At 48.1% G+C, this 51478-nt stretch carries 35 protein-coding genes and 1 tRNA gene; 20 read left to right on the top strand and 16 right to left on the bottom strand.

Going from position 1 to position 51478, the window contains the following annotated elements; genetic code table 11:
* Positions 1–122 precede the first annotated feature (122 nt).
* Positions 123–199, bottom strand: a tRNA-Met gene (locus Q1B11_RS16350).
* Between the two features lie 137 nt (positions 200–336).
* Positions 337–2286 carry an acetate--CoA ligase gene (gene acs, locus Q1B11_RS16345; protein WP_299734380.1) on the bottom strand — a complete coding sequence of 650 codons (1950 nt, stop codon included), beginning with the start codon at positions 2284–2286 and terminating at the stop codon, positions 337–339.
* 371 nt (positions 2287–2657) lie between these two features.
* On the opposite strand from acs, the gene Q1B11_RS16340 reads away from it, so the two are divergent.
* Positions 2658–6149: a PAS domain-containing hybrid sensor histidine kinase/response regulator gene (locus tag Q1B11_RS16340; protein ID WP_299734379.1), complete on the top strand. Its 3492-nt coding sequence runs from the start codon at positions 2658–2660 to the stop codon at positions 6147–6149.
* Here the strand turns inward: Q1B11_RS16340 and Q1B11_RS16335 are convergent.
* Positions 6146–6802 carry a response regulator transcription factor gene (locus tag Q1B11_RS16335; protein WP_299734378.1) on the bottom strand — a complete coding sequence of 219 codons (657 nt, stop codon included), beginning with the start codon at positions 6800–6802 and terminating at the stop codon, positions 6146–6148. The genes Q1B11_RS16340 and Q1B11_RS16335 overlap by 4 nt on opposite strands.
* A 162-nt stretch (positions 6803–6964) precedes the next feature.
* On the opposite strand from Q1B11_RS16335, the gene Q1B11_RS16330 reads away from it, so the two are divergent.
* On the top strand, positions 6965–7867 hold the full coding sequence (locus Q1B11_RS16330; protein ID WP_299734377.1) for a hypothetical protein: 903 nt from the start codon (positions 6965–6967) through the stop codon (positions 7865–7867).
* Between the two features lie 37 nt (positions 7868–7904).
* Here Q1B11_RS16330 and Q1B11_RS16325 read toward each other — a convergent pair whose 3' ends face one another.
* On the bottom strand, positions 7905–8504 hold the full coding sequence (locus Q1B11_RS16325; RefSeq protein ID WP_299734376.1) for a lysophospholipid acyltransferase family protein: 600 nt from the start codon (positions 8502–8504) through the stop codon (positions 7905–7907).
* Positions 8505–8695: 191 nt separating this feature from the next.
* Here Q1B11_RS16325 and dinB point away from each other — a divergent pair, with 191 nt between their 5' ends.
* Positions 8696–9823 carry a DNA polymerase IV gene (gene dinB, locus Q1B11_RS16320; RefSeq protein WP_299734375.1) on the top strand — a complete coding sequence of 376 codons (1128 nt, stop codon included), beginning with the start codon at positions 8696–8698 and terminating at the stop codon, positions 9821–9823.
* A 5-nt stretch (positions 9824–9828) separates the two neighbouring features.
* Here dinB and recJ read toward each other — a convergent pair whose 3' ends face one another.
* The 6 genes from recJ to nhaC form a co-directional block, all read right to left on the bottom strand.
* Entirely contained in the window at positions 9829–11571 is a 1743-nt protein-coding gene (gene recJ, locus Q1B11_RS16315; protein ID WP_299734374.1) for a single-stranded-DNA-specific exonuclease RecJ, read from the bottom strand.
* An 87-nt stretch (positions 11572–11658) separates the two neighbouring features.
* Positions 11659–12858: a hypothetical protein gene (locus Q1B11_RS16310; protein ID WP_299734373.1), complete on the bottom strand. Its 1200-nt coding sequence runs from the start codon at positions 12856–12858 to the stop codon at positions 11659–11661.
* Positions 12859–12968: 110 nt separating this feature from the next.
* Positions 12969–14357: a threonine synthase gene (gene thrC / locus Q1B11_RS16305; RefSeq protein WP_299734372.1), complete on the bottom strand. Its 1389-nt coding sequence runs from the start codon at positions 14355–14357 to the stop codon at positions 12969–12971.
* Between the two features lie 70 nt (positions 14358–14427).
* Positions 14428–15729, bottom strand: coding sequence for a homoserine dehydrogenase (locus tag Q1B11_RS16300; RefSeq protein WP_299734371.1), 1302 nt, complete (start codon positions 15727–15729; stop codon positions 14428–14430).
* A 153-nt stretch (positions 15730–15882) separates the two neighbouring features.
* Positions 15883–16896: an asparaginase gene (gene ansA / locus Q1B11_RS16295; protein WP_299734370.1), complete on the bottom strand. Its 1014-nt coding sequence runs from the start codon at positions 16894–16896 to the stop codon at positions 15883–15885.
* Positions 16897–17039: 143 nt separating this feature from the next.
* Entirely contained in the window at positions 17040–18476 is a 1437-nt protein-coding gene (gene nhaC, locus Q1B11_RS16290; RefSeq protein ID WP_299734369.1) for a Na+/H+ antiporter NhaC, read from the bottom strand.
* A gap of 412 nt (positions 18477–18888) precedes the next feature.
* Here nhaC and Q1B11_RS16285 point away from each other — a divergent pair, with 412 nt between their 5' ends.
* On the top strand, positions 18889–20133 hold the full coding sequence (locus Q1B11_RS16285) for a cation:dicarboxylase symporter family transporter (protein ID WP_299734368.1): 1245 nt from the start codon (positions 18889–18891) through the stop codon (positions 20131–20133).
* Here Q1B11_RS16285 and recD read toward each other — a convergent pair.
* The 4 genes from recD to Q1B11_RS16265 form a co-directional block, all read right to left on the bottom strand.
* Positions 20130–22142: an exodeoxyribonuclease V subunit alpha gene (gene recD, locus Q1B11_RS16280; RefSeq protein WP_299734367.1), complete on the bottom strand. Its 2013-nt coding sequence runs from the start codon at positions 22140–22142 to the stop codon at positions 20130–20132. The two genes, Q1B11_RS16285 and recD, sit on opposite strands and share 4 nt — an antisense overlap.
* Entirely contained in the window at positions 22136–25891 is a 3756-nt protein-coding gene (gene recB / locus Q1B11_RS16275) for an exodeoxyribonuclease V subunit beta (protein WP_299734366.1), read from the bottom strand. Before recB ends, recD begins: the two co-directional genes overlap by 7 nt.
* The gene (gene recC, locus Q1B11_RS16270) at positions 25888–29193 is read right to left on the bottom strand and encodes an exodeoxyribonuclease V subunit gamma (RefSeq protein ID WP_299734365.1); all 3306 of its coding nucleotides are present in this window, start codon (positions 29191–29193) and stop codon (positions 25888–25890) included. The genes recB and recC overlap by 4 nt, the downstream gene beginning before the upstream one ends.
* 103 nt (positions 29194–29296) lie before the next feature.
* On the bottom strand, positions 29297–29602 hold the full coding sequence (locus tag Q1B11_RS16265) for a hypothetical protein (protein ID WP_067518296.1): 306 nt from the start codon (positions 29600–29602) through the stop codon (positions 29297–29299).
* 188 nt (positions 29603–29790) lie between these two features.
* On the opposite strand from Q1B11_RS16265, the gene Q1B11_RS16260 reads away from it, so the two are divergent.
* On the top strand, positions 29791–35565 hold the full coding sequence (locus Q1B11_RS16260) for a transporter substrate-binding domain-containing protein (RefSeq protein WP_299734364.1): 5775 nt from the start codon (positions 29791–29793) through the stop codon (positions 35563–35565).
* A 180-nt stretch (positions 35566–35745) separates the two neighbouring features.
* Here Q1B11_RS16260 and Q1B11_RS16255 read toward each other — a convergent pair whose 3' ends face one another.
* Complete coding sequence (locus tag Q1B11_RS16255) at positions 35746–36792, bottom strand: hypothetical protein (protein WP_299734363.1); 1047 nt, start codon at positions 36790–36792, stop codon at positions 35746–35748.
* Positions 36793–36892: 100 nt separating this feature from the next.
* On the opposite strand from Q1B11_RS16255, the gene Q1B11_RS16250 reads away from it, so the two are divergent.
* Positions 36893–37159 (top strand): succinate dehydrogenase assembly factor 2, encoded by a 267-nt coding sequence (locus tag Q1B11_RS16250; protein ID WP_067518290.1) that lies wholly within the window; start codon positions 36893–36895, stop codon positions 37157–37159.
* The gene (locus Q1B11_RS20470) at positions 37131–37649 is read left to right on the top strand and encodes a protein YgfX (RefSeq protein WP_366139482.1); all 519 of its coding nucleotides are present in this window, start codon (positions 37131–37133) and stop codon (positions 37647–37649) included. Before Q1B11_RS16250 ends, Q1B11_RS20470 begins: the two co-directional genes overlap by 29 nt.
* Here the strand turns inward: Q1B11_RS20470 and nadB are convergent.
* Positions 37573–39216, bottom strand: a complete 1644-nt coding sequence (gene nadB / locus Q1B11_RS16245; protein WP_299734362.1) for an L-aspartate oxidase — start codon at positions 39214–39216, stop codon at positions 37573–37575. The genes Q1B11_RS20470 and nadB overlap by 77 nt on opposite strands.
* 567 nt (positions 39217–39783) lie before the next feature.
* Here nadB and rpoE point away from each other — a divergent pair.
* The 13 genes from rpoE (at position 39784) to acpS (ending at position 51370) form a co-directional block, all read left to right on the top strand.
* On the top strand, positions 39784–40371 hold the full coding sequence (gene rpoE, locus Q1B11_RS16240) for an RNA polymerase sigma factor RpoE (RefSeq protein WP_299734361.1): 588 nt from the start codon (positions 39784–39786) through the stop codon (positions 40369–40371).
* Positions 40372–40424: 53 nt separating this feature from the next.
* On the top strand, positions 40425–41141 hold the full coding sequence (locus Q1B11_RS16235; RefSeq protein ID WP_299734360.1) for a sigma-E factor negative regulatory protein: 717 nt from the start codon (positions 40425–40427) through the stop codon (positions 41139–41141).
* Between the two features lie 3 nt (positions 41142–41144).
* A complete protein-coding gene (locus Q1B11_RS16230; protein WP_067518279.1) occupies positions 41145–42137 on the top strand; it encodes a MucB/RseB C-terminal domain-containing protein in 993 nt (330 codons plus the stop codon).
* Between the two features lie 123 nt (positions 42138–42260).
* Positions 42261–42725 (top strand): SoxR reducing system RseC family protein, encoded by a 465-nt coding sequence (locus Q1B11_RS16225; RefSeq protein ID WP_299734359.1) that lies wholly within the window; start codon positions 42261–42263, stop codon positions 42723–42725.
* A 96-nt stretch (positions 42726–42821) separates the two neighbouring features.
* Entirely contained in the window at positions 42822–44261 is a 1440-nt protein-coding gene (locus Q1B11_RS16220) for a DegQ family serine endoprotease (protein WP_299734358.1), read from the top strand.
* A 273-nt stretch (positions 44262–44534) separates the two neighbouring features.
* Complete coding sequence (gene lepA, locus Q1B11_RS16215; protein WP_299734357.1) at positions 44535–46334, top strand: translation elongation factor 4; 1800 nt, start codon at positions 44535–44537, stop codon at positions 46332–46334.
* A 223-nt stretch (positions 46335–46557) separates the two neighbouring features.
* A complete protein-coding gene (gene lepB / locus Q1B11_RS16210) occupies positions 46558–47379 on the top strand; it encodes a signal peptidase I (RefSeq protein WP_299734356.1) in 822 nt (273 codons plus the stop codon).
* Between the two features lie 30 nt (positions 47380–47409).
* On the top strand, positions 47410–47781 hold the full coding sequence (locus Q1B11_RS16205) for a DUF4845 domain-containing protein (RefSeq protein ID WP_299734355.1): 372 nt from the start codon (positions 47410–47412) through the stop codon (positions 47779–47781).
* Positions 47782–47786: 5 nt separating this feature from the next.
* Positions 47787–48464: a ribonuclease III gene (rnc, locus tag Q1B11_RS16200; protein WP_095210387.1), complete on the top strand. Its 678-nt coding sequence runs from the start codon at positions 47787–47789 to the stop codon at positions 48462–48464.
* A 24-nt stretch (positions 48465–48488) separates the two neighbouring features.
* Positions 48489–49424 carry a GTPase Era gene (era, locus tag Q1B11_RS16195; RefSeq protein ID WP_299734354.1) on the top strand — a complete coding sequence of 312 codons (936 nt, stop codon included), beginning with the start codon at positions 48489–48491 and terminating at the stop codon, positions 49422–49424.
* Positions 49408–50202: a DNA repair protein RecO gene (gene recO, locus Q1B11_RS16190; RefSeq protein WP_299734353.1), complete on the top strand. Its 795-nt coding sequence runs from the start codon at positions 49408–49410 to the stop codon at positions 50200–50202. The genes era and recO overlap by 17 nt, the downstream gene beginning before the upstream one ends.
* Positions 50203–50242: 40 nt before the next feature.
* Positions 50243–50992, top strand: coding sequence for a pyridoxine 5'-phosphate synthase (gene pdxJ, locus Q1B11_RS16185; RefSeq protein ID WP_299734352.1), 750 nt, complete (start codon positions 50243–50245; stop codon positions 50990–50992).
* Entirely contained in the window at positions 50993–51370 is a 378-nt protein-coding gene (acpS, locus tag Q1B11_RS16180; protein ID WP_299734351.1) for a holo-ACP synthase, read from the top strand.
* Positions 51371–51478 lie beyond the last annotated feature (108 nt).

Below are 51478 nucleotides of genomic sequence, written 5' to 3'. Positions count from 1 at the left end.
CGGGAGCTGGATTCGAACCAACGACCTTCGGGTTATGAGCCCGACGAGCTACCAGACTGCTCCATCCCGCGACAAAAACTCTACAGCTGATCTTCTGGAAAGTACATCAACTTATTTTCTATTGGTTGCGGGAGCTGGATTCGAACCAACGACCTTCGGGTTATGAGCCCGACGAGCTACCAGACTGCTCCATCCCGCGCCAAAAGAGAGGCGAATTATAGGGACGCTGGTCGCATTGTCAAGGGAAAGCTTTGAGAGGGAAGGTAAGGAGGTGGTGGTACGGTACCAACAAGAGGTTCGATGCCTTGGTGATACCGTACGACGATCATCTTATAGTTAACTGGCAACCGCTTTGTTAGCGATTAACTGGTTCACGACTTCAGGGTCGGCAAGAGTCGATGTATCCCCAAGGTTCTCAAACTCGTCAGCGGCAATCTTACGGAGAATTCTTCGCATGATTTTACCGGACCGTGTTTTTGGTAAGCCCGGCGCCCACTGGATAACATCCGGCGTGGCAATCGGACCGATCTCTTTTCTAACCCAGGCTTTGAGATTCTTTTTCAGATCATCACTGGTTTCTGTGCCAATATTTAAGGTGACATAGACATAAATACCCTGTCCCTTAATGTCGTGGGGGAACCCAACCACTGCGGCTTCGGCAACCTGCGCATGGGCAACCATGGCTGATTCTATTTCTGCTGTGCCCATTCGGTGACCGGAGACGTTAATCACATCGTCCACTCGTCCGGTGATCCAGTAATAGCCATCACTGTCTCTTCGGGCACCATCACCGGTGGTATACATGCCTTTAAACGTTGAGAAGTAGGTTTGCACAAAACGATCATGGTCGCCGAATACGGTGCGTGCCTGTCCAGGCCAGCTGTCCAGAATGACCAGGTTGCCTTCTCCTTCCCCTTCAATAAGACGACCCATGTTGTCCACTAATGCAGGCTGTATTCCGAAGAAAGGTCGAGTAGCGGAGCCTGGTTTCAGCTCAGTTGCACCAGGTAGCGGTGTCAACATGGCGGCACCGGTTTCTGTCTGCCACCAGGTGTCAACGATGGGGCAGCGTTCTTCACCTACGGTTTTGTAATACCAGTTCCAGGCTTCAGGGTTGATAGGTTCACCCACGGTTCCCAGTAGTCGTAATGAGCTTCGGTGGGTGCCCGCCACCGCTGCGTCACCTTCGGCCATTAGGGCGCGGATCGCTGTCGGGGCAATATAGAGTATGTTTACGTTATGTTTGTCGACAATTTTGCTGGCCCGGTTGGTGTGAGGGTAGTTGGGCAGGCCTTCATGCATAACAATGGTGGCGCCGTTTAACAGTGGGCCGTAGGTGACGTAGGAGTGACCGGTAATCCAACCCACATCCGCATTACACCAGAATACTTCGCCGGGTTTGTAGTCAAACACATACTCGTGCGTCATTGAGGCGTAGACGAGATAACCGCCTGTGGTGTGCAAAACACCTTTAGGCGTGCCGGTGGAGCCAGAGGTGTAAAGGATGAACAGTGGATCTTCTGCCCCCATTTCCCGTGGTTCACAGTGGGGAGAGGCAAGGGACGTTAAATCCTGCCACCAGACATCCCGATGGCGATGCCAGGCAACATTGGCACCGGTATGTTTGAAAACAATCACTTTCTCAATGGAGCGTGTATCCGGGTTGGTCAGGGCTTCATCGACATTATCTTTGAGAGGCACTTTCCGTCCACCACGTACGCCTTCGTCAGCGGTCACCACAATCTTGGCATTGGAGTCGATAATTCGACCGGCCAACGCTTCTGGTGAAAAACCTCCGAAAACCACCGAGTGGATGGCGCCAATACGACTGCAGGCCAGCATGGCGACAGTGGCTTCAACGACCATGGGCATGTAAATAGCCACCACATCGCCTTTTCTGACGCCTTGGCTTTTCAAAGCATTGGCAAAACGGCAAACCAATTCATGCAACTCCTGATAAGTGACAACTCTTGCATCACCTTCTTCATCCGGCTCCCAGATAATTGCCGGTTGATCGCCACGTGCTTTCAGGTGGCGATCGAGACAGTTATAGGAGGCGTTGGTGGTGCCGTCATAAAACCAGTTAATACTGACGAAGTGATCATCGAACGAGACTTTACGTACTTTCGAAAACGGCTTGAACCATTCGATGCGTTGGCCGTGATCCCGCCAGAACCCCTCTGGGTTGATGACGGATTGTTGGTACATTTCAAGATACTGCTCATTGGTGACCAGCGTATTTTCCAAGGCAGAATCTTTGATTGGGTAGGTGGTGATGTCAGACATAACGCATCCTTTTTTTGTTGTTATTGTTATTTAGTTCAATACAGGTAAAAGGTTTGCTTTTATTTTTATCAGTGCAATATAGGATAAGACGACTTGTGACGCATGATCAATAGTGTCTACAGTTTAGAGAATGTGGCAGAATCTGGTATTAGACCTTAGTACGATATAATACCAATGGCGCTTTTAAATTTTGGAGCGAGCAAGTTATTTTGGTCGACTGGGCAATACCCAAAGGGCATAAAGGCGAAGTGACGAGTCATAGCTGTAGCTATGTCGAGGAACTTCAACGCTGATCCAGCCGAATAAAATGACTGCACAGCCCATAATTTAAAAGCAGAATTGGTATAAGAACCAATAAAAATTAAGTCGCTATGTCTGGATGGATTCTTGCATTAATTGCAACGGCCTATGTGGCCATTCTCTTTGTCGCCGCCTGGTTTGGTGATTACCGGGGAGCAGCTTTTAGAAAGCGCTGGCAGCCCTACATCTACAGTTTGTCACTGGCTGTGTACTGCACTTCCTGGACCTTCTTTGGTGCCGTGGGGCAGGCCAGTGAAGAGCTGTGGTCGTTTATTCCTATTTATCTTGGCCCCATTCTTGTTTTTGTTCTGTTCTGGAAGTTACTGGTTAAGCTGATTACGGTTAGCAAACAGGAAAACATAACATCGATCGCCGACTTTATTGCCTCCCGCCATGGGCGTTCTCATTATATGGCTATTTTGGTAACAGTCGTTCTTGTTGTCGGGATTCTTCCTTATATTGCCCTGCAGCTGAAAGCGATGGTGATGGGTTTTGGTCAATTAACCAATGACAGTTGGGCTGGTAGTGAGTGGAGCAGAGATGATCTGGGATTGGTGATTACCCTGACCATGGCCATCTTTGTGATTATGTTCGGCACGCGCAAGTTGGATGCAACTGAACACCAAAATGGCATTATGACGGCGATTGCACTGGAATCATTGATCAAGTTGTCTGTTTTTCTGTTAGTGGGTGGTTGGGTCACCTGGAAGGCCGTCAACCAAATGGATTTTTCCGTGACGTTGTCGCCCCAAGATTCAAGTGCCTCCAGTAATATATTTGATACGATGCTCATGCCGACCATTATGGCCATGGCCGCGATTCTGTGTTTACCCAGACAGTTTCATGTCACCGTCGTTGAAAACAGTCGCGTCGAAGATTTTTATAAAGCCCGATGGTTATTCCCGGCTTATCTATTGTTACTGACCCTATTGGTGGTGCCACTGGCGCAGGTAGGTAATCAAATATTAGGCGACACCGTCCCCGGCGATGCCTATGTTATCGAATTGCCAAAGGCGATGGGAAACATGCCAATGGCCGTTTTAGCTTTTCTTGGTGGTGTCTCTGCGGCGATCAGTATGGTGATTGTCGCTACATTGGCGCTTACCACCATGGTGTCGAATGAAATTCTGATGCCTTTGCTGTTGTGGCGCAACAAACAGAAATTTTTGCGAAGCCCTGAAGATTTTTATCGCTTCAGTGGCCTGTTGTTAACCGTCAGACGGACAACCATTGTCTGTTTATTGATGATGTCATGGGTGGTCTATCGTTTACTGGCTGACTCCGGGTCACTGGCTTCCATTGGTCAAATGTCGTTTTCTGCGGTTACCCAGCTGGCACCTGTACTTATTGGTAGTCTTTACCTTAGAGATAGCAATGCCAAAGCAGCCACCGGAGGGATTATTGCTGGTATTTCTATCTGGTTTTTCTGCCTTGTTGTCCCGGTTCTGGTGGATTTTGGTTGGCTGAATCATCACCTCGTTACTCATGGGCTGTTTGGGCAATTCTGGCTAAAGCCGTCAAACCTTTTCGGTTTTGAACTGACGGAAACCGTGTCTGGTACAACCCTGCTTGCATTGACGCTTAATTGCCTGATTTATCTTCTGGGCTGTCTCTATCTTAGGCCTGGCCTCGAAGAGAAAAAGCAGAGCAGAAAATTTGTCGATGCCGTTTTGGCGGAAGATGGTGTGTTCCTGGATGTCGTTGTGACGGTGGGAGAACTTGAGCAATTAGCCAGCCGCTTCGTTAGTAAAAATCGCGTGTTGGGTGTTATTCAAAGTTATGAGCCCACAGGCGGTGGGTTATTTAAAAATTTTGATGATAAAAATAAGCAGGCTGAACCACAGCTGATCGCGGCAATTGAACGACTTCTGGCGGGTACCCTTGGCGCGTCGTCCGCTCGAATTGTTATGAAGTCCTTGGTTCAGGGCAATGTCGGGCTGGAAGAAGTTCAGGCCATGGTTGAAGAAGCCTCAGAAGTGTTTCAATTTAACCGTGAATTGCTTCAGGGTGCGATTGAACATATTAGCACGGGGGTCAGTGTCGTTGACCGTGATCTGAGGTTGGTGGCCTGGAATCATCAGTATCTGGAGTTATTTAACTATCCACCGGATTTGATCACGGTAGGGCGGCCTATTGCGGAAGTCATTCAGCACAATGCACGCAATGGCCTCTGTGGTGCTGGGAGTATCGAGAGCCACGTAGAGAAACGGTTATCTTTTATGCGGCAGGGGACTGCCCATCGTTCTGAGCGTTTAAGGCCTGATGGTCGTGTGATTCAGATTCAGGGAAACCCGATGCCCGGTGGCGGTTTTGTTATGACGTTCACGGATATCAGTGAATTTCGTCAGGTTGAAGAAGAGTTGAAAAACGTCAATGAACGTCTGGAGCAGAGGGTGCGGGAGCGCACCAAAGCGCTTTCTTTGTTAAACGTACAGCTCTTAGGCGCGAAATCTCAGGCTGAAAAAGCGAATAATCAGCGCTCCCGTTTTTTTGCGGCCATCAGCCACGACTTGATGCAGCCGATGAATGCGGCCAGATTGTTTACGTCTTCCATGGAAATAGAGGCAAAAGGCACTTCATTGGAGACGCTGGCAAATAACATTAACAATTCACTGCAGTCAGCAGAACACTTGCTAACGGACTTGCTGGATATGTCGCGTATAGAGGCGGGCAAGATGACCGTAAGCCGTCGTGAGCTACCCGTATCGGAGGTGCTGGATACCCTCAGGGCAGAATTTGAATGGTTGGCAAAAGACAGTGGTATTGTTTTTCGGGTTCACAATTCTCAGTCATGGATTTGTACCGATCCTGTGCTGCTGCGCAGAGTGTTACAGAATTTTCTAACCAATGGGTTTCGTTATGCAGGTCATTATGAGGCGGTTGGTAAGATTGTGATTGGTTGTCGTCACCTTAATGATGGTCGTCTTGCCATTGAAGTCAGGGATAATGGACCTGGGGTGCCCGCAAATAAACAGAAGATTATCTTCTCGGACTTCCAACGGGCATCTTCGACAGGGAATGGACTTGGCCTTGGTCTTTCCATTGCCCGGGGAATCTCAAGAATCCTTGAATCACCAATTTCTCTGAAGTCTGAGCCGGGCAAAGGCGCAATCTTTTCTATCGCGGTAGCAAAGGCACAAAGAACAACGGTGGCAAAACTGCCTCCCAGTCCAACAGAGCTTGCCAGACACTTAACTCTTAATGTGCTTTGTATCGATGATGAGCCTGAGATTGCGGCGGGGATGAGTAGCTTACTCAGTCGTTGGGGTTGTGATGTGTCGATTGCCCATAATGATGAACAGGCGAGGCAGGTTTTGCAAGAAGGCCATGTTGATTTGCTCATGGTGGATTATCATTTGGGACTGGAAATCGACGGTGTTGAGCTAATAGAGGCGCTTCGCCATGAGAGTGAGTACGAGATGGCGGCTGTGCTGGTGACAGCCAATCAACAGGATGGTATTCGGCAACGCTGTCGAACGCTGGATATTGCCTATCTGGCAAAGCCAGTAAAGCCAGCAGCGATGAGAGCCCTGCTAAACAGCATTAACAATACAGTGCATTAAACTTGATTTTTCTGGATTGGGGGCGGATCTATTTCCAACTCTTTAATGGCGATGACGGCTTGGGTTCGGCTACGCACACCCAGTTTTTTGAAGATAGCGGTAACGTGAGCCTTGACAGTGGCTTCAGATACGCTGAGGTCATAAGCGATTTGTTTGTTTAACAACCCTTCACTGATCATTCCAAGCACACGAAACTGCTGTGGCGTTAAAGAAGCAAGTTTCGTTTCAATATCACTTTTACCTTGGGCTTCTGAAGGTTGAATGTTCTCCGGCCACCAGTTTTCACCCTGAAGAATGTTAATTACGGCATCTTTTAGATCGTGTAATGGGGTCGATTTAGGAATGAAACCATTTGCACCGTGATTCATTACCTTATGAACCACCTGCGAATCTTCGGAAGCTGACACCACGGCAACAGGAATACTGGGGTACTGCCCTCGCAAAAAAATCAGTCCGGAAAGGCCGTGAGCACCAGGCATGTTGAGATCCAGAAGTATAAGGTCTGGTGATAAGGCGCTTTCAAGCAGTGTTTGTAGACCGGCTATGCTGCCTGTCTCGTGAATTTCCGGTTCATCCAGTGCTTGCAAAACCGAGGACTTCAGTGCAGTTCTGAATAAAGGGTGGTCATCCGCAATAATTATTGTGTAGTCCATGAGGTCAGCTTGCCATTATTTAGTGAGTGGTTCAATCCTGTATAACTGTACTTTCGTGCGCCATTAATTGTGTTTATACATAACTCGCGCAACTTCATAACTTGGAACTATCTACTCTTAACTCGGTCATATTTGGAAACAGTTTAATATTTAGGTATCCAAATGCTCCTTGTAAAAGCTTCAAGTTCGCCTAATACTCCTCCCGCTACACCACCAAATAAGGATGGTTCTCCGTATCCCTATCAACAAGCGTTTAATAAACGGCAGGAAACAATCAGTAAAGAGCTTGAAGGTTTACGCGGCTACAGAGAAGCACATCCTACTTGGAGTGCTATGAAGTCTGCCTTATGGTTTACGAATGCTTCGGTCTTCCAGGTAACACAATTGATAGGATCATTTGTGGGGCACTTGGTTACTGCTGTGGTGGTGGTTCCTTTAGCATCGGTACCGGGCGTTGTTTATGCTTCGGGTATGAAAGCATATGACTGTGCTGCTGGAAATAAGGATGGCAAGTCTTTTTTTGACTATACCCTGAGCGTGGTGCAGGTATGCTGTAAAATGGCCTATAACCGAGCGACGGATTTGATGTGCAGATACCTACTTGGACCCGCATTAACGTTCTCTATGATCGAGTTTCCGGTTTGTTTTATTGCTGCCGGCGTAGGGAGTCTGGTTGCCTGCCCATTTATTTATCGGGACTTAAAGCATAATCAGGGGGAAAATGTTGAGTATCTTGAGAGGGTAATGATGACCCCGATTTCGGATGTCAGTAATTTCTATCTTTGGGACACCTTTCTCAATCTGAATGGGAAAAAAATATGCGCTGCTGTCAATAGCCTGATAAAAGGCAAGCAGGGAGCTAAAACAACTGGGTTAACGCCGTCAGGTGCAACATCACCAGAAGCAATGCAAAATTGTCGACTAGGTAATCTGACAGCAGAGCAGCAAAACCTGGATCTTAATAAACATCCTCTTGTCGATGCTCGTGATCAAAACTGTGTACCATATGGCAAAAGGAAAGGCTCAGCTATACCATCTGGAATACGGTCAATGAGGACTGGTTGAAGAAAAATGGATTATAAGCCGTGTTTTCTAATGGTGATTATGGCGAAACAGGGCTGAAGCATTCAGGGTATTTGCCATGAACATTGGCATAAAATGCCTGTATTTCGGAAAGGTCTTTTTCCATATCGTCACTTGGGTCAATAATTGGCCCAAATCCGCCGGTTTTTCCTTTGAAATCCAGAAACGCCAGCACGATAGGTACGCCTGAATTTTTCGCCATATGGTAAAAACCGGTTCGCCAGCGTTCCCCTCGGGCACGAGTTCCTTCAGGGCAGATCACCAAACCCAGTTTACGGTGTTGTTTGAATGTGCAGACTGTTTGCTCTACCAGGCTGCCTCGACTGCAGCGGCCGTTGCGATCTAACGGTATGCCGCCCATCCAACGGGTAATGCAGTTAAAGGGTCCCCAGAACAACGTGTGCTTTCCTACCCAATAACATTGAACGCCAGTGGCCAGACCAATGGCCATTCCATAGATGAAATCCCAGTTGCTGGTATGAGGTGCGCCCACCAGAACATAGCGAGCCAGTCGTGGGGCTTTGCCCTCGATTGTCCATCCCATCAATTTCAGAAACAGTTTTGCGGCTGCGGATAATACAAAGCTGATAACCGGCGTGTTAAAAATGGTAACTTGCATTGTGAAGAATATGCCTTGCTTTCCTGAACTTCCGGAAGCGGTGTTGAAAACAGTCCTGTGAGGACAGCTTTGAGCACAGCTTCGTAAAAGGTTAAGAGTATTCGCTACTGGGAAAATATGAAGACTTGGAAAACTATTGCCAAATCAGTTCTGTATGTATATACAGTATTTATCCTTGAGCTGATTGAAACATGATGGACAGTAATGCCAACCTTGAACAAAAGGTAATTCAACGAAAAATCATTCACATCGATTTTGACGCTTTCTATGCCAGTATTGAAATACGTGATAATCCGAAGTTGTCAGGACGACCCGTTGCTGTCGGGGGGGCTTCCGACAGAAGGGGTGTGATTGCCACTTGTAATTACGAAGCTCGACGTTTTGGCGTTCATTCCGCCATGGCATCTGCTCAGGCATTGCGTCTTTGTCCGGATTTGAAAATCATGCCGCCACGTTTCTCTGTTTATAAAGAGGCGTCAGCTGTCGCTCATGAAATTTTCCGTCAATATACTGATTTTATTGAGCCTTTGTCGTTAGATGAGGCTTATCTTGACGTCACGGGCTCGCCTCATTGTCGGGGCAGTGCAACGTTAATCGCAGAAGAAATTCGTGGCAAAATTTTTCAGAAACTGGGCGTTACCGTCTCAGCAGGTGTGGCGCCCAATAAATTTCTGTCCAAAATTGCCAGTGATTGGAAAAAGCCAAATGGCCTTTTTGTGATCACGCCAGATCAAGTGAATGACTTTATTTTTGATCTGTCCGTGAAAAAAATTCATGGGGTAGGGAAGGTGACAGCAGAGAAACTGCACAAAAGAGGCATCAAAACCTGCGGTCAGCTTAGACAATACTCCATTCTTGAATTGAGCCGTTGGTTTGGCAGTTTTGGTGAGCATCTGTGGAATTTGAGCAGAGGGCAGGATGATCGAGAAGTTCAGACCAGTCGCAAAAGAAAATCCCTGTCTGTTGAGCATACCTACGATCATGATCTGACCTCATTGGAGGAAATTTCAGCCCAGGTAACGCCATTGCTTGAGGAGCTTCAGGCACGATTTAAGACGATTGAAAAAGAGTATGAAGTCTACAAGCATGTGGTCAAAGTGAAGTTTGCCGATTTTACTCAGACGACCTTAGAAGAAGGCTTGCCTGTTAATGGTGACAGTGTGTTCGACCATTTCTCGACGTTATTGATCCGGGCCTGGGAACGCGGCAAACGCCCAGTGAGACTGTTAGGCCTGGGCGTTCGTCTGCAGACGATCAATGATGAAAAACTGATGGAGCAGCTGGAGCTCTTTGAAAAGAAATTTATTGGATTGCGGTAAATGTCTTATTCAGTTGCCGGTGCTAAATGCTCAACCATCAGTTGAAGATTCTGCTGACCACGGAACTCATTAATATCCAATTTATACACCACTTTTATTTTCTGAATATTGGGGTTTGGCCACTGGCGATTATCAATATTAAAAGCGATAGCATCCAGCCAGGTTTCGCTACCAGGCAGCCTCAGCACCATTTTTAAATGCTTTTCACCAACCAGTTTTTGCTGAATGATCTGAAAATCACCATTAAAACTAGGCTCTGGAAAACTCTGCCCCCAGGGGCCGCCCTCCCGGAGAGTGAAAGCAGTGTCCATGGTCATCTGACTCGGTTGCAGCTCGCCATCCGTATGAATTTCTGCTTGCAGGTCAGCTATCGTCAGTTGTTGCCGAACTTCCCGGTCAAAGGCCTGCTTAAAGGTATCGAAATCCGACTTACGAATGGTTAAACCGGCAGCCATGGCGTGGCCACCAAACTTGATAATCAAGTCAGGGTGTTCTCTGGAAACGCTGTCCAGCGCATCCCGCATATGAAGGCCGGGTATGGAACGGGCAGAACCTTTAATTTCAGGTTCACCTTTCGGGTTATCTGCCTCAGCAAACGCAATCACTGGCCGGTTCAGTTTCTCTTTGACTCGGGAAGCGAGAATACCTACCACACCTTGATGCCAGCCTTCCTGAAATAAGCTAATACCCCAAGGCAGGTCTGACTGTTGACCAAGCTGCAGTTTTTCCAACTCTGCCATGGCTTGCGTTTGCATACTGCCTTCTATGGATTTTCTGTCTCGGTTAAGACCGTCAAGTTCAGAAGCCAATTCTCGAGCCCTTTCAATGTCATCACAGAGCAGCAGCTCAATACCTATGGACATATCATCCAGCCGGCCAGCGGCATTAAGGCGAGGGCCAAGGGCAAAGCCCAGATCGGCAGCGGCGAGTGTGTTCGGGTTTCTTCCAGATACCTCAATCAAGGCGGTAATACCGGGACGACAGCGACCGGATCGAATCCGGGCTAACCCTTGAAACACAAGTATACGATTGTTGCCGTCCAGTTTAACAACGTCCGCTACGGTACCTAAGGCAACAAGGTCAAGCAATTCCGCTAGATTGGGCTCAGGCTGTCTTTCAAAGTAACCTATAGCGCGCAGGCGTGTCCTGACCGCACACATAACATAAAAGATAACCCCGACGCCTGCGGTGTTTTTAGAGGGGAAGGTGCAGTCCGATTGATTAGGGTTAACAATGGCATCAGCATTCGGGATTTCTCTGCCTGCCAGATGGTGGTCCGTAACCACCACTTGCATGCCTTTGTCTTTTGCCGCTTGAACTCCGGTAATGCTGGAAATACCGTTGTCTACTGTGACCAATACATCTGGCTTAAACACTGTGGCTGCTTCGACAATTTCAGGCGTCAGGCCATAACCAAATTCAAATCGATTGGGGACCAAAAAGTCAGCAATGCCTCCCAGGCTGCGGATGGCCAAAACACCAAGAGCGCTGCTGGTGGCACCGTCACAGTCAAAATCACCAACAATCAAAATTCGCTTCTTTTCGATAATGGCGTTAGCAAGAATCTCTGCAGCCGGCTCAATGTCTTTTAATTGTCGGTAGTCGTGTAATTGCTGCAGTTGTTTTGGCAGCTCATTGTCAGATCTGATGCCCCTTGCGCTGTAAATTCGTGCCAGTAGTGGATTGATAGCATGGCTGAATTCACAAGAAGACAAGTCATAAGGACGTTGGATGATATTGACAGGCATACAATAGTGATGGCTTGTAGAGTGTGTGATGAGAATAACACAGGCACTGAGTTTATCGAACCAACCACTCTCTAAGATGGAGACTATCTACGGACGGTTGATGAGTTCATCTCTTAGCTTTTCTAACGCAGCCATGTAATGTTTATGAGACCAGCTATGCCGACCAGCGGCGGTATTTTTGCCGGTTTCAGATACGCCTTTTATGATGCTTCTGCGACCCAGAATGGTAGGAGCAAACCACTTATGCCAGACGAGATACCCAATAGGGGTGGTTAATGGGTCTCGGTCGATCAGGTAATTAGCCACAAGCCGATTGGCTGTTCTCTTTTGTTCAACGGTCAAACTTTTGAGTGTTTTCTTACCGAGTGCCGCGGAACTGAAGCCATACCCAGGCACTGCATTTTTTGCGGAGGCATACTGAACCATTGCCCCCCCGAGAGAGTGCCCTGTAAGTACCAGGTTGGCCGTTGATGAGTTTATACCAAGCGTTGTCATTAACTGGTGATCCTGCATCAATCCACGGACTTTTTTAGTGAGTTCAGCTGCTTGGCGATAGCATTTAGGTATTTTTGTACCAATCAGGTTATGGATATCAGCTTTCACCTGGGCTTGGTATATACCCTTGGATTTTGGAATGGTATTACCCTGCTCATCCAATAGATCGTCGATACCAAGCGCTGAGTTTGTACCGCCAAAAATTAAAACAACGGTATTGCTTTTGGGGTTAAGGGCCAGTGCTGCTACCAGGCCTGTTTTTTGGTCAATGATCATGCCATTTGGCAGTTGTTTGATGTTCTGAAAAAGGCTTTCTACTGGAGGGCTTACGGGGTTGTTATTGTGATCAAGGTTATTGAACAACGTGTCGAATATTTGCGGTTCAATATAATGGTCCGCAAGCCCAGTTTTGATCTTATTGGAATCAAAGCGTTCAGCGTCTTTGACCAGTTGCCATGTGTCAGTTGGATCCTGAGATAATGTATAGGGTATTTGAGCCAGAGCTGAATGAATGGCTATGTCTCTCAATTCAGAAACAGTGTCTGGCAAGGTTACCTGCTCCCAGAAACGGCCAATGAGTAAGTAGGGAGACTTTACGAAAAAAGTTTTAATTGAGCGCTGTATCAATGCAATTTTATTAACCACATGTTCGATGACCGAGGAACACCACTTTAGAAAGCGTTGATTTTTCGAAATTTTAACCTTTCTTCCCTGATAGGTTGCGCTACGTTCAGGGCTTGTCTGCTTCTGCTGGTGTGTCTGAGGCGACTGATCGGGTCCATCGACTTTCATGAGGTAGCCATATCAAAGAGTGTCAGTTACTCAAAGAGTCGGCTTTGTTGTTATGAGATTTAGCCGTAAAACCACCTGATGCCTGCTGGTGGTTTTACGACATGGCGGGGCTATTTGTTCTGAATGTAGTCTTTCAGGGATTTAAGATCATGATCAAGGATATCGTAACGTTCTTCTCGTTCGTGAAGATCTGCCATAGGCTCCGGTAAAGACGGTGCGTTTAAACCGGCGTTAATGACGGCATCTGGAAACTTGACCGGGTGAGCCGTTGCGAGTGTTACCACTGGTATTTCGCTGGGGTGATCGAGTTTATACGCTGCACGCATACCCGTTGCTGTATGAGGATCCAGAAGGTATGAGGTTTCATGATAGACCTTGGTAATGGTCTCGCATACTTGCTGATCATCTGAACGACAGCTGTCAAACAAAATTTTAATGTCTTGCCACGCTGTGTCACTCACCTGAATGGCGCCGGTCTTGTGGAATTTATTCATGAGTTCATGCATGGCAGCACCATCCCGCTTATGCATATCAAACAACAGTCGTTCAAAGTTGCTGGACACCATGATGTCCATACTGGGGGACAGGGTTTGATGCAGTGATTCTTTGCGGTAATCATTGTTCTGGAAGAAGCGATGCAGAATATCGTTGTTATTAGTGGCAACAATCAATTTCTCTACTGGTAGTCCCATTCCCTTGGCAATATAACCGGCAAAGATATCACCGAAATTACCAGTAGGTACGGAGAAACTCACCGCCTGATCTGGCGCACCGAGGTTCAAGCCCGCATAGAAGTAGTAAACAATCTGAGCCATGATGCGAGCCCAGTTGATGGAGTTGACGGCAACAAGACGGGTATTTTCTGGCAGGAATGATTGGTCTGCAAAGCACTGCTTAACCATGTCCTGACAATCATCAAAATTACCTTTGATGGCAATGTTATGAACGTTGTTATCCAGAATAGTGGTCATTTGACGACGCTGGACTTCTGATACCCGCTGATAAGGATGAAGAATAAAAATCTCAAGGTGTTCGCTGTGACGACAACCTTCAATAGCGGCAGAACCGGTATCGCCAGAAGTGGCACCGAGCACGACGGCTTTTTCATTACGCTCGGTGAGTACGTGATCAAGCAGTCGACCCAGCAGTTGCAGGGCAAAATCTTTAAATGCAAGGGTAGGGCCGTGAAACAGTTCCATGACCCACTGGTTTGAATCCAACTGTTGCATGGGCGCTACTGCTTTATGACTGAAAGCCCCGTAGCTGTCATTGATCATCTGTTGCAGTTTGTCATCGGCTATGGTGCCGCCCACAAAGGGTTTGATGACTTCAAAAGCCAGTTCGTTATAGGGAAGCCCCTTCAGGGAACGAATTTTATCGGCACTGAACTGGGGCAGTGACTCTGGCACATAAAGGCCACCGTCTTCGGCTAAACCAGCCAGCAAAACCCCTTGAAAATCTTTGGGTTCTCCCTGGCCTCGAGTACTGATGTATTTCACTGTGAATTCCGTATGTTTGTTTCTGGTGCGACTGCTGCCGTTTACAGGCGGCAATCGCTAATCATTATTATTAAAGGGTTTCTACGCGAATGCGGGTGATGGGCGACTTAATATCTTTAAGTGCTTCCAGCTCGGCTATGGCGTTGTTCATGGTGCCTTCCCGTGTTTTATGGGTCAGGATCACGATATCGGCACAGCCATCATCCTCACGGGTCACCTTTTGAGTGATCGCATCAATATTTATGCCCTGTTTGCTGAGTACCTGAGTGACGGCATTCATAACACCGGGGTGGTCATCGGCGTGGATGCGCAGATAAGCACTGCATTCAATATCGGTGACAGGCAGTACGGGCAGGGAATTACTCAGGCTTTCTTGAGAGAAACCAAGGGCATTGACCGCAACGTCTGGAGATTCCATGGTTCTGGCAATGTCGATAATATCCGCGATAACGGAAGAAGCAGTGGGTTCTGCGCCGGCACCCGGGCCGCTGATCATGGTCTGGCCAACGGCATCTCCCTGAACGACGACAGCATTCATTACACCATTTATATTGGCCAATGGACGACTTGATGGAATCAGTGTTGGATGAACTCTCAGCTCGACACCTTCACTGGTCTGACGGGCAACACCAAGGTGCTTGATGCGAAAGCCCAGGGAGGCCGCGTATTGAATATCACTTGGCGTAATGCGACTGATGCCTTCGGTGTAAGCTCTATTGAATTGTAAGGGAATGCCAAAGGCGATGGATGCCATGATGGTCAGCTTGTGGCAGGCATCAATGCCTTCCACGTCAAATGTAGGATCCGCTTCTGCATAACCCAGAGCCTGGGCTTCTTTCAGAACGTCGGGGAATGGACGATTATGATCCCCCATTTCTGTGAGGATATAGTTGCCGGTGCCGTTGATAATACCGGCAAGCCATTCCACTTTGTTGGCAGACAGGCCTTCCCGCAGGCATTTGATCATGGGAATCCCGCCAGCAACTGCCGCTTCATAGGCGACGATGACATTGTTATCTCGGGCCGCCTGAAAAATCTCGTTGCCGTGTTCAGCAATCAGCGCTTTATTGGCCGTTACCACATGCTTGCCATTTTCAATGGCGGTCAGGATCAACTCTTTTGCAACGTCGTAGCCGCCAATGGTTTCCACGACAATATCAATGTCCGGGTTACGGGCGACGTCAAAAATATCATGGGTGATGGGTGTATCACCGGTATCGCAGGCAGGGTTCTCCCGTCTGGCACCAATCTGGCCAATGATTACAGGGCAGCCAGCCCGGGCGCTGATAATGCTGGCATTACGTTGAAGAACATTGAACGTACCGCCACCGACAGTACCGAGTCCACATATACCTACTTTGACCGGTTTCAAACTGTTACCCCGCATTCATTGTTATGTTCATACCCGGTATAACCGACGGGGGAATTATAGCCTTAAATAAACGGGGGATGCGATAGAGGTGAGTAAGGAAGCAGTTATAAACAAAGAACTAGAGGCAACAGGCGTCGCCTCCAGGGGTACTGATTAGATGGTAACTTCACCAGCAAGGCTAACGCTGAGCATGGCTTTTACTTCATCTGTGCTCATGCCCAGAGAGTAAAGATGATGCAGCTTGCAGAACATGGCTTCCGTTGTGGTGTCCAGGCCGCCCACAATGCCCGCTCTGGCAAGTGCAGATCCAGCAGCATAGCTGCCCTGATGCACTGTACCGCGGTGGCATTGCGTAAGGTTAACAATCAGTTTGCCGTTGGCGGTGGCTTTGGCAAAAGTGTCCAGCAGAGCTTGATCACCATCGGGGCCGTTACCGGTACCGTAAGTTCTCAGGATGAATGCATCCATTGGTTGGTTGAGAGCCGATTCCATCCATTGAGCAGTAATGCCAGGGAATAGTTGCAGAATACCCACGTGGGTGTCGGAGCTGCAGGCCAGCTGGAAGTTTTCTTTGGCGGTTGGTTTCCAAAGCAGGGCTTCGTTCAACTCAACGTGAATATCCGCGCGGCCGAGCCAATGATAGTTAGGGCTGTCAAAGGCATCAAACAGGTAAGCGTTCAGTTTTCGGGAACGGTTACCGCGAAGCAGGCGACCATTGAAATAGAGACAAACTTCTTTGATTCGATCATCAGCCGCCATGGTCAGGGCGCCGACGAAGTTTTCCAGGCCGTCGGTGCGTGCCTCGCACAGGGGAATCTGGGAGCCAGAGAAAATCACCGGCTTTTGCAGATTCTGCAGCATAAAGGAGGTCATACTGCAGGAGTAGGCCATGGTATCGGTGCCATGAAGTACCACAAAACCATCGTAGTCTTCATAACGGCTGGCAATATCAGAGGCGATTTGCTTCCAATTATCCGGGCGGATATTGCTGGAATCAATCAGCTGTGGGTACTCATAAAGATCAAACTCCGGCAGGCTGGCCATGACATCCGCTGGCAATTTTTCTTCCAGCAAACCCATCAGATTATCGCCGGGCGCATAGCCGGCGTCTGAGGGGCGCATGCCAATGGTGCCACCGGTGTAGGCTACGTAAATTTTCTTGCTCATGAATAACCTGTTGTTTCTTCAAACGGCGATGTTCATAAAGTATACAAGTTTATTACTTGAAACCATCGCACTGGTTGACCTGAGGAAAAAAAAGGCCGCCTTCAGAAATCTTCAGGCGGCCGTGAATCAGAATGTGTCAGAGATCAGGCAGTGGCTGGCTGGCCTTGAAAGGTTTCAGCTTGCTCTGCAGGTTGCTTCACATACTTGCCGTCGGCAGGGCGGAATTTACCCAGGTAAGCAAAGGCGATCACTAGAGCGATACTGATAAAGCTCATCCACATGTAAGGAACATATGCAAAGGTAGACACACCCAGCAGGCCCGCCATGAAGATACCGTTATCAGACCATGGCACCATACCGGAAGTCAGGGTGCCGCCGAACTCGGCGCTACGGGACAGCATACGACGGTCAACGCCCATGCGATCGTAGTTACCAGACATGATCTTAGGTGTCAGGATCAGGGAAACGTACATGGCAGAGCCAAACACGTTAGCCAGGAAGGCAGTCGCTACGGTGTAAGCCGTCAGGTTACCTTCGTTGGTGATGCGGTTTTCGAAGGTGCGAGCAACGGTTTCCAGAATGCCCACTTTATCCAGCAGACCACCAAAGCCCAGGCCGAAGATGATAACAGCAACAGAACCCAGCATGTTGTTCATACCACCACGGTTGAGTATGTTATCCAGGAATGCGTTGCCAGAATCCACAGTCAGTGGAGACCACAGTGCGCTCATGGCTTCGACTGGCGTACGATCCTGAAACAGAACCGCCCACACCATACCCAGCGCTGCACCCAGCATGATAACTGGATAAGATGGGAACTTCTTGGCCAGCAGCACCAGAACAATCGCTACAGGTACAAAGGACATAAGAGAAATACTGAAGTTCTCATCCATCAGCATCATGACTTCCTGAACCTGCGCCATGTCGGCGTTACCACCAAACTGCAGGCCGTACAGAGTAAAGGCCAAAGCCGTCAGCGCATAAGCGCTCAAGCTGATGGGCAGCATGCCTTTGATATGATCAACGATTTCCACTTCAGACATGGAAGAGGCCAGGATGACACTGTCAGACAGAGGCGACAGCTTGTCACCGAAGTACACACCAGAAAGAATCGCACCGGCAGTCACAGGGGCAGGCACACCCAGACCCTGGCCGATACCCATCATCGCAATACCGGCAGTACCCGCAGCACCCCAGGAGGTACCGGTAGCCAGAGCCGTCATGGAACAAATCACCATGGTAGCCAGCAGGAAAATGGATGGGTGAATGGTCATCAGACCGTAATAAATGATGGAAGGTACAATACCGCCAGCAATCCAGGTGCCAACCAGCGCACCGACGGCGATCAGAATCAGGATGGCACCCATGCCTTTGAAGATACCTTCAGCAGCAGCGCCTTCAAGATCCTTGTACTTATGACCAAGCTTAACGCCCAGGCCCATAGCAAGGAACCAGCCGATACACAGTGCCAGCTGAATAGGCAGATTCAGTTTGGCGGTGAACGCAAAGGCCATGACCAGGAAGGTGCCCAATACTAGGGACACTTGTCCCATAGACGGCAGTTGGACTTTCTTCTCCATGAACTCACTCCGAGGGTTTATATGAATTGGTTATATCTTTTGCGGAGTATCCTAACGATCTTGGGAGTTTACATTTTGATCTATGTCATTTTTTTCTCCGAATTCCTGACATGATCTATAGAAACGGAACAAAAAATGTCTTGAGGCAATAGTTTGGATTTTTCGACGTGTTCACGGGGGGAAACGTCCCTATTTTTTGACGCAGTTAAAATTATGGCTATGTTTAGTCATTGATACCCTTCGGTAATAACAGGAATGATGAAAGTCTTAGATTCTCTGACTAAAACAGTTTGTTTGTTTTCTCCGTATTATTTTATGCCCCGATTTATAAGGGTTCTCCGCTGCGTGAACATCGGTGATGTGAGTTGCATAGCTCACATGCAATCATCAGACTCTGGTCAGAGGGAGTGAAATGAACGTCATTGGCTATATAAATAGGGTAAAACTTCCTCTTAGTCTGATCGTCGCACTGATGATTCCTGTCTTGACAGATTCTTTGGTTAGTTATGATGTCGCGGCATTCTTTTATTCTGTGAGCCTGACCATTAAATCCGTGTTGGTGTTTATCCTACCCTTCATCGTATTCAGTTTTATGGTGAGTTGTTTTTGTCGGCTTGGGCGAAATGCATTTTTTTTCTGTGCACTGTTGGTGTTAGGGGTTTTTACCTCCAATATTTTGGCCATTTTTACCGGCTATCTGGTCGGGATTTTCACGGTACCTATGCTGACAATACAGGCCTCCTCTGAGGCGTATCTGGCCGCAGGTCTTGGTACGTTATGGACATTTCAGCTGGTGCCACTTTTCTCGAGTATGAATGCTTTGCTCGCTGGTTTTCTTGTTGGTTGCTTGATTAATCTGTTAAAGCTGGACTTACTTAAGCCTTGGGTCTACAACGCCAGCGATGGATGCGGTTGGTTTCTGAGTAAAATTTTTATTCCTATTTTGCCCTTATTTATTTTGGGATTTTCTTTCAAGTTGCATGCGGATGGTATACTGACCCAGGCAGTTGTTTCCTATGGTCCAATCCTTCTTCTGGTGGTAATGACTCAAGTTTGCTATCTCACCTGTTACTATTTTATTGCAGCGAATTTCTCTATCAGAAAATGTTTTTCCGATATAACAAAAGTATTTCCGGCTTTCCTGACAGGGCTAAGTACAGTTTCCAGTGCAGCTTGCTTGCCAGTACTGATTAATAGCACAGAGAAAATCACCGGCAGTTCGTTAATGGCGCGTACGATAGTTCCTGCAACAGTCAATATTCACACGATTGGCAGTGCTATCGGTTTGACTATGCTGTCATTGGTGACACTGAGAACCTTTAGTTTGCCGTTGCCTGATATATATGGTTTTACTTTGTTTGCTTTTTTTTATGCCATTGCCAAATTTTCTGTGGTAGCGGTACCCGGTGGGGTCATCCTCGTTGTGGGACCCATTTTACAAAGTCTACTGGGGTTTACGGATGAAATGCTGGGATTGATGACCGCGGTGTATATGATTTTTGATCCTTTCGGCACAGCCATGAATATCGGTGGCAATGGTGCCTTTGCCATGATTTTTGCCAAGATGTCGCGCTTTATGGGCTTAATTGAAGAGGCAGAAGTGCCGGAAACGACAGAAGAGTGCGGTCGTAATAATGAGTTGGCCCGAACGAATTAACGTTCGGGTGTTAGTAGTCTTTTGTGTAAACCCGAATGTCTCAGTGTTGGTGTCAGTGCGGCTTTATGTAGCAGCTTAATATCGGCGTAAACAGAGAGGTTGGATTTGGCTCGGGTAATACCTGTGTACACCAGTTCTCTGGTAATAACTGGATTGTCTTTATCCGGTAGCGCCAATACCACGTTAGCAAATTCAGAGCCCTGACTTTTATGGATGGTCATGGCAAAGACAGTCTCATGTTCAGGCAGTCGGCTGGGTAATACCTCTCGAATTTTTTTATCTGGCAGCTCAAAGGCAACACGTAACTTTTCATCAGCACTTCTAACGGTAATGCCAATATCTCCGTTGTACAGCCCGAGGCCGTGATCATTTCGAGTGATCAATACCGGGCGTCCTTCATACCATTGACCAGTGACGTTTAATAACTTCTTATCCTGAAGCGCTGTTTGTATTTCATCATTCAGGCCTTTAACACCAAAACGGCCTTCTCTGAGCGCACACAGGAGTTGGAAGTGATTGAATGCATCCAGAATTTGTTTTGGACTTGCGCGATGTTGAACCAGAGTAAGGTAGTCTCGATAACCTTCGATGCATTGTGTAATTAACTGCTGATAACTGCCCTCCGTGGAAAGTGGGTGATAGGCAATATCACTAAAGCCTGAGTTCAGTACGCCTTCTAATTGATCGGTTTGCCCCAGGTTCATCGCTTTGGCTAGAGAGCCAATGCCGGATTTGGCATCAAACCGATAACTTTTTCTCAGCAGGCAAAAACTGTCAGTAACAGCAGAAACGAAGGGCGAGCGATCAAATACCGTCTGCAGAGAATGTCCGGTCAGATTTTCCAAAAGCAGCGTCTGTTCTTGAGAGTAACCGCTACCTGCTGCAGCGCAGATATCACCCAGAACGCTACCGGCTTCTACAGACGACAGTTGATCACGATCTCCTAACAGAATCAGTCGCGCATGGTCTGGCAGTGCTGCCAGTAAATGGCTCATCATCGGCAGATCAATCATGGAGGCCTCATCCACGACCAGAATATCCAGGTGCAAACGATTGTGATGGTTATGAGTGAAGCCAGCTTTGCCGGGCACTACGCCGAGAAGGCGGTGAAGTGTGCCAGCCAAGGTCGGGATATTACTTTTCACCTCGTCGCTGCAATTTAAATGAGCCAGTGCACCACCAATGGATTCTGTGAGTCGTGCGGCTGCCTTACCAGTGGGTGCGACGAGTTTGATATTGGGTGGAGCGTTATGATTCAGTCCCAGCTCCATTAACAATGCCAATAGACGGGTCACGGTGGTGGTTTTGCCAGTGCCCGGACCACCACTGATCACAGAAAAAGAGCGAATTGCAGCCAATGCAACAGCAATTTTCTGCCAGTTCAGACAGGCGGATTCTGGGATCAAGTGATCCAATTTTGAAAATGATGCTGGGTTATTGAACGCCTGAAATATATCAGGCCAGTTCAATTGGTCACTGTCTTCTATATCCAGCCACTTGATTATTTCCGCTCTCTGATCAGTCTCGCTTTTATTGGTACAGTGTTTATAGACAAGATCATAATCACGGCGAAATAGCCTTTGCAAAATCGATTGTGTCGCTTGCTGGTCTAACGATGTCCTGTATTGTCGGGTTAAGAAACCGGCAACATGCTGTTCGTATTGCCAGTATCGATAGAGATATAGACGACCATTATCCAGCACTAGTGGTGTGGGCTCAGCGCCATCGCCAATAATGTAGCTGTTAGACAATGACTCAAGCCATGAAGAAGAGGGAACACCAGCAAGGTGAATCAGTTGCTCGCCTTCATCAGCGGAAAGCGCAAACAGTTTTGGCGATGAGGTATCAATCGGCATGCAGACATTACCAAGCCCCAGCTCAAAACTGACATTGGCCGCCAGAAGGGTGATCAGCGGGTTTGGCTCCATGCTGTGAATTAATCTGGCGAACTGATAATCCAGTGGGCGAATCGTTCCCTGTTGTTCCAGTAATTGCAGATGGTTCAACATGAGAACAACTCCTCGGGGCCAGTATTATTCAGCTCACCTTTAAACTCTCCTTTAAGTTCTCCTTTGAATAGACTGTCTAAACTGTCCACCAGCTCAAATGTTGGCTTATGGCTGAAGATGCCATAGCGATGATTGTCGTTTACCTGAACGCCTCGAAGGAAAAGATAAATCACACCCCCGAAATGCTGTTCATATTGATAATCAGGCACCCGCTGTTGCAGTAGACGATGCAGCGCCAGTGAGTAAAGCTGGTACTGCAGATCGTAACGATGATCCACCATAACCCTTTCCATCGCTTCTTGAGAGTAGGCGTCTACGGTAATGCCGAGAAAGTTGGATTTGTAATCCAGAACATACCATCGACCTTGATATTCAAAAGTCAGGTCAATAAAACCTTTTAACATACCTTTCATCGTATGAAATTCCAGATTGCCCGCTTTGGCACTTAAAGGGTCATGGTGTTTGATTAATTGGTTTAACTGATTCGGATCAAGATGCTCAATAGGCAGGAAAAATTCCATCTCTACCCGGCGTGAAGTGTCAGCCAGTTCTTTGAGTTTCATACTGTCACCATCCAGAGCTGCATTAAGGCAGTTCTGCAACATGCCACGAATGGCAGGCAGCCACACTTCTTCGTAGCCATCACGGACTAAGGCTTCCAATATAAACTGATCAAGATAAGCGTCACCTTCAGCAGAACGGAGCCTTTGCATATCAAGATCTTCAAACAGACTGTGCATAAAGGTGCCTGGTTGAGCACCTTTTGGAAAACTGAACAGGCTTAATGGGTCTGGTGTTACTTCGACTTCATTTTCCGCTTGACTATGTTGTTCGTCACGGGTTTCTGAATCAAAGCCTGCGACTTCATTAGCGGCATCCACTGAAGTTGGTAAGTTGTTTTGTGAAACGCTTTCTTTTGATGAGCTATGACGAGAAAGAGCAGAATAGCTGGTGGTCCACCAGTTACGCTGAATGTTACCTTTGAACTCTCTGGCGCTAAGTGTTAAGTCTTGAGAAACCACCGGCGTGTATATTGGCAACTCTGCTGATAACGGCTCCGCGACAACAATCTGTTGGTTCTCACATTGGTTTGACAGGTTCGACAGCAGCGTCGGAAGTTCCGGTGCAAAAATATCATCACCGCCGTTGAGGAGGTAACCGACAGCCGTCTGATGTAGGTCTGTTTTGCCGTCTTTGCTGGCACGTCCGGATTTATAAGCTGCCATTCCCAGATAACAGCAATACACAGATCGAGTCAGCGCCACATAGAGCAGGCGAAGATCCTCTGCTAGTCGCTCTTTTTCTGCCAGTTGGCTGGCATCGTCGTTTGGTGTCAGGGATAAAATCGTTTCATTCGTCTTCTCATCATGGAACAGCGGTGAATCTCCTTTACGCAAATGACAAGGAAAAGGAATAAATACAACGTTGTATTCCAGCCCCTTGGATTTGTGAATGGTGATGATTTTTACCAGATTGCGTTCACTTTCCAGATGGAGTTGTTGATTGTCTGCGTTTTGATTAGGGCGAGTGACCTGTTCAGAAAACCAGCGAATAAGCGCCGATGGACCTTGTTGCTCCAGGCTGGCAGCAGCCAGCAACTCTCCAAGGTGCAATAAATCCGTAAGACGTCGTTCACCATTGGTAAAAGTCAGCAGTCGTTCAGCGATCTTTCGTCTGAAAATCATCTGTCGAATCATGGGCAGTACGCCACGCTGCAACCAAAACTCGCCGTAGCGGGTGAATTCGTCCACGGCACTTTCCCAGCTTTGTTCATCCACGTTCAGAGCATTAAGGGTTTCAGCGTTCAGATGAAATAAGCGGGTTGCCAGAGCGGCCTTGAGCATTCGTTCACTGGTGGGATGCAGGCAGGCCTGAAGAATCTTTTCGAGGTCGGTGGCGACCTCACTATTGAATACAGAATCCTGATTGCTGAGATAAATGCTGGGAATATTCTGTGCAGCCAGGGCATCTTTGATTTTCTGTCCATGGTTGCGGCTGCGCACCAGAACGGCGATATCGCCAGGCTGAAGTGGTGCCTGTTTATCGCCATTACTCACTAGGCACTGGTTTTGATCGGCGGCTGTTAACAGACGATTGATTTCTGTTGCTGTACTGGCAGCCATGGTGTCCAGGTACGATTCGGAATTGACCGTAGAGCCATCAAAGGATTTTTGCAGCCAAAGCGTCATGGCCGGCAATGGCTGATCATTAAACATAAGTCGTTTATTAGAGGCGCCCGGAGATGGGTGTACCGGATCAAAGGGAATGCTGTCGTTATAAATAAACGGCGAATCCGCCTGCTGAAAGACGGCATTGGCCGCAGATACCATGGTATCGCTGGAACGCCAGTTGGTATCCAGCGTGTAATGCTGATGAACCTGCTTCCGAGCTTGCATATAAGTGAAAATATCGGCGCCACGAAAGGCGTAGATGGCCTGTTTCGGGTCGCCAATCATAAACAGGCCTACATCCGGATCACCGGCATCCCGATAGATTTTGTTGAAGATGCGGTATTGCAGTGGATCGGTATCCTGAAACTCATCGATCATGGCAATGCGGTACTGACTTCGAATGGCCTGAGCCAAAAGTTCACCGCCATCTGCGGTGTTTTCGGAAAATAACGCACCGGCCAAATTGGTCAATAGATCATCAAAAGAGAGCTGGTGCCGGCTGGCTTTCAACTGGGAGAATTGGGCTTTTATCTGAGTGAGTGCTTCCCGGGTGATAAATGCTTTCAGCGCTTCTTTAATGGATAGTGGTTGCGCAACAAAGGCATCGATTTTTTCAAACACCGGGTGAACGGGCATTGTGCCGCTTTTGGTCAGGCCTTTTTCCAGAATCTCGGTACTGTAGATTTCCCAGCCATCGTTGGAGCTGCCCAGTTTGGGTAGAAGTTCCCCGGAATTGACAAATTCGGTCACATCATCAATTCGAGTCAGTGGTTTCGCTCTTTTACCCATGCCACACGACTGAATCATATCTGCCAGTTTGCCCTGATCATCCTGCCACAGTTGTTTAATTTCCAGGGCGGGAGCCAGAAAATTTTGGTGCAGATCGGTGAGGGTTTCAGGAACGCCGTTGCCCATCAACATGAGTTCTGAGCGGCCAATCCAACCTCGCAGATGATTAAGCAAATCCTCAGGGGTTTTCCAAATTGATCGGATCAGGGTGACCAGTGGTTTTTCCAGCGGGTAAAACGAACGACGCCAGAAGTCTGCAGCACAGAGTTGCAGCATGGATTCAGTATCAGTGATCAGCTCGCTGGTAAACAATGTGCCGCTTTCAAAAGCGTGTTGTTTCAGCATTCGCTGACAGAAACCGTGGATGGTGAAAATAGCCGCTTCATCCATTTGTTGCTCAGCCGCCAGCAATAATGCCTGACAATGTTCCAGTGAATGTTCTCCTGAGCCCATATCGTCAATAAGTTGCTGAATAAACCCATCACTGGAACGGCCAGCAATAAAATCTTCTCGCGTTTTATGGATTCGAGCACGGACACGGTCTCGGAGTTCACCGGTGGCGGCTTCGGTGAAGGTGACCACGAGAATCTGATCCACGTTTAGCGGGGTCGTGTGCTTACTGTGCTCTGAACCGTGGCCCAGAAGAATGCGCAGATAGAGATTAGCAATGGTGTAGGTTTTACCGGTACCGGCACTGGCTTCTATAAGACGACTGCCGTGCAAAGGCAATGCCAGTGGATTCAGAGCTTCCGGAGATTGATCGTGGGTTGTGATATTGGTATCGCTCACGATTTTACCTCCTGAAGAGCACTCAATGCTGGTGCCATCAGCAACTCAGTCAAAGAGCAAAACTCTGCCATAACGGGTTCAAGTTCAGGGTAAACCCGACCAATGTATTCGTCGTTACTTTCACCCGCCACGATAAAACCATCACCGGCAAAGGTTTTTAACGCCGCTTTTTCTGCTTTGTCAGGATTGTCGTCCGGGTCTGCTGCAAGCCAGCTCATGGCGGTTTGAGGGAACCAGGGTAATGCCAGATTATGCCCCTGATGGAAGTAATAAATGATTGCCACCAGATGTTTCTCTGCTTGCTCTCTTGCAATCACCGGAAGCATACGACACTTCTCAGGATCAAATATGACCGTGGCAACCGGATTGTCTGTCATACATAGGCAGAGATGTTCAATCCAGTGTCTTATAAGGTCTTTGCCTTTGAAGCTGGATGGGCGATAACGAACCAGGGCGCTCTCTGAAAAGCCTTTTAGCCAGCCGGTAATTTGAATGGGTTTATCAGAAAGATCGGGATGCGATATCCGCAGGTTGATTTCCCGGTCTTCGCCCGGATTGTCCCGGAAGGTTTGAATTTGCTCCGCCATTTTGCTGACGACATTAATCTGCTCCTCCAGAAGTAATTGGCCGAAAGCAGAATGGGGTAATTCACCTGTGGACTGAAGTCGTTTAATTAACAACTCCATGGGTTCGCGGACGATCATACTTTCCAGCAGTACACTTTTGAGTTGGTAATTCTCCAATGCGTCCATGGCAAAGGTTTCTGTTTCTTCCAGTGTTAAGTCCTGTTGGCTGAAATAGACCTTCAAACGGCGATTGAAAAAATAACGACAGGGGTTGGTGTAGAATCTCAAAAGCTCAGTCAGTTCAATTTCGTTGAGGTTCAGATCAGTCTGTGCCGGCAGTGGTTCGGTTATAAAAGCACCGGGTTGCTGTTCGTTGCGGTGAGCGGCCGGCAGCCATTGTGCTGTGTAGCTGAATAAGGGGTTGCTCTTTCCGGCTTCTGGCAAAAAGTTGGTTGGGCTGAAGGATTGCAGAGGATGCTCGGTGATCAGTTTTTCCGATGATAAGCCAAAACCTTGTTCGCAGTAGTTCAACAGCTCTGTCACCAGTACTGAAGGGATTCTTTCGGCATTATCCTGAATGCGTCGTCCAATAAAGCTGATGTACAACGTTTCCTGAGCGGACAGCATGGCTTCCAGGAACAGGTAGCGGTCATCCACTCGACGGGAACGGTCTCCCCGCCGTCCGTGGCGAGCGATTAAGTCAAAACCAGCGGGTGCAATACTCCGTGGATAGGCGCCATCGTTCATGCCAAGCAAGCAGACCACTTTAAACGGAATGGAGCGCATAGGCATCAATGTACAGAAGTTAAGCTGCCCGGCCAGAAAACGTTGACTGCTTCGCTCCATGGAAAGGCGCTCAGAGAGATAACTGATAAAAACTGTTCTGGACAGAGGCTGATCATACCCTGCGTCAAACAGTTGATCCCGTAGGTGAATCAGGGAGTCTCGAACCAGTTTTAGAGCGGCTTCGTCTTCTTCAGATTCAGTCAGGAAAAAACGTTCAAGTTGTTGATGAGTAAAATGGATCCACTCATCAATGGAACGGGTTTGTTCCAGTTCAGTAATCAGTGCTTCTGCAGCATCAATAAAGCTGGCAAGGTGACCGGCCAGAACAGCGTTCATGCCTTGAACAGAGTCCAGAGGCAGAATATCGTCATAGACGCCGGCGCTCTGAGGCATGGCATAACCCAGCAACATGCGACGGATGCCAAAGCTCCAGGAATTGGTTTTGAGCTCAGGCAGGTCGAAATGCGTTTGATGTTCAGGGGTCAAGCCCCAGCGGATGCCTGATTCCTGAGTCCACTGTCGTAAGGTGTCCAAACCGCCGGGGGTTAGCTGGAAACGTTGTTGAATGGCAGGGACTTCAAGCATCTCCATCATTTCCGGAGCCGAACAGCGGCTTTTGTCCAATTCCAGTAGTTTCATTAATGCTGATAAAACCGGATGTTCACTTTTCGCACTGATATCGGAAATGGCCCAGGGTATTCGACGGTGGTCGTCAATGCTGCCAAAGACCGCCTGAATCCAGGGAGTGTAACTGTCGATATCCGGCAGCATGATTACTACATCTTTTGGTGTCAGTTCCGGGTTTTGTTCAAACATATCCAGCAGGCGATCATGGAGAACTTCCACTTCTCGTAAGGGACTGTGGCAACTGTGGAATTGCAGGGAACGGTCAGCACTTAAAGGCGTTTGCTGTCCGGGTGCGCTGCGATCATGGAGGTCAAAAATATCTTTCTGCAACTGGCCAAGTATTTGTTGTTTGTGGTCAGGAACAAATACATCAACATCAAAGGCATCGAGACTGTGCAATTGGTGAAAATAATCTCTGCCGAGCTTACCCATGGAACCCAGTAATGGGTTGCCAATAGTGTCCAGGTTATCAAGAGCGAGACCGGCTTTATCAAACCAGCTTTTTTGTGAACTCTGTTCGTTGTGCTTTATCAATTGGCGAGCAGCCAGTTTGCGAAGGTATTTGGGATCTCGCTCATCGCCCCAGTAATGTTGGCAGGGGTTGGATACCATCAAGTGCACCTCGCAACGGCTGGCGAGGGCTTCCAGGGATTCTACAAAGTGTGGGGGCAGGGCGGAGATGCCAAAAACAAACAGTCGTTTTGGCAGTTCGAAGTCTGCCTGATCGTTAGCCAGTGCCGTTAAAAAACGGTGATGCATATTGGCTCGATGCCACGGGGATTGACCCAGTTGCGCCGTTTTAGCCACCAACGCTCGCCACAGTTTCGGCTGCCACGGTTGCTCTGCGGTGATGTCCGGTGTTTCTGTGCCCGCTTCCCAGTTGAGAATCCAGTCAGGGCGATAGACCAGATACTGGTCAAAAATATCCGCGACTTTTCCGGAGAGTTGGAATTTTCGGATATCGTCGGTGTCGGCTGCCAGATATTGCGTCAGGGCATAAAAGTCAGGATCGTTTTTGGTGTCTTCCAGCAGATCCATTAACTTCCACGTCATGGACTCTTTATTAAAAGCCGAGCGCAGCGGTACATCGGGCAGGACTTGTGTGTACATCTGCCAGAGGAAGCTGGCAGGCAGCGGGAAGTTGATACCGGCTGCAATCCCGAGACCTTTGGCGAGCTCAATTCTTAGCCACTGAGCCATACCGGGGCTTTGAACAAGAATTTGTTCATCTTCCAGTGGATTGGCAGGCGGGTCTCTTTGCAGGAGTTCGACCAAAAGGTCTTTCAGGACATCCAGATGATTGGAGTGGTAAATGGTCAGCACAGGGAAACATCGACATTAATCAGGACATACCAGTACTGTCATTGGTAACGGCGATGCTGTCAACTGAGAATTAATGTAAGTACACAACCATTTATGCTTTATTTTATGCTTTATTCTGGCGAGCAATATTGTTTAGCAGTTTGGATTTGTTTTTGCCTTTGGCTTTTGCATTTTCACTGGCTTCACTGGAACCACTGAACTCGGTATTGATGAGTTGTTCTGCTTCTTTAAGTAACGCCATGCTGGGTTTAGCCCGTTGAAGAAAACGCTGGCCACTGCCGTGACTGATATGGAGTTTTTTCTTCAGGGTATCCATGGATTGAATCAGGTGCTGCGCTTCTTCGATGGCTCTTTTGCCCGCTTCGATTTGCTCTTCGAGGTTTTTTTCAACGTCCTGTTCATTGTCCATGAGATGTCCCGGATCAAGGTTCTTTTGAATATTTTAGCAAACCTCGAGTAAACCTCGAGTAAACGAATGTTGAGCGGTAGGTGATTGTCGTATTTCAGGGTAAGATAGCGCCGCCCTGAAACCCCAAGAGTTGTTTTTTAGTCTCTATGCTCCTTTTTTCTCCCCGTTTTTTTCAGTTTACCCGATGGTTGACACTTTCACTGCTGGGCCTGGTTATTCTATTTGGCGCAATCAGCCATGAGGCAAGGGCGGAACAGTCATTAGCAGCACCGATAAAGGTTGCGTTTTATCCTGACCAGGCACCATGGATGTTTGTCAATGGTCAGGGGGAGCCTGCCGGCGCGGGAATTGCACTGTGGCAAAAGTGGTCTCAAGTCACCGGGAAACCCGTGATTTTTATCGAGTCGCAGCCCGCAAACATTCAACAGCAATTTACCTCCGGTGCCGTGGATGCCCTTGCCTATCTTCCAGCCAGTCAGGAATTTGCACTAACAGGTACGGAGACGGTCGGTATTTATCCTTATGCTCCGGCGCTTTTTATTCTGAAAGAAACCCATGTTGATGGCTTTGAGCAGGCCATCGATACATTGTCACTGGGTTATTTGAGAGGGTACGGTTTTTTCGAGGCGCTGAAAGCAGAAAATCCCAATGCGGTCTTGTACCCGTTTTCCTCTTACCACGCCATGATGGAAGCTGCGGTCAGTGGCGGAATTTCAGGTTTTCTGGGTGGCTATTCTTCCCTGAATTTTTACCTGAAGAACCTTGGGGTGAATGATGATTATCGAGTGATTTGGCCACCTCTGGATGAGGTTAGTATTCGATCAGTAGTGAGCACTGGAAAGGATGGACTACTGAATGAAATTGAACAGGGTATGGCAAAAATCAGCAGTCAGGATAAAACCGATATTATCCAGAAATGGCTGGAAATAAAGGCCAATGATACTGAAACATTGACCGTTGCGCTTGATCCGGGCCTGGCACCGCTTTCTTTTGTCAATGCGCTGGGCAAGCCGGCAGGTTTGTTTGTGGATGTTTGGAATCTCTGGTCTGAAAAGACACAAACCCCCGTTAGCTTCAGAGTAAGCCCTGTAGGCCACAGTTTATCGTTGTTACAGGCGGGGAAAATAGATGTAATTGCGGCTATATCGCCGACCTCAGAACGCAGTCAATGGATGAGCGTTTCCCATCCGTATTATGGATTAAATACCCTCCTGTACTACCGAAAAGGCAGTGATCTGGATACTCGAAAACTGAACCTTGATGGTAAAAAAATCGGTGTTATTCGTGACTCCAGTCAGGAGGAGTTTGTTCGTCGCTGGATACCCAATGCCATCTTGGTGGAATGCAGCAGTGTGAGTGAGCTGATCAGTAATCTGTTTTCGGGCAATGTCGATGTCTTTCTTGGTGAGCCAGTGGTGGTTCAGTCGGCACTGAATCGTCAGGGTCTTGTTGGGGAAGTGGTCGCCAGTGAGCATTTTAACCTTAATGAGGCAATCGGGGCAGGGGTGCTGAACAGCAGTGCAGACCAGATGCTTCCTCTGATTAACAAGGGAATGAATGCGATCAGTGGCGATGAGTATCTTCAGCTGGAGAGAAACTGGATCGTCGGTAACAAGGATCGGTTTTTTCAACCACGAGGAGATGCTATTGATTTAAGTAATGCGGAGCGACTATGGCTCGCGAAGCACCCGGTTATTCGAGTGTTATTAGATCGCAATAAGGCGCCTTTTTCGTTCCTCGACAATGAGGGTGAGTGGCGTGGTATTACGATTGATTACCTCAGGTTGCTGGAAAATCGACTGGGTGTCACATTTCAGTTGAACAGCCGATCCTCCTGGACTGATGCTTTGAACACGGCCTATCGTCATGACGTCGATGTGGTGGCTCTGATGCAGGAAACTGATGAGCGCAGCAAATATCTGGATTTTACCAAACCACTGATTTCGGCACCCGGCGTTATCCTGGCGCGAAGTTCTGAGAATGGCATCCGAAACCCGGTGCACCTTATGGGTAAAAAAGTCGGTTTTGCCCCGGGTTATGTAACCTATGACCATTTCAATCAAAAATATCCGGGCATGCAGTTTGTTGCTATTGCGGATATTGCCACTGGCATGCGTCAGGTGGCCAGCGGTGAGTTGGATGCGATGATTGTGAATCTGGCGTCTGCCAGCTACGAGATTGAGCGGATGAAAATCACCAATCTCAAGGTTGTTGCCGAAGCCGGTTTTGATTATGACTTCAGTCTTGCGTCGAGAAATAACGAGCCAGAGCTTGCTTCTATATTCAACAAAGCCGTTGCTACCATAACGCCAGAAGACCGAGAGAAGCTGGAAAGCAACTGGCTGGCGATTCACGATCGATTATGGCGACCTAACAAAGAGCTGTTTATTGGTTTTGTGCTCATTGTAGTGACGTTGATTCTGATTATTTACTGGAATCGTCGCTTGAGCCGGGAAATTGCAGAACGGGAAAAAGCCGAAGAAGGATTGAAAATTCGTGCGGAGCTGGACCGTTTGCTCAGTGATATTTCCCGCAATTATATGGATCAATCGGTGCAGGCGGCCAGTGATTACTTTCTCAGGCAATTAGGTCATTATCTGGATGCCGAGGCGGCAGCTGTTTTTTCCTGGGAGCCGGTTGCCAGAATCGAGCATTACTGGTCGCGGAGAAGTCACCCGGTACCCGATAATTTTACGACGTTGTTCAAATACAATTTCTCTGGTGTTTATGGCCCACTGGAGCGGGACAAAATCAACATCCTGTTCAGGGATGAAGTCAATGCGGCGGGAGATGTGACAGGGACTGAGATACTTGACGACCTTGGCGTCACCACCGCTGTGTATGCGCCAATGATGTTGTTTGGCCAGGTCGTCGGTGGTATTGCTCTGATCAATATTCCGGAAAAATATCAATTGTATGTGCAAGACATGGATCTCCTGCATCGGATGGGTGAGCTGGTGGCGGTTGCCATGGAGCGCCAGAATGCTGAACAGGCACTTCGGCTTAGTGAAGAGCGCTATCAACTGGCCATGGATGCAGCGTCGGATGGGCTGTGGGATTGGGATGTATCCAATGATAATGTTTATTTCAGCCCACGCTATCAGAGTATTCTGGGTTATCAGCCGGGAGAAATTCTGCAGAATATCCGATCCTGGAAACGGTTGGTGCATCCCGATGACAAAGAAGCTGTTTTCAGCTTTCTTAAAGAGCAAATGGATCACTCCCTGCAACCTTATCAATTTGTTTTCCGTATGCGCAAAAAGGATGGCAGTTATGCCACCGTGCGCAGTAAAGGCAAGGTGGTATTTCGGGATGAGCAGGGCAGGCCGCTTCGGGCGGTTGGCACAACGGTGGATATTACCCACCAGGTAGAGCGTGAGCGGGATTTTTCCATGGCCCGTTTTTCATTGGACAGTGCCGGTGACCACATTCATTGGTTCCGCATTGATGGTCATCATAAATACGTGAATGAGTCCGCCTGCAAGGCGTTGGGGTATTCCCAGGAAGAGTTATTGGGTATGACCATCATGGACATCAACCCGGCGGTGACTCGCAGTTCCTGGAAGAAACTGTGGGAACAATTAGTGCTTCGCCAGGGAATGACCTACGAAACCTTAAGAAAAGCCTCCGACGGCTCCATCTTCCCTGTTGAAGTCACGGCAAACTATATGGAGTACGAGGGCGAAGGCTATTTGTTTGCCTCCAGTCGTGACATTACTGATCGCAAACAGGCGGAAGAAGCGCTGCATCGGGCAAAAGAAGTGGCGGACCAGGCGAATCAGGCAAAAAGTAATTTCCTGGCCAATATGAGCCACGAGATTCGGACACCGATGAACGCCATTATTGGCTTGAGTCATCTGGTGCAGGAAACCCAGCTGTCGGTACAGCAGAAAGATTATGTCAGCAAAATTCAAACATCGGCCCATGATCTTCTGGGCATCATCAATGATATTTTAGATTTCTCACGGATTGAGGCGGGCAAGCTCAGTATGGAAAATATTGAGTTTGATGTGAAAGCGGTCTTTGAAAATGTCTACAACCTCAGCTCGATTAAAGCCAAAGAGAAAGATTTGTCGCTGACCTACCACATTGACTCTGATGTGCCTCGTCAACTGAAAGGAGATCCTCTCAGGCTTGGACAAATTTTAATTAATCTCACCCACAATGCCCTGAAATTTACCAGTGAGGGTGAGGTGGCCCTGAATGTCACGTTACTGTCTCGCCGTCAGGATGTGGCCAGAATTGAAGTGCAGGTTAAAGACTCCGGGATTGGCATCAATCCTGAGCAGCAGAAAAAACTGTTTCATTCGTTTTCTCAGGTGGATGGTTCTACTACCCGTAAATTTGGTGGCACAGGGCTTGGTCTGGCAATCTGTAAAAACCTGGTACATATGATGAACGGCACGATTTCTGTGCAGTCAGAGCCTGGTCAGGGCAGCACATTCCGTTTTGTGGTGGAGCTTGGCATTGCTGAAGAAGTACTGGCGCCACAGTTATCACTGGAAGGCTTGAAAGTGCTGGTGGTGGATGACAGTACCGAAGCCCGTGCGCTATTAGTGAGCTATCTGAACATGTCCGGTTGTGAAACCATCCAGAGAAGCCATGCCAGTGATGCGCTGTCGCTGTTGAAGAAAACTAATTCAGCGGAATCGGCGGAAGAGAGCGCGATTCAGTTGGTGATTCTGGATTGGCGCATGCCCAATATTGATGGGATTAAGCTGTCGGAAGAAATTAGAAAACTGCCGCTTATTGTACAACCTAAATTAATAATGGTTTCCGCATATGGCCGCGAAGAGCTGATGAATAAAGCCTCCGGTAAGGTTGATGCGTTCCTGATCAAGCCTGTGAATCATTCTGTATTATTCGAGACTATTTCCAGAGTTCAGGGCTATCAATCGGTGACTTCTGTGTCGCCCATTGAGCAGGGGCGATACTGTGAGGTTATGCCAAAGGGTAGAGTGTTACTCGCGGAAGACAATGAAATCAACCGACAGGTGGCCAGAGAGTTACTTCAGGGTATTGGGTTGGATGTCGTGATGGTGACCAATGGCGCAGAAGCCGTTGAGAAAGTGCGCGATGAGTCCTTTGATCTGGTGTTTATGGATATTCAAATGCCGGAAATGGATGGGTATCAAGCCACTCGAAGAATACGACGGAAATTAGGTAATCACCAGTTAATCATTATTGCCATGACTGCCCACGCCATGACCGGCGATCGGGAGCGTTGCCTGCAAGCGGGTATGAATGATCATATCTCCAAACCTCTGGACCCGGCAGCGCTGAAACAAATGGTACGACACTGGTTACAGGTTGGAGAAAGCGATGCCCGTATTTCTGCAGAGATAGAGCCGGAGATTGATCATAACCAAACCCTGGAATTACCAGGTATTGATCAGGAGGATGGGTTAAGTCGGCTGCAAGGTAATCACTCGTTGTACTATCAGCTACTGGGCAATTTCTATAAAGAGCAACAAGGCGCTCTAATGCGGCTTGAGGGATTCCTTGACGCTAATCAGTGGCAGGAAGCCTGTCAGTTAATTCATAACCTGAAAGGTATTGCCGGTAACCTCGGTGCCAAGGCACTTTTCCAGCAAGCCGGTCAGCTGGAGCGAAGCTTGAGGGGCTACTCGGAAAGTGCGGATGATTTGAACATGACTGCATTTACTGAAGCTTTTGAATTGGTGATGTCGGGTCTGGCTGATTTGGCTGCTGATCATGATGGACTTGAACCCGCTGGTGAAGGCGCCATTGAAGTGGGTGTGTTAAACGATATCTTGTTGAATGTTGAAACCAAACTGGAACAGGGAGATCCCGATGTGATTGGCCTGCTGCCGATGCTGGTTCGGGGGTTAAAAGACCAAATTGAACAACAAAGGCTGAAGGCATTTCAGGATGCGGTGGTCAATTATGATTTTGATGAAGCGTTAGGGGTACTGAAAAGCATCAAAACGACAGTGGTTTAGGAGCCGTCTCGAAATAAAGTCCAGATTTACTGAGGCCTTTAAGTGTCGTTGAGACCGTTGCCGGCTATTCGTTATCCGTAGTCCGTAAAGCGCGAGTGGCTCAAGCTTTTTCGGAATACGGAATACGGTTAACGTTAATTGAAAGCTGCGACGCCCGGTGTGCCGGGCGACTACATGGGTTTATTGTTGCAGCTCTTTTTTGGGATCAATGGTGTATGGAATTTCATGAACCTGCAGCGGCTTTGCTTGATCCGCGGTCATAAATACCTGATTGGCTTCGGCGGCTTCAATTCGAACGACGGCAAGCATTTCGATCGTCTTTTCAAATGGATTGGTGACTGCCTGAATAATTTCCCCAGCGGGCTTGCCGTTACCATCAAACAGTTTGGTATTGACCGCTGGTTGTTCACTTCCAGGCAGTGTGAGTCGGTAGCACCGGCTCTTCTGCTGACCCAGGTTTTGCATTCTGGTGACGATTTCCTGACCGGTAAAACACCCTTTTTTGAAGCTGACGCTGCCTAGCGAAGGTAGGTTCAGATGTTGTGGAATATATTCTTCAATTAGGTGGCTGCTGACTTCAGGCATGACAGATTGAATGTTCAGCAGGCTCCAGAAATCTTCACCGGCAGGTGTGAGTTTTTTGATCAGGCTTGACCAAACCTTTTCCAGGGCTTCAGATTTCAGCCATAGTCCGTAGCGTTGGTTGATACCAGCAATAGCGTGGAGAAAACCGTCGCCATTGATAGCAATGACGTCATTTTTCCGGGGTAAATCAATGCCGGCAAAAATCTCTGGAAGTATTGACTGAATATCATCACCGGAGAACCCAAGGCTAATGAATTCAGAGGCATTCGTCAGTTCTACTTTAAAAAAGACGGCGTATTTTTTCAGGGTTTCCACTGTTGATTCAGCAATATCGGACTTCAACATCAGCAGATAGTTGTCACCATCATCAATAATATGAAAACTGCTGTACATCCGGCCTTTTGGTGTACAGGCAACGCCAGTGCTGTATTGCATTGGCTGTAATTGGAGCATGTGAGTGGAAATCTGCCCTTGAAGAAATTTCTGGCGATCCGGTCCTGAGATTCGGATCAGACGGTGTCCACTGAGTATCGAGACCGCATTGCTGCTCAGGGAAGCTGGCTGGGTAGAAAAGCCGGTCAGTGCGTCACCATCAAAGTGTGCACCTTGTTTTGTTAAGAAAGCCTTCCAGTCGAAACTCATCGGATTACTCTGCTATCGGATTTGTGGCAATAATAGAGGATTATTTTCCGTAACAATAGGTATAATCGTCCGCAGAATTATTCTGTGGAGTGATGGTCTAATGCTGGATCAAGATCAACTGAAGTGCCTGCAGTGGCGCAGTCGTCGTGGCATGCTGGAACTGGATGTTTTGTTGGAACCTTTCACCAGAGACGCATTGCCGGAAATGAATGAAGCTGACCAGCTCGCCTATGTGCGTTTACTGGAATGCGAAGATCCTGATCTGTTCAGTTGGTTTATGAGTGGCGATCGCCCTGCAGACCCTGAATTGAGCAGGATGGTAGACCGGGTGCTTGATCGTGGACGATACCAGGGCGAGGCTATGTAAGCAGCCATCTAAAAAGACAATCAAATTGTGTGAAGTTCATCTGAAACCTTCACGTTACCGTTTGCTTATCAGTCTTTTCAGCCATATCGCAGCAATGATTGCCCTATGGCTGTCTTCTCTCTCTTTTTTGACCGCCTTTCTGCTGACCCTTCTTATTATGGTTCTGATGGTCTGGGGTTATCGTCGATACCACTGTTTACATCAGCCCCACAGTTTGTCGGCCATCAGGTTGTTTGATAATCAATGGCGTGTACGCATTGGGGAGCAATGGCTGAGGGCCTGGCCAAAAGGGGATGCGGTCGTCACGTCTTTTCTTATTTGTTTCAGGTTGCAGCCGGAAGGTAACAGGCGCTCCTGTTACCTCGTACTGTTTCCGGACAGCGCTGATCCAATAGAGCTGCACGCCTTCCGGCTCAGGCTGTTACTGGATGGGCCTGTTTTGTTTTCTGGGAAGCATGAAAACTCTCCGGAACCAACACGGTATCCCTGATTGTTTCCGACAGTTCCGGGTAATCCAGTGTGTAATGCAGGCCTCGGGACTCCTTGCGTTCTATGGCGCAACGGATGATCAGTTCGGATACCAGGGCGAGATTACGCAGCTCAATGAGATCGTTGCTGACTTTAAAGTTGCTATAGAATTCATGGATCTCAAACTGCAGCAGCCGGACCCGGTGCATGGCCCGTTGCAGGCGTTTGTCGGTTCTGACAATGCCGACGTAATCCCACATAAAGCGACGGAGTTCATCCCAGTTGTGGGCGATAACGACATTCTCATCGGAATCGATAACCTGGCTTTCATCCCAGTCGGGCAGAGTGGGTGGTTGCGGATAGTGCTGGAAGTTGTCACTGATCTTTTGTGCGCAACTGCTGGCAGAGACAAAACATTCCAGTAATGAATTGCTGGCAAGGCGGTTAGCACCATGTAATCCGGTGAAGCTGCACTCGCCAATGGCGAATAAGCCTTCGGTATCGGTCTGACCGTGTTCGTCGACGACGATGCCACCACAGGTGTAATGGGCTGCGGGGACGATAGGAATAGGATCTTTGGTGATATCGATATCAAAGCCCAGACAGCGTTCATAAATCGTTGGAAAATGGGAGCGGATAAATTCGACAGGCTTATGACTGATGTCCAGATATAAGCAGTCAGCACCCAGACGCTTCATTTCATGGTCAATGGCCCGGGCTACAATATCTCTTGGCGCCAGTTCGGCCCGAGGATCATAGTTTTTCATAAACAATGAGCCATCGGGGCGCTTTAATAGTCCACCTTCACCACGAACGGCTTCGGAGATCAGAAATGATTTGGCATTAGGGTGGTAAAGACAGGTCGGGTGAAATTGGTTGAATTCCATATTTGCGACACGACAGCCCGCTCGCCAGGCCATGGCAATACCATCACCGGAAGCACCGTCGGTATTACTGGTATAAAGGTACGCTTTGCTGGCACCACCAGAGGCAATCACCGTACAACGACTTCTGAATACTTTTATTGCTTCGTTTTTCAAGTCCAGCATGTACGCGCCAACACAACGGTGGTCATCTATGCCCAGTTTGCTGGTGGTGATCAAATCAATAGCGAGGTGATAGGGGTAGAGATCGATGTTGAGTTTATTTTGTACTTGCTGGATCAGCGTTTCTGAGATGGCTTTGCCGGTGGCATCGTCGGCATGAATAATGCGGCGGGAGCTATGGCCGCCTTCTCTGGTCAAGTGGTAATCATAAGGGCGGTTCTGATCTTGATCCGGAGTGAAGGGCACGCCCTGATTAATTAACCATTCAATTGAAGACTGACCGTGTTCGACGATGTGTCGCACAGACGCTTCTTTGCAGAGTCCGGCGCCAGCAATTAAGGTGTCTTTTATATGTTGTTCAATGTTGTCACCCACTTGATCCAGTACCGCAGCAACGCCGCCCTGGGCCCAATAAGTGGAGCCGGCACTTAAAGAGTCTTTACTGAACAGCGCGATGCGAAAATGATCGGGCAGTTGCAGGGCGGTGGTCAGGCCTGCAGCGCCTGAGCCAATGATGATTACGTCGTAATCAAAAGGCTTCATAAAATCTCACTTGTCTTGTCTACGATCAGGGATCAGGCACCTTGCGGAGTGTCTTGTGGTCGACTCGCCTTAAAGGTTCGGTTCCTTGATCCGTCATATTATTTCTAAGAAAAAAATTGTAATCTGTATTACTGTGCTAGCCTGTGTTGCTAAGACTTCAGGCATATGGGAACAGCTCGAAAACCATGGTCGGGCATCCTGAACGCAAACAAGCCAAGATGCAAGGTAGCGTTGTTGATGTTAAAGCGTTTTTTTATCGAGTCGATGATGGTAACTGGGCTTCAGTTTCATCACGCTATCGTTCAGATCATTAATTTTCTACACGGCAGTTCGCACTATTGGGATGCATATCATGCAAATCTATCTGGGTAATCGTATCGTGTGCAAAAGCGCTAATTGTCTGTAAAGGTTAAAGGATTGCATAGGCAAATGACTTATAAAGTAAAAAATTGAAAATGTCAGGAACTTTTCATCATTTTGATTGTCTCAATATCTATAGCTGAGTTTATTTCATGTACGGGTGTACCATTTTTGGCTTGCCTGCCATGTTTTGGTGGAGAAGTCTGAATGGGTAACAGTCAGGACTCAGATCAGCAGCTGGTCGATCGTGTCAAGCAGGGTGACAAACGTGCTTATGACATGCTTGTGATCAAATACCAGCACAGGATTCTTGGTCTTGTGGGCGGTTATGTGAATGATTTTCAGGAGGTGCAGGATGTCGCTCAGGAAGCATTCATCAAAGCCTACCGGGCATTGGATAAGTTTCGTGGTGACAGCTCTTTTTACACCTGGTTGTATCGAATTGCAGTGAACACTGCCAAGAATCATCTGGTGTCTAAAGGTCGTCGCCTGCCTGAGTCGGATGTCGATGTCCATGATGCGGACTTTCTGGAAACCGCTACCAGCCTGCGCATAGTTGATACGCCAGAGCGCAATCTATATTGTGATGAGATTGAGCAGGTGATTCATTCAGTTATACGGCGGTTGCCGGATGAGCTTCGAACCGCTGTGATGCTCAGGGAGTTTGACGGACTCAGCTATGAAGAAATTGCTGATGTTATGGATTGCCCGGTGGGTACCGTAAGGTCACGAATTTTCAGAGCCCGGGAAGCCATTGACCGGGAGATCCGCCCTTTACTGGGGCAGGGTGGTTGAATGAATCTAATTTTTCTGCAGCCTGAAAGGGCGATTGGATCGGAGATTAGTCAGTGAGTGAGAAGAACTCTCAAAACCGTTCCAGAGAACGGTTGAAAGAATCATTGTCTGCAACTCTTGATGGACAGGCAAACGACCTTGAGTTGCACCGGGTGCTTGGTGGTCTTCAGAATGATGCTGATTTGCGACGTCTTGCCGGTCGGTATCAGCAGATAAGTGATGGCGTCAGGGATGAGACAAATCGTTTTGCGAAGGTGGATATCTCGGGTGCGGTTATGTCAGCACTTGAAAATGAACCTGGCATTTCCTCTTCTGGTGCTAGTGATAAGCCCCCTAAGTACGTAACTGATTCTGTATCTGGTGCTACAGCTGTCATGTCGTTGAAAAATGGCTGGGAATATCTGGGTAAGGTGGCTATGGCTGCATCCGTCGCTGCAGCGCTGGTGATCAGTGTGCGGATGCTAAATCCTGAGCCAGCATCACAACCTCTTGCGTTTTCAGGGGAGCAGGCAGTACTCAGCCAACCATTACAACTCGCTCAGGCTGGTGGTAACACAAGTTACGGTGCAACAGGGATTCGTGCGGGGTATAACTCCCGGCAGCATGCAACGGTCACTCCAGAGCAATTGGCCTATGCCCAAAGTATTGCCGACCGGGCAACGCGGGAACGCTTTCATGCCTATGCACTTCAGCATGCGGAATACTCAGCCGTAGGGCTTGGACAAAGCCTCTTACCCTTTGCTAGATTGACCAGTTTCGATACCCAATAAACTATGAGATACAAACAATGGATTTCCCGAGCCCTGTTGTTATCCGGGCTTATTGGTTGTCAGTCTGTTTATGCTGACGCTACCTCCGAAGGGGTAGATCTTCTCGCCAGCATGGTTAAATCCTCTCGGGAACTCAGTTTTCAGGGAGAGCTGGTATACCAGCAGGGAAGTCATCTTGAGGGGATCAGTATTATTCATCGTGCCGAAGGCGGTGGGCTACCAGAAGGTGAGCGCATTCTTTATTTGGATGGGTTGCCCAGGGAAGCGCTTCGAAGGGGTGAAGAATTTTATTTTTCCAGTCGTCGTGAGGGAGTGACCAAGTTTCAACGGGGCTCCCTGATTCCCATGGTGAGTAAATTTCAAGGTAATATTGGCAATGAGCTTTATGAGGCCAAAATTGCAGGAGTTGACCGGGTTGCCGGCAGGGAAGCTTATGTTCTGTTGTTACTGCCCAAAGATCGTTTTCGATATGGTTATCAGTTATGGATAGATAGAGCTTCTGCATTACTTTTAAAGTCGCTGCTGGTTGATGAGCAGGGCGTTATCATTGAGCGTCTGCAATTTACCGATTTAAATGTAGGGCCGCTCTCAGAAAGGCAAAATAATTTATTGTCGAGAGAGCTTCCTGAAACTGCAAAGACGATAGACCTCCAGTCGGGTTCAGATAAAACCGTTGCCCAATTTAGCTGGGAGTCAGGTTGGCTGCCAGATGGTTTTGTCCTTGATAACGAGGCGGTCAGGGCTTCTCCAGTCAGTGATCATGAAGTGACTAGCCGAGTTTACTCTGATGGAATCGCCAGCTTTTCGGTGTTTGTGGAGGAAGATGACTCCCGGGTTCTGAGTCAGGCCTCTGAAAAGATAGGTGCAATGGCGGCGGTATCAAAAGTCTATCGAGATAATAATCAGTACTATCATGTTACCGTTGTTGGTGACATTCCTCTCGGAACCGCTGAGCGAGTGGCGGTTTCTGTTCGTCCAGTCACTGATCAACCCTGATGTAATGATCCGGTAAGAGTACTGGACGACGGGTACCTGTTTTTTTTTATTATTAATAGCCCTATGAGATTGTTCATCACTTTCATAGGGTGCTTTATCCCATTGATATCAGGCTTATGGAAAATGGTAGAAGAGCAGGGTCGAATAGTTGCACTTGAAGATGGCTATGTCTGGGTGGAAACGCAAAGGCAATCCAGTTGTTCAAGTTGTGGTGTTCGAGAAGGTTGCGGTCAGCACCTTTCAGAAAAGTACAGTAATAAATCAGCACTTTCCTATATCAAAGCAACGGTTTCATCTGATGTGGATGAGAGTCTATTAAAAGCCGGTGCTTCCATTATGGTCGGTGTTCCTGAAAGTGCTTTACTGAAAGCTTCTTTCCTTATGTATCTGGTGCCGTTGTTTTTGATGCTGTTTGTCTGTTGGTTTGGGTCGTTAATTGGGATGAGCGAGGCACAATTATCACTTTCTGCCATTGTTAGCCTCATGGTGGGCTTTGTCTGGGTGAAAGCCAGATCTGGTGGATCGGACAAATTGTGTCGTGTAGTGGTAACCCGGGTTTTGTCTCAGTCTGAGAAGCAGTCTGCGTAATATATTGGCGGACTGTCGGGTAATAATAAGTCCATCCGAAAGGGTAGATTGATCACGGTCAATGACGTTAAAACAGTTCCGGAGACATCCTATCTTATGAGTCGAACGACAACACTTTTCAGACGATTTTTCCTCAGTATTGTTGCCTCAATGCTGCTATTACAAACGACAATGGTGCAAGCATCGTCCGATGCGGATGGTTTGCCTGGGTTTGCCAGCTTATTTGAGAAGGCTTCCCCTGCGGTGGTGAATATCAGTACATTGTCCAAGCCGAAAGCAAGACAGCAGGTCTATGGTCCTGGTGGCGAAGAACTCCCAGAAATTTTCCGCCGCTATTTTGGTATACCATTACCCGATGAAGGCATGTCGGGTCGAAATCAACCGATGTCTCTGGGTTCTGGGTTTATTATTTCGCCAGATGGTTACATCCTTACCAACAATCACGTGGTGGATGGTGCGGATCAAATTATTGTTCGGTTAAGTGATCGTAGTGAGCGCGCTGCCGAATTGATTGGCTCTGATAAGCGCTCCGATCTTGCACTGCTCAAAATTAATAGTGATCGCAGCTTACCGGTGGTCAAAATTGGTAACTCTGATCGTGTTAAGCCGGGTCAATGGGTGGCTGCGATTGGTTCCCCGTTCAATTTTGAATACTCCATCACTAAAGGCATTGTCAGTGCGTTAAATAGAAGCCTGCCAAGTGACTCTTATGTGCCTTTTATTCAGACAGATGTGCCTATCAATCCGGGTAATTCCGGTGGGCCGCTGTTCAATATGCAAGGTGAAGTGATTGGCATTAATTCCCAGATTTTCACCCGTTCCGGTGGATTTATGGGTTTGTCCTTTGCTATCCCTGTGGATCATGTCATGTGGGCGGTGGAGCAGCTGAAAGAAAAAGGTTATGTGACCCGGGGCTGGTTGGGTGTTGCTATTCAGGATGTTGATCGTGATCTGGCTGAATCATTTGGCCTTGAAAAGCCCAAAGGTGCGCTGGTCAGTCAGGTGGTGCCCGGTGGTCCTGCCGATAAGGCAAAGCTTCATCCAGGGGATATTATTATTGCATTCAATGGTCGTACGATTACCAATTCCGGTATTCTACCCATGTCTGTTGGTGTTGTTCGCCCTAATCAGAAAGTTGAGCTGGAGTTCGTGCGTAATGGCAAACGCAAAACGGTTGATGTGGAAGTAGGTCAGTTGCCTGATGAAAATACGGGCGCTGAGAAGACAAGTGGCAAACAAAATAGCGATAAAAATCCACTCGGTGTGCAGGTTGCGGAGTTGGATGATGATTATCGAACCAAACTCCGTTTAGAAAAAGATGTGCAGGGTCTGGTTGTCGTTGGTGTCAGCCGTGGGGCTGTCCGTTCCATAGGTTTACGTCAGGGGGATATTATTACCGACCTGAATAATACCAGCGTGTCCACGGTTAAGCAGTTCGATAGAGTGGTTTCAGGGTTGCCGAGAAATCGATCTATTTCAATGCGGGTGATTCGTGGTGGGAACCCTGGTTACCTGACCTTTCGCCTACCGGAATAGCCAGCCTGTTTGCGATCCCTTTGAAGTGATGAAGGGACGCAAACAGCGTCATTTAACGATTAGAGTGTGATCAGAGCATGGAGTAATGCCATGAGCTGTTATAGAATATTGGGGATTTAGTGCATGCTGCCGCATACAATTGCTCATTGATGAACAATGACAAGTGTTTTCCCGGCTACCAAGTAGCAACAGTCAGACGCGCAGCGCAAACAGCGTAACCAGATTAACAAAGTCCCCGCATCGGCGGGGACAACTTTTTGTAGTGATACTATCGTGAGCGATCTTAGCTTAATCCGTAACTTCTCAATCATTGCCCATATCGACCATGGTAAGTCCACCATGGCCGACCGTTTTATCCAGACCTGTGGTGGTCTCAGTGATCGGGAAATGCAGGCTCAGGTCCTGGACTCCATGGATCTGGAGCGAGAACGTGGGATCACCATTAAAGCCCAGAGTGTTACGCTGGATTACCATTCAAAAGATGGCAACACGTATCAGCTGAACTTTATCGACACACCAGGGCACGTAGACTTCTCCTATGAAGTTTCCCGGTCACTCTCTGCCTGTGAAGGCGCATTGCTGGTGGTGGATGCCGGTCAGGGTGTAGAGGCACAATCGGTGGCGAACTGTTACACCGCCATTGAGCAGGGCCTCGAAGTAATGCCCGTTCTTAACAAAATGGACCTTCCTCAAGCGGAACCAGAACGCGTCTCCCAGGAAATTGAAGAAATTATTGGTATTGATGCGACAGATGCCGTGCGCTGTTCTGCCAAAAGCGGACTGGGTATTGAGGAAGTGCTTGAACGTCTGGTGTCTACCATTCCAGCACCGGAAGGTGATGTAAATGCACCCCTGCAAGCGCTGATCATTGATTCGTGGTTTGATAATTACCTGGGTGTTGTGTCGTTGGTTCGGGTGAAGAACGGCACTTTGAAAAAAGGCGAAAAGATTGTTGTTAAATCCACGGGGCAATCTCATGTGGTGGACAACATCGGTATCTTTACGCCTAAGCGCACGCCAACCGGTATTCTGAAAGCCGGTGAAGTAGGTTACGTGGTGGCGGGTATTAAAGACATCCACGGCGCGCCAGTAGGTGATACCCTGACGCATATTAAGACTCAGGGTGTGGATGCACTGCCAGGATTTAAGCGCGTTAAGCCTCAAGTTTATGCCGGTCTGTTCCCGGTTAGCTCTGATGATTTTGAAGATTTTCGTGATGCGCTGGAAAAACTGAGCCTGAACGACGCCTCTCTTTTTTATGAACCAGAGAGCAGTGATGCACTAGGGTTTGGTTTCCGTTGTGGCTTCTTGGGTATGCTGCATATGGAAATCATTCAAGAACGCCTTGAGCGCGAATACGATCTGGACTTGATCACCACAGCGCCCACCGTTATTTACCAGTGTGAGATGAAAAACGGTGATGTGATTGAAGTGGATAACCCATCCAAGCTGCCTGATCCCGCCGGAATTCTGGAAATTCGCGAACCCATTTCCAGAGCGAATATTCTGGTGCCCCAGGAATATCTTGGCAATGTCATTTCTCTCTGCGTTGAGAAACGTGGTATACAGAAAGATATGCAGTTTACCGGAAGTCAGGTTTCCCTGACCTACGATATTCCCATGAGCGAAGTGGTTTTGGATTTCTTTGATCGCCTGAAATCCGTGAGTCGTGGTTTCGCTTCTTTGGATTATTCGTTCGATCGCTTCGAAGCGTCTAGAATGGTGCGTGTTGATATCTTGATCAATGGTGAGAAAGTGGATGCGCTGGCGTTGATTGTTCACAAAGATCATTCCGTTTCCCGTGGCCGGGTTCTGACCGAGAAAATGAAAGAAATTATTCATCGTCAGATGTTTGATGTGGCCATACAGGCGGCGATTGGTGGTCAGATTATCGCCCGTACCACCGTTAAAGCATTGCGCAAAAACGTAACGGCCAAGTGCTATGGTGGTGACGTGAGTCGTAAGCGTAAGCTGCTGGAAAAACAGAAGGCGGGTAAAAAACGCATGAAGCAGGTTGGCCGCGTTGAAATTCCGCAGGAAGCGTTCCTTGCCGTATTGAAGGTCGACAAGTAATAATACCAATACTGTTTTTAAATTATGGGCTGCGCAGCTATTTTGGCCGACTGGGTCTGCGTTGAAGTTCCTCGCCATAGCTATGGCTATGCCTCGTCTCTTCGCCTTTATGCCCTATGGGTATTGCCCAGTCGGCCAAAATAACTTGCTCGTTCCAAAATTTAAAAACGCCATTGGTATAATTTCATAAAACAGTTCGAGCACATTTATAGAGAAGAAATGCATGGATTTTAATTTTCCACTGCTGTTGGTACTGGCGGTGTTTATCACGGGTATCATTGCGCTGATTGACCGACTATTCCTGTTGCCAAGGCGGCGGGCGGCTGTTGCCCGTGTGAAAGAGCAGGGTGGAGGCAGTGATGCAGTCGACTCAGCGATCAGTGAAGTGTCGAAAGAGCCTGCGGTGGTGGAAACGGCTAAATCCATTTTCCCGGTACTGCTGTTTGTACTGGTGGTTCGTTCTTTTTTGTTTGAACCCTTTCAAATTCCGTCAGGTTCTATGATCCCAACCCTTGAGGTAGGGGATTTTATTCTGGTAAATAAGTACGACTATGGGCTTCGTTTACCTGTGATAGGAACTAAAGTGCTGTCGGTGGATGACCCAGAACGTGGTGATGTCATGGTGTTCAAGCAGCCGGGGCAAGAGCACATCAATTTTATCAAACGGGTGATTGGCTTGCCGGGTGATGTGATTCGTTATCAGGGTAAGCGGGTTTCAGTGAATGATGAGTTGTTACCCGAAGAATTCGTAGCGCAGCTGAGTGATCAACGCTCTATATATCGCCTCTACACGGAAGGTAAGCCCGGTGAGGAATACGAAATTCGTAAGGAACTCACAAGTAATGACTATCGTGCCGAAGGCGAGTGGGTTGTGCCCGAAGGTATGTATTTTGTTATGGGGGATAACCGGGATCGCAGTAATGACAGTCGTTACTGGGGGTTCGTGCCGGAAGCCAATATTGTGGGTAAGGCAGTTTACATCTGGATGCATTGGCCCAGCTGGACTCAACTGCCTAATTTTAAAAACAATGGATCGATTAACTGATAAATATTGTTTCAATATGGAGTGCGTAAAATGTATGGAATGAAGAGCCGGCAACGGGGGAGCAGCGCTTTAAGCTGGTTGGTTTTTCTATTGATTGGTGGTGTTGTTCTGTCTCTGGGGCTGAAGTTGATGCCCCTGTATATGGATGACCATGCAGTTAAGAATGTGACGGAATCTCTGACCAATCGTCCGGGTTCTTCAACGGCATCAGTGAATCAAGTCAGAACCTGGATTCAGAAAGGCTTGCAACTGAATGCTGTTAAGCTTGAGAAAAATGAGATTATTGTGGCTCGTGAAAATGGCGTCGTAAAGGTTGATATCGATTATGAACGTCGTGTTCATGTGTTCCATAATGTCGATATGATTTTATCATTCAAACATGACTGGAAAGCTGGTAATTAGTGAAAATTGATAAACTGCCCCGCCTGCAGAAAAAGCTTGGGCATGAGTTTTCGGATATTGGGCTAGTGGAGCTGGCGTTAACTCATCGAAGCTACGGTAGTCGAAATAATGAGCGTCTGGAGTTTCTGGGCGACTCCATTGTGAATTTTGTCATTGCAGAAGCGCTCTATGAGCGCTTTCCTGAAGCCCGTGAAGGTCAGTTGAGTCGCCTGCGTGCCAGAATGGTACGCGGTGTAACGCTTGCCGAGCTGGGTAAAGAGTTTGGTCTTGGTGACTTTCTGAAGCTGGGTTCTGGTGAGCTGAAAAGCGGTGGCTTTCGTCGTGAATCCATCCTTGCAGATGCGGTGGAAGCGATCATTGGTGCGATCTATCTGGATGCTGGTATGGCGGTTTGCCATGAGCGTATCCGTGACTGGTTTGCCAGTCGTCTCGATCAACTGACCACCACCGATGAACAGAACAAAGACCCGAAAACCCGTTTGCAGGAATACCTGCAGGCAAGACAACAGTCGTTGCCTAAATATCAGGTTACTGATATTCAAGGTGAAGCCCATGATCAGCATTTTTCTGTGCTGTGCACCCTTGAGTCTCTGAGTGAGCCATCCATGGGTGAGGGTTCCAGTCGCCGTGGTGCTGAACAGCAAGCGGCACGAAACGCCTTAAAATTATTAGGCGTTGAATAAGTTGAATAAAGAGTTGAAGTATTGATGATCTCTGATGAAAACTCTGCGGACTCCCCTGTAAGCCGTTGTGGTTATGTGGCGATTGTTGGCAGACCCAATGTGGGTAAGTCGACTCTGCTGAATCACTTGTTGGGGCAGAAGCTGTCGATTACGTCTCGACGTCCGCAGACAACGCGCCATCAGGTGCTGGGTATTCAAACAGAAAACGGTGTGCAAACTGTTTTTGTGGATACGCCAGGCATGCATAAGGTGCAGAAGAAAGCCATTAACCGCTACATGAATAAAGCGGCCAGCAGTGCTCTGGCCGGTATTGATGCCGTGGTGTTTGTGGTGGATCGCCTGACCTGGAATGAAGAAGACCAGATGGTGCTTGAGAAAGTTCAAGGCGCCCGTTGTCCGGTCATTCTGGCCGTGAACAAGGTGGATAAAATCGCGGACAAAGCGAAGCTTATGCCGCACCTTGAAATGCTTTCCAGTAAAATGGATTTCCATGGGGTTGTGCCCATTTCTGCGCAAAATGGCCATAACCTGAAAGAGTTGGGTGAGCTGATCACAGGTTTGATTCCTGAAGGTGTTCATCACTTTCCGGAAGACCAGTTAACTGATCGAAGCTCAAGGTTTTTAGCCGCGGAACTGGTGCGTGAAAAGGTCATGCGTCAGCTGGGTGATGAACTGCCTTATGAGATCACCGTTGAGATTGAAGAATTTCAACAGGAAATGAGACCAAAAGGTCCGTTGACCACCATCAGTGCACTGATTCTGGTTGAGCGTGACGGACAAAAAGCCATTGTGATCGGTGATCGTGGTTCGCGGCTGAAGCTCATCGGTCAGGAAGCCCGGAAGGATATGGAATTGCTGTTTGACACCAAAATCATGCTGAATCTCTGGGTAAAAGTGAAAGCCGGCTGGTCCGATGACGAGCGAGCTTTGAAAAGCCTGGGTTATGACCATAACCAGTAATACGTTCTCCGGTAAACACAGCGGTGATTTTCATCGTGCCTGGTTATTACACCGACGTTCTTACAAAGAACGCTCGGTGATTGCAGAATTTCTGGTAGAAAACCATGGTCGTGTGGCCATGGTCGTCCGTGGTGTTCGACAGTCCCGTTCCTCCCTTGGCTCACTGTTACAACCTTTTCACCAGCTGATGGTGCGATGGAAAGGTCGTACTGATTTGAAAACTCTGGTGGATCTCGAGCCAGGCCAGATGAACTTTTTGGCCGGGCAACGGCTTTACTGCGGATTTTATATCAATGAGCTCTTAATGAGAGCTTTAATACCAGGTCAGTTAGTTGATGGTGTTGTTGAACTCTATCAGGCAGTGTTGTCCGATTTGAAATCTGAACAACCCATTGAGCCACTCCTTCGCTCTTTCGAGCTGGATTTGTTGGAGCTTTGTGGCTATGCACCACCGCTGGACTGGGATTCCCAGAACAATGAACCTTTAAAAGATAATTCAGTCTACCGTTTTGACCCAGAGCATGGGTTGATGCCGGTTCCAGCTACAGTACCTCACTATCTACAAGCCTATTGTTTCTCTTCCAGCAGCCTGAAGGCGCTTTCAGAAAGAGATTTCGGTGCGCCGGACCAATATGCCGATTTCAAGCGTTTTAATCGTCAGGCCATGAAGCTGTTGATTGGTGATCGCCCATTACAAAGCCGCATGCTGTTTGCCCGAAGGTCTTCGGCGCCAACGATTCCAAAGAGAATCATTGAAATTGATGCGGCCAATCACTAATATTTCGCCATTCTCACCGATTTCAGCTGGAAATATAGCCATGATTCCTCATCAACGCATTTTGTTAGGCGTGAATATTGATCATATTGCCACCGTTCGGCAGGCTCGCGGTATCCGCTACCCGGATCCGGTTCAGGCGGCTATTGAAGCGGAAGAGGCCGGAGCCGATGGCATTACACTCCACTTGCGTGAAGATCGTCGCCATATACAGGATCACGATGTTTACCGAATCCGGGATGTTTTACAGACTCGAATGAATCTTGAAATGGCGGTAACTGAAGAGATGATCGCCATTGCAGAAAAAGTTATGCCTGAACATGTGTGCCTGGTGCCTGAAAAGCGTGAGGAGGTTACTACCGAGGGTGGGCTGGACGTTAAAGGGCTGTTTAATGGTGTTGCCGATGCCTGCAAAAGGTTGGGTAATAAAAGCATCGAAGTGTCTTTGTTTATTGATCCAGACATCGAGCAGGTTGAAGCGGCGGTAAAAGCGGGTGCCCCTGCTATCGAGTTGCATACTGGTGCCTATGCAGAGGCCAGCACAGCAAAAGCAATGGAAGAAGAGCTTGATCGTATCAGGCGAGCAGTGATTTGTGGTCTGGAACATGGTCTGGTGGTGAATGCAGGACATGGATTGAATTACCAGAACGTTGAGCCGGTGGCCATGATCGCAGGTATTAACGAGTTGAACATTGGTCATGCCATTATTGCCCGTGCTCTTTTCACAGGACTCAAGCCGGCGGTGCAGGAAATGAAAGCGTTGATGCTGCAGGCATCGGTCAGGGCAATTTAAATGATTGTCGGGATCGGTACGGATATCGTTCAGGTTGATCGAATTGCGCGATCAATCGAACGATTGGGTGATGCATTTGCCCGGCGGATTTTAACGGAAAATGAATATCAAACCTGGCGTGACCGATCCCGATCCCCTGCTTGGCTGGCAAAACGGTTTGCTGCAAAAGAAGCTGTATCTAAGGCTTTTGGCACTGGTATTGGGAAGCTATCCTTTCAACATATTGAAGTTCGAAACACCAGTTCCGGGGCTCCTGAACTGGTGTTGTACGACTATGGTCTGGAGCTTAAAGAGGCGAATGGCATTGCCTCAATGCATATCAGTCTCTCTGATGAAAAAGACAACGCTATCGCTTTTGTTGTGCTTGAAAAAGCGTAACATTTTATACCGCTTCAATAGGGGTATCATTAGTCAGCGATTCCCGCTGCTCATTCATTAAAGCTGGATTCTAGAGATTGTCCCATCAGGCATTTATTCAGGCCGTGA

The organism is uncultured Endozoicomonas sp., assembly GCF_947495845.1.
Lineage (GTDB): Bacteria > Pseudomonadota > Gammaproteobacteria > Pseudomonadales > Endozoicomonadaceae > Endozoicomonas.
The sequence above is the reverse complement of the archived record's forward strand: the minus strand, read 5'-3'. Positions and strand labels throughout refer to the sequence as shown.

Coding starts and splice junctions, on each gene's coding strand:
- ansA (WP_299734370.1), bottom strand. CDS start 16,896: ATGAGCAAGAAAATTTACGTAGCCTACACCGGTGGCACCATTGGCATG.
- acpS (WP_299734351.1), top strand. CDS start 50,993: ATGATTGTCGGGATCGGTACGGATATCGTTCAGGTTGATCGAATTGCG.
- nhaC (WP_299734369.1), bottom strand. CDS start 18,476: ATGGAGAAGAAAGTCCAACTGCCGTCTATGGGACAAGTGTCCCTAGTA.
- lepB (WP_299734356.1), top strand. CDS start 46,558: ATGGATTTTAATTTTCCACTGCTGTTGGTACTGGCGGTGTTTATCACG.
- Q1B11_RS16225 (WP_299734359.1), top strand. CDS start 42,261: ATGGTAGAAGAGCAGGGTCGAATAGTTGCACTTGAAGATGGCTATGTC.
- Q1B11_RS16230 (WP_067518279.1), top strand. CDS start 41,145: ATGAGATACAAACAATGGATTTCCCGAGCCCTGTTGTTATCCGGGCTT.
- Q1B11_RS16255 (WP_299734363.1), bottom strand. CDS start 36,792: ATGAGTTTCGACTGGAAGGCTTTCTTAACAAAACAAGGTGCACACTTT.
- Q1B11_RS16310 (WP_299734373.1), bottom strand. CDS start 12,858: ATGAAAGTCGATGGACCCGATCAGTCGCCTCAGACACACCAGCAGAAG.
- recD (WP_299734367.1), bottom strand. CDS start 22,142: ATGTTGAACCATCTGCAATTACTGGAACAACAGGGAACGATTCGCCCA.
- acs (WP_299734380.1), bottom strand. CDS start 2,286: ATGTCTGACATCACCACCTACCCAATCAAAGATTCTGCCTTGGAAAAT.
- Q1B11_RS16335 (WP_299734378.1), bottom strand. CDS start 6,802: ATGGACTACACAATAATTATTGCGGATGACCACCCTTTATTCAGAACT.
- Q1B11_RS16250 (WP_067518290.1), top strand. CDS start 36,893: ATGCTGGATCAAGATCAACTGAAGTGCCTGCAGTGGCGCAGTCGTCGT.
- pdxJ (WP_299734352.1), top strand. CDS start 50,243: ATGATTCCTCATCAACGCATTTTGTTAGGCGTGAATATTGATCATATT.
- Q1B11_RS16265 (WP_067518296.1), bottom strand. CDS start 29,602: ATGGACAATGAACAGGACGTTGAAAAAAACCTCGAAGAGCAAATCGAA.
- recO (WP_299734353.1), top strand. CDS start 49,408: ATGACCATAACCAGTAATACGTTCTCCGGTAAACACAGCGGTGATTTT.
- recJ (WP_299734374.1), bottom strand. CDS start 11,571: ATGCCTGTCAATATCATCCAACGTCCTTATGACTTGTCTTCTTGTGAA.
- Q1B11_RS16330 (WP_299734377.1), top strand. CDS start 6,965: ATGCTCCTTGTAAAAGCTTCAAGTTCGCCTAATACTCCTCCCGCTACA.
- Q1B11_RS16325 (WP_299734376.1), bottom strand. CDS start 8,504: ATGCAAGTTACCATTTTTAACACGCCGGTTATCAGCTTTGTATTATCC.
- Q1B11_RS16205 (WP_299734355.1), top strand. CDS start 47,410: ATGTATGGAATGAAGAGCCGGCAACGGGGGAGCAGCGCTTTAAGCTGG.
- dinB (WP_299734375.1), top strand. CDS start 8,696: ATGATGGACAGTAATGCCAACCTTGAACAAAAGGTAATTCAACGAAAA.
- Q1B11_RS16285 (WP_299734368.1), top strand. CDS start 18,889: ATGAACGTCATTGGCTATATAAATAGGGTAAAACTTCCTCTTAGTCTG.
- Q1B11_RS16220 (WP_299734358.1), top strand. CDS start 42,822: ATGAGTCGAACGACAACACTTTTCAGACGATTTTTCCTCAGTATTGTT.
- rpoE (WP_299734361.1), top strand. CDS start 39,784: ATGGGTAACAGTCAGGACTCAGATCAGCAGCTGGTCGATCGTGTCAAG.
- era (WP_299734354.1), top strand. CDS start 48,489: ATGATCTCTGATGAAAACTCTGCGGACTCCCCTGTAAGCCGTTGTGGT.
- nadB (WP_299734362.1), bottom strand. CDS start 39,216: ATGAAGCCTTTTGATTACGACGTAATCATCATTGGCTCAGGCGCTGCA.
- Q1B11_RS16340 (WP_299734379.1), top strand. CDS start 2,658: ATGTCTGGATGGATTCTTGCATTAATTGCAACGGCCTATGTGGCCATT.